The 57671-nt window shown below is 62.7% G+C and carries 51 protein-coding genes and 1 riboswitch (2 of these 52 only partly in view); of the genes, 35 read left to right on the top strand and 16 right to left on the bottom strand.

Annotated elements, in window-relative coordinates:
• From ACTJJN_RS17905 to accC, 6 genes are all read left to right on the top strand, one after another.
• Positions 1-1301 carry the 3' portion of a diguanylate cyclase gene (locus tag ACTJJN_RS17905; protein WP_392490462.1) on the top strand. Its footprint begins 55 nt before the window's first position, so the window shows 1301 of its 1356 coding nt (coding positions 56-1356); the start codon falls outside the window, past its left edge; its stop codon occupies positions 1299-1301.
• Between the two features lie 243 nt (positions 1302-1544).
• Positions 1545-3506: a methyl-accepting chemotaxis protein gene (locus ACTJJN_RS17900; protein ID WP_014755202.1), complete on the top strand. Its 1962-nt coding sequence runs from the start codon at positions 1545-1547 to the stop codon at positions 3504-3506.
• 189 nt (positions 3507-3695) lie between these two features.
• Entirely contained in the window at positions 3696-5468 is a 1773-nt protein-coding gene (locus ACTJJN_RS17895; protein WP_014755201.1) for a protein-disulfide reductase DsbD, read from the top strand.
• 179 nt (positions 5469-5647) lie between these two features.
• A complete protein-coding gene (gene aroQ, locus ACTJJN_RS17890; protein ID WP_003255330.1) occupies positions 5648-6103 on the top strand; it encodes a type II 3-dehydroquinate dehydratase in 456 nt (151 codons plus the stop codon).
• A 100-nt stretch (positions 6104-6203) separates the two neighbouring features.
• Positions 6204-6665, top strand: coding sequence for an acetyl-CoA carboxylase biotin carboxyl carrier protein (gene accB, locus ACTJJN_RS17885; RefSeq protein WP_003255332.1), 462 nt, complete (start codon positions 6204-6206; stop codon positions 6663-6665).
• A gap of 17 nt (positions 6666-6682) precedes the next feature.
• A complete protein-coding gene (accC, locus tag ACTJJN_RS17880; protein WP_003255333.1) occupies positions 6683-8038 on the top strand; it encodes an acetyl-CoA carboxylase biotin carboxylase subunit in 1356 nt (451 codons plus the stop codon).
• Between the two features lie 496 nt (positions 8039-8534).
• Here the strand turns inward: accC and ACTJJN_RS17875 are convergent, their stop codons facing one another.
• Positions 8535-10388 (bottom strand): sigma-54-dependent Fis family transcriptional regulator, encoded by a 1854-nt coding sequence (locus ACTJJN_RS17875; RefSeq protein WP_003255335.1) that lies wholly within the window; start codon positions 10386-10388, stop codon positions 8535-8537.
• Positions 10389-10671: 283 nt separating this feature from the next.
• Between ACTJJN_RS17875 and ACTJJN_RS17870 the strand changes: the two genes are divergently transcribed.
• From ACTJJN_RS17870 to ACTJJN_RS17840, 7 genes are all read left to right on the top strand, one after another.
• Positions 10672-11727: an ATP-NAD kinase family protein gene (locus ACTJJN_RS17870; RefSeq protein ID WP_440781473.1), complete on the top strand. Its 1056-nt coding sequence runs from the start codon at positions 10672-10674 to the stop codon at positions 11725-11727.
• Between the two features lie 22 nt (positions 11728-11749).
• The gene (locus tag ACTJJN_RS17865; protein WP_003255338.1) at positions 11750-12727 is read left to right on the top strand and encodes a thiamine pyrophosphate-dependent dehydrogenase E1 component subunit alpha; all 978 of its coding nucleotides are present in this window, start codon (positions 11750-11752) and stop codon (positions 12725-12727) included.
• Positions 12728-12760: 33 nt separating this feature from the next.
• Positions 12761-13783, top strand: coding sequence for an alpha-ketoacid dehydrogenase subunit beta (locus ACTJJN_RS17860; protein ID WP_010951829.1), 1023 nt, complete (start codon positions 12761-12763; stop codon positions 13781-13783).
• Entirely contained in the window at positions 13780-14886 is a 1107-nt protein-coding gene (locus tag ACTJJN_RS17855) for an acetoin dehydrogenase dihydrolipoyllysine-residue acetyltransferase subunit (protein WP_221100833.1), read from the top strand. Before ACTJJN_RS17860 ends, ACTJJN_RS17855 begins: the two co-directional genes overlap by 4 nt.
• 52 nt (positions 14887-14938) lie before the next feature.
• Positions 14939-16003, top strand: coding sequence for a 2,3-butanediol dehydrogenase (locus ACTJJN_RS17850; protein ID WP_223279163.1), 1065 nt, complete (start codon positions 14939-14941; stop codon positions 16001-16003).
• 212 nt (positions 16004-16215) lie between these two features.
• Positions 16216-17949 (top strand): C13 family peptidase, encoded by a 1734-nt coding sequence (locus ACTJJN_RS17845; protein WP_014755199.1) that lies wholly within the window; start codon positions 16216-16218, stop codon positions 17947-17949.
• A 27-nt stretch (positions 17950-17976) separates the two neighbouring features.
• Complete coding sequence (locus ACTJJN_RS17840) at positions 17977-18621, top strand: oxidoreductase (protein ID WP_014755198.1); 645 nt, start codon at positions 17977-17979, stop codon at positions 18619-18621.
• A 108-nt stretch (positions 18622-18729) separates the two neighbouring features.
• Here the strand turns inward: ACTJJN_RS17840 and ACTJJN_RS17835 are convergent, their stop codons facing one another.
• The 4 genes from ACTJJN_RS17835 to ACTJJN_RS17820 all read right to left on the bottom strand — a co-directional run bounded on the left by ACTJJN_RS17835 (position 18730) and on the right by ACTJJN_RS17820 (position 23047).
• Positions 18730-19017, bottom strand: a complete 288-nt coding sequence (locus tag ACTJJN_RS17835) for a YceK/YidQ family lipoprotein (protein WP_003255347.1) — start codon at positions 19015-19017, stop codon at positions 18730-18732.
• A complete protein-coding gene (gene ubiX / locus ACTJJN_RS17830; RefSeq protein WP_003255348.1) occupies positions 19014-19643 on the bottom strand; it encodes a flavin prenyltransferase UbiX in 630 nt (209 codons plus the stop codon). The genes ACTJJN_RS17835 and ubiX overlap by 4 nt, the downstream gene beginning before the upstream one ends.
• Positions 19640-20989, bottom strand: a complete 1350-nt coding sequence (mpl, locus tag ACTJJN_RS17825) for a UDP-N-acetylmuramate:L-alanyl-gamma-D-glutamyl-meso-diaminopimelate ligase (RefSeq protein ID WP_440781472.1) — start codon at positions 20987-20989, stop codon at positions 19640-19642. The genes ubiX and mpl overlap by 4 nt, the downstream gene beginning before the upstream one ends.
• A gap of 66 nt (positions 20990-21055) precedes the next feature.
• Complete coding sequence (locus ACTJJN_RS17820) at positions 21056-23047, bottom strand: sigma-54-dependent Fis family transcriptional regulator (protein ID WP_440781471.1); 1992 nt, start codon at positions 23045-23047, stop codon at positions 21056-21058.
• A 254-nt stretch (positions 23048-23301) separates the two neighbouring features.
• Here ACTJJN_RS17820 and exaC point away from each other — a divergent pair, with 254 nt between their 5' ends.
• From exaC to ACTJJN_RS17750, 14 genes are all read left to right on the top strand, one after another.
• A complete protein-coding gene (exaC, locus tag ACTJJN_RS17815) occupies positions 23302-24822 on the top strand; it encodes an acetaldehyde dehydrogenase ExaC (protein WP_004577014.1) in 1521 nt (506 codons plus the stop codon).
• A gap of 227 nt (positions 24823-25049) precedes the next feature.
• The gene (gene eat / locus ACTJJN_RS17810; protein WP_003255355.1) at positions 25050-26498 is read left to right on the top strand and encodes an ethanolamine permease; all 1449 of its coding nucleotides are present in this window, start codon (positions 25050-25052) and stop codon (positions 26496-26498) included.
• Between the two features lie 46 nt (positions 26499-26544).
• Positions 26545-27939 carry an ethanolamine ammonia-lyase subunit EutB gene (locus ACTJJN_RS17805; protein WP_021783948.1) on the top strand — a complete coding sequence of 465 codons (1395 nt, stop codon included), beginning with the start codon at positions 26545-26547 and terminating at the stop codon, positions 27937-27939.
• 8 nt (positions 27940-27947) lie between these two features.
• Positions 27948-28766, top strand: coding sequence for an ethanolamine ammonia-lyase subunit EutC (gene eutC / locus ACTJJN_RS17800; RefSeq protein WP_003255358.1), 819 nt, complete (start codon positions 27948-27950; stop codon positions 28764-28766).
• Between the two features lie 107 nt (positions 28767-28873).
• On the top strand, positions 28874-29332 hold the full coding sequence (locus ACTJJN_RS17795; protein ID WP_012051075.1) for a GNAT family N-acetyltransferase: 459 nt from the start codon (positions 28874-28876) through the stop codon (positions 29330-29332).
• Positions 29333-29549: 217 nt separating this feature from the next.
• Entirely contained in the window at positions 29550-30197 is a 648-nt protein-coding gene (locus ACTJJN_RS17790; protein WP_003255361.1) for a DedA family protein, read from the top strand.
• 20 nt (positions 30198-30217) lie between these two features.
• Entirely contained in the window at positions 30218-31033 is an 816-nt protein-coding gene (locus tag ACTJJN_RS17785; RefSeq protein ID WP_060538986.1) for a zinc-dependent peptidase, read from the top strand.
• Between the two features lie 92 nt (positions 31034-31125).
• Positions 31126-31653, top strand: a complete 528-nt coding sequence (gene ppa / locus ACTJJN_RS17780; protein ID WP_003255365.1) for an inorganic diphosphatase — start codon at positions 31126-31128, stop codon at positions 31651-31653.
• 186 nt (positions 31654-31839) lie between these two features.
• Positions 31840-32541 carry a LexA family transcriptional regulator gene (locus ACTJJN_RS17775; RefSeq protein WP_004577015.1) on the top strand — a complete coding sequence of 234 codons (702 nt, stop codon included), beginning with the start codon at positions 31840-31842 and terminating at the stop codon, positions 32539-32541.
• A 957-nt stretch (positions 32542-33498) separates the two neighbouring features.
• A complete protein-coding gene (locus ACTJJN_RS17770; protein WP_440781470.1) occupies positions 33499-35364 on the top strand; it encodes a copper resistance system multicopper oxidase in 1866 nt (621 codons plus the stop codon).
• Positions 35361-35696 (top strand): hypothetical protein, encoded by a 336-nt coding sequence (locus tag ACTJJN_RS17765; protein ID WP_017148071.1) that lies wholly within the window; start codon positions 35361-35363, stop codon positions 35694-35696. The genes ACTJJN_RS17770 and ACTJJN_RS17765 overlap by 4 nt, the downstream gene beginning before the upstream one ends.
• Positions 35686-36621, top strand: coding sequence for a copper resistance protein B (locus ACTJJN_RS17760; protein WP_440781469.1), 936 nt, complete (start codon positions 35686-35688; stop codon positions 36619-36621). The genes ACTJJN_RS17765 and ACTJJN_RS17760 overlap by 11 nt, the downstream gene beginning before the upstream one ends.
• 9 nt (positions 36622-36630) lie before the next feature.
• A complete protein-coding gene (locus ACTJJN_RS17755) occupies positions 36631-37404 on the top strand; it encodes a c-type cytochrome (protein WP_014755188.1) in 774 nt (257 codons plus the stop codon).
• 500 nt (positions 37405-37904) lie between these two features.
• Positions 37905-38369, top strand: a complete 465-nt coding sequence (locus ACTJJN_RS17750; protein WP_440781468.1) for a hemerythrin domain-containing protein — start codon at positions 37905-37907, stop codon at positions 38367-38369.
• Between the two features lie 176 nt (positions 38370-38545).
• Here ACTJJN_RS17750 and ACTJJN_RS17745 read toward each other — a convergent pair whose 3' ends face one another.
• Positions 38546-40720, bottom strand: coding sequence for a TonB-dependent siderophore receptor (locus ACTJJN_RS17745; protein WP_440781467.1), 2175 nt, complete (start codon positions 40718-40720; stop codon positions 38546-38548).
• A gap of 181 nt (positions 40721-40901) precedes the next feature.
• On the opposite strand from ACTJJN_RS17745, the gene ACTJJN_RS17740 reads away from it, so the two are divergent.
• The 3 genes from ACTJJN_RS17740 to ACTJJN_RS17730 all read left to right on the top strand — a co-directional run bounded on the left by ACTJJN_RS17740 (position 40902) and on the right by ACTJJN_RS17730 (position 43916).
• A complete protein-coding gene (locus ACTJJN_RS17740; protein ID WP_440781466.1) occupies positions 40902-41594 on the top strand; it encodes a response regulator transcription factor in 693 nt (230 codons plus the stop codon).
• Positions 41594-42922: a HAMP domain-containing sensor histidine kinase gene (locus ACTJJN_RS17735; protein ID WP_440781465.1), complete on the top strand. Its 1329-nt coding sequence runs from the start codon at positions 41594-41596 to the stop codon at positions 42920-42922. Before ACTJJN_RS17740 ends, ACTJJN_RS17735 begins: the two co-directional genes overlap by 1 nt.
• A gap of 100 nt (positions 42923-43022) precedes the next feature.
• A complete protein-coding gene (locus tag ACTJJN_RS17730; protein ID WP_014755184.1) occupies positions 43023-43916 on the top strand; it encodes an alpha/beta hydrolase in 894 nt (297 codons plus the stop codon).
• Between the two features lie 21 nt (positions 43917-43937).
• Here ACTJJN_RS17730 and ACTJJN_RS17725 read toward each other — a convergent pair whose 3' ends face one another.
• Positions 43938-44918, bottom strand: a complete 981-nt coding sequence (locus ACTJJN_RS17725) for a zeta toxin family protein (protein WP_014755183.1) — start codon at positions 44916-44918, stop codon at positions 43938-43940.
• Between the two features lie 149 nt (positions 44919-45067).
• Positions 45068-45209, top strand: a riboswitch (FMN riboswitch).
• Positions 45210-45289: 80 nt separating this feature from the next.
• Here ACTJJN_RS17725 and ribB point away from each other — a divergent pair.
• The 5 genes from ribB to ACTJJN_RS17700 all read left to right on the top strand — a co-directional run bounded on the left by ribB (position 45290) and on the right by ACTJJN_RS17700 (position 51518).
• Positions 45290-45940, top strand: coding sequence for a 3,4-dihydroxy-2-butanone-4-phosphate synthase (gene ribB / locus ACTJJN_RS17720; protein WP_003255379.1), 651 nt, complete (start codon positions 45290-45292; stop codon positions 45938-45940).
• A gap of 165 nt (positions 45941-46105) precedes the next feature.
• Positions 46106-46348 (top strand): exodeoxyribonuclease VII small subunit, encoded by a 243-nt coding sequence (locus tag ACTJJN_RS17715; RefSeq protein ID WP_003255380.1) that lies wholly within the window; start codon positions 46106-46108, stop codon positions 46346-46348.
• Positions 46345-47232, top strand: a complete 888-nt coding sequence (ispA, locus tag ACTJJN_RS17710; protein WP_004577210.1) for a (2E,6E)-farnesyl diphosphate synthase — start codon at positions 46345-46347, stop codon at positions 47230-47232. The genes ACTJJN_RS17715 and ispA overlap by 4 nt, the downstream gene beginning before the upstream one ends.
• Before the next feature lie 176 nt (positions 47233-47408).
• Complete coding sequence (dxs, locus tag ACTJJN_RS17705; RefSeq protein ID WP_003255384.1) at positions 47409-49304, top strand: 1-deoxy-D-xylulose-5-phosphate synthase; 1896 nt, start codon at positions 47409-47411, stop codon at positions 49302-49304.
• Between the two features lie 342 nt (positions 49305-49646).
• Positions 49647-51518, top strand: coding sequence for a TonB-dependent receptor domain-containing protein (locus ACTJJN_RS17700; RefSeq protein ID WP_017148066.1), 1872 nt, complete (start codon positions 49647-49649; stop codon positions 51516-51518).
• Here the strand turns inward: ACTJJN_RS17700 and ACTJJN_RS17695 are convergent.
• The 9 genes from ACTJJN_RS17695 to ribBA form a co-directional block, all read right to left on the bottom strand.
• Positions 51496-52308, bottom strand: coding sequence for a cobalamin-binding protein (locus ACTJJN_RS17695; protein WP_014755180.1), 813 nt, complete (start codon positions 52306-52308; stop codon positions 51496-51498). The two genes, ACTJJN_RS17700 and ACTJJN_RS17695, sit on opposite strands and share 23 nt — an antisense overlap.
• Complete coding sequence (locus ACTJJN_RS17690) at positions 52308-52727, bottom strand: hypothetical protein (RefSeq protein WP_003255388.1); 420 nt, start codon at positions 52725-52727, stop codon at positions 52308-52310. Before ACTJJN_RS17690 ends, ACTJJN_RS17695 begins: the two co-directional genes overlap by 1 nt.
• Entirely contained in the window at positions 52724-53341 is a 618-nt protein-coding gene (gene ribA / locus ACTJJN_RS17685) for a GTP cyclohydrolase II (protein ID WP_017148065.1), read from the bottom strand. The genes ACTJJN_RS17690 and ribA overlap by 4 nt, the downstream gene beginning before the upstream one ends.
• A gap of 181 nt (positions 53342-53522) precedes the next feature.
• On the bottom strand, positions 53523-54266 hold the full coding sequence (locus ACTJJN_RS17680) for a substrate-binding periplasmic protein (RefSeq protein ID WP_014755178.1): 744 nt from the start codon (positions 54264-54266) through the stop codon (positions 53523-53525).
• A gap of 16 nt (positions 54267-54282) precedes the next feature.
• On the bottom strand, positions 54283-54786 hold the full coding sequence (locus ACTJJN_RS17675) for a phosphatidylglycerophosphatase A family protein (protein WP_003255391.1): 504 nt from the start codon (positions 54784-54786) through the stop codon (positions 54283-54285).
• The gene (thiL, locus tag ACTJJN_RS17670) at positions 54783-55751 is read right to left on the bottom strand and encodes a thiamine-phosphate kinase (RefSeq protein WP_014755177.1); all 969 of its coding nucleotides are present in this window, start codon (positions 55749-55751) and stop codon (positions 54783-54785) included. Before thiL ends, ACTJJN_RS17675 begins: the two co-directional genes overlap by 4 nt.
• An 18-nt stretch (positions 55752-55769) precedes the next feature.
• A complete protein-coding gene (nusB, locus tag ACTJJN_RS17665) occupies positions 55770-56270 on the bottom strand; it encodes a transcription antitermination factor NusB (RefSeq protein WP_003255393.1) in 501 nt (166 codons plus the stop codon).
• Positions 56267-56743 (bottom strand): 6,7-dimethyl-8-ribityllumazine synthase, encoded by a 477-nt coding sequence (gene ribH, locus ACTJJN_RS17660; protein ID WP_003255395.1) that lies wholly within the window; start codon positions 56741-56743, stop codon positions 56267-56269. The genes nusB and ribH overlap by 4 nt, the downstream gene beginning before the upstream one ends.
• 91 nt (positions 56744-56834) lie before the next feature.
• On the bottom strand, positions 56835-57671 hold the 3' portion of the coding sequence (ribBA, locus tag ACTJJN_RS17655) for a bifunctional 3,4-dihydroxy-2-butanone-4-phosphate synthase/GTP cyclohydrolase II (protein ID WP_003255398.1). It continues 255 nt past the right edge of the window; only the last 837 of its 1092 coding nucleotides appear in the window; its start codon lies off the right edge, out of view; the stop codon is at positions 56835-56837.

The following is a 57671-nucleotide window of genomic DNA, read 5'->3' as shown; positions in this document are numbered from 1 at the left end:
ACGGCCTGCGCAAGGACGACCCGCTCGACCCGCTGCTGCTGCCGGTGCGCAAACCGGTGTACATCCTGCTGCAGGACCACGAGCGTGCCCAGCGCCTGGCCCAGCAACTGGAATTCTTTGGTCTGGTGGTGCAGGCGTTGCCCTGCGCTGCGGCGTTTCTCGCCTCGATCAGCGAGTACCCGCCTTCGGCCATCATCATGGATGTCGACTTCACCGGCGCCGGCCTGGGCTTGCTGCTGGCTGCTCGGGTGCAGCAGGGCCTGGCACGCGCCATTCCGTTGCTGTTCTTCAGCCATCACGAAGCCGACACCCCGACCCGTCTGGCTGCGGTACGCGCCGGTGGCCAGGACTTTCTCACCGGCAGCCTGGAAGCTTCCAGCTTGCTGGAAAAGGTCGAACTGCTGACCAACGCCACCCCGCACGACCCGCTGCGCGTGCTGATCATCGACGATTCGCGCACCCAGGCCCTGTACACCGAGCGTGTACTGGCCGGCGCCGGCATGCTCACCCGCAGCCTGACCGACCCGATCCGCACCATGGCCGAGCTTGCCGACTTCCAGCCCGACCTGATCATCCTCGACCTGTACATGCCGGCCTGCACCGGCCCGGAGCTGGCCAAGGTAATCCGCCACAGTGACCGTTATGTGAGCGTGCCGATCATCTACCTGTCTGCCGAGGACGACCTGGACAAGCAACTGGATGCCATGAGCGAAGGCGGTGATGACTTTTTGACCAAGCCGTTTCGCTCACGCCACCTGATCACTACCGTGCGCAACCGCGCCGCCCGCGCCCGCCATTTGAAGGCACGCATGGTCCGCGACAGCCTGACCGGGCTGTACAACCACACCCATATCCTGCAGCTGCTGGAAGACTGCAGCTTCCGCGCCCGCCGTGAGCAGCAGCCGTTGAGCTTTGCCATGCTCGACATCGACCACTTCAAGAAGATCAACGATCGCCACGGCCACCCCATGGGCGACCGCGTGATCAAGAGCCTTGCCCTATTCCTCAAGCAGCGCTTGCGCAAGACCGACTTTATTGGCCGCTACGGTGGCGAAGAGTTTGCCATCGTCATGCCCAATACCGCGCTGGACGCCGCACACAAGGTGCTGGACGAAATTCGCCGGCGCTTTGCCGACATTCTCTACCCGGCGCAGCCGCGGGATTTGCAGTGCACCTTCAGTGCAGGGGTGGTGCAACTGGATGAGGGGCTGGATGCACTGACCATGGCCAGTGCAGCGGACGAGGCGCTGTACCGGGCCAAGCATGCGGGGCGTAATTGCGTCGTTCGTGTAGAGCCCTGAGATTCGCACTCACTGTGCCGGCTTCTTAACAGGCTCGCCCGCTTCCCCAGGCATTTCACATACCTCAAGTCTGGAGGTAAACCTGTGGGAGCGGGCAAGCCCGCGAAGAGGCCAGTGCCAGCCACACCAATAGAGGCACTGTGCCACTTTTTTCTGACACCAAGCCCCTGGCGTCATCACCCCGTCACAAAATCGCAATAACTTCAGGCGCCTACCTCTCACCTGCGCAGGAAATTCGCGGCTATGCGCCTGAAGTGGCTGACCAATTTCAACACCCTATTGCTGGTGACCGTGTGTATCGCCTTGGGCGCCACCCTGTGGTGGTCGCAGCGCGCCCTCGAGCGCCCCTACCAGCTGATGGAGCGCTATCTGGGCCTGTCTCAGCAGTTCCAGAACCAGACGGCGCGCAATATCCAGGCCTACCTGGGCAGCGGCGATGCCCTGCGTCAGGCCGCAGCCATGGAGGCGACCCAGCAGTTGCAGGCCGCACTGACGGATTGGCCCGTAGAGCTGGCCGAGAAGTTGCGCCCCAGCCTGGATAGCCTGCAGGCCTTCACCGCCAACGAACTGCTGGCCGCCGGTAAGCTGGCCGGCGACCCACAAGCCCTGCTGCTGCAAGCCGAGCGGGAGCTGGGGGCGAACTTCGAGCAGATGGCCAGCTATGCCCGCGACAGTGGCAACGCCGAGGCCAATCGCTACTTGCTGCCCTTGCTCGACGCCACCCTGCACCTGGGGCGGCTGTCATTGGCTCGCGACAAGCTGGTCAGCAGCGGCCGCCCGGAGCTGGCCGATGAGGTGGAGCGCGAGCTGCAACTGATCCGCGCCCAGGCCCAAACGGTCGACGGCCTGCCACTGCTCGGCGTAACCCGCACTGCCGAATCCGGTGCCGACGACTTCGCTGCAATGATGGGCCTGGAATCCCGGGCCAGTGCCCAGCAGGAAGACATTGCCGTAGGCCTGAAGCGTGAATTGCAAAGCCTGCTCAACCGCTACCCGGCCGAACTGCAACGCACCCGCGAACAGATCGAGCGCCGCGTCGCGCTGGCCGCCACCACCGGCCAGCGCCTGGAAGCCGTACAACAGGCCATCGCCGCGCTGGAACCCGAAGTGCGCGGCCAGCATGCGAAAATCGCTGCCGAGGTGCGCATCATCCAAGGCCTGATGATCGGCCTGATCCTGCTGATCGCCCTACTGATCGACACGCTGCAACGGCGCCTGGCCCGTACCCTGACCGGACTGGCCCCGGCCCTGTCGTGCTGGGCTGAGGGCGACTTCGCCCAAGCCATCGCCCTGGGCAAGACCAACCGCGAACTGCACGACATCCAGGAGTCGCTCAACCGCCTGCGTCAGTACCTGGTGGAGCTGGTCGGCACCATCCGCCATAACGCCGAGCAGGTGGCCGGCAGCAGCCACGCCCTGGCCGGCATGAGCGCTGCGCTGCACGGCGGCGCCGAGCGCCAGGCCGGCGATACCGGGCAGATCCGCGATGCCTTGGGCGAGCTGGAAGCGACCATTCAACAAGTGGCTGGTGATGCCAGCGCAGCCGCCGAGGCCAGCCGCGATGCCGGGCGTGCGGTGGAACAAGGCCAGGCGGTAATCGGCCAAAGCCTGTCGGGCTTGCGTGAGCTGGTCGATGAAGTGCAAGGCAACGCCCGCATGATCGAACAATTGGCGGAAGAGTCGGCCACCATTGGCGGGGTACTGACGGTGATCCGCGCGATTGCCGAGCAGACCAACCTGCTGGCACTGAATGCCGCGATCGAAGCGGCCCGTGCCGGCGAGATGGGCCGTGGCTTTGCCGTGGTCGCCGATGAGGTGCGCTCACTGGCTCAGCGCACCACGGGGGCTACCGGCGAGATCCAGGCGTTGATCGACCGCCTGCAGCAGGCCGCCAGAAGTTCGGTGGCGGGGATGCGCGCGCAACTGGAACATGCCGAGGCCACGGCCAACCAAGCCCAGGCGGCGGATGGGGCACTGGATGAGATTGTCTGTGCCATTCGCACCATTGCCGATACGGCGGTGCGGATTGCCGATGTCACGGCGCAGCAGAGTGGCGCGGTGAGCGAGATTCGTGACCACAGCGAGCGGATTCACGCGTTGGGTGAAGACAACCTGCAGCGCATTGGCGAGGGGCGTGAACAGGGCGAACAGCTGCTGAGCCTGGGCGGTGAGCTGAACCGGGCCGTGCGAGCATTCAGGGTCTGAGTCAGCGCGGTGGTCGCCAGGACAGGTGTAGCAGTTGGGTGGTGTTTGACGGGACATGTGCTGCGCCTGGGAGATCGAGCGCCGCCCGCGCGGCGCTTCGCGGGTAAACCCGCTCCTGCGTTTGTTTCGGGCCAATTATTCCTGCGCATCCGTTATCATGCCGAGCACGTTCCACCTCGCGAGTCCGCCATGCGTCGCCTGTTTTTCATGCTGTTCCTGCTGCTGGCCAGCCCTGCCTTCGCCGCAGGCCTGCTCGACAACCGCCCAAGCGCCACCCTTGGCGCCGCTTCGCTGGCCAACAACGCCGACTTTCTGCCGGTACACGAGGCCTTCAAGCTCAACCTGGTCCAGGCCGATGCGCAAACCATCAAGCTGCGCTTCGTCGCCACCGATGGCTACTACCTCTACCGCCACCGCTTCCAGTTCCACACAGAACCGGCCGACATCACCCTGGGCACGCCGAACATCCCAAAGGGTGAGGCCAAGCACGATGAATTCTTCGGCGACGTCGAGGTATACCACGGCGTGCTCGATATCGAGTTGTCACGCAAAGACCCACGCGCCTTCACCCTGCTGGTGGGCTACCAGGGTTGCGCCGACAAGGGCTTGTGCTACCCGCCGGAAACCGCACGCCTGAGTATCGATGGCGAGGGCGTTGCAAACACGCCAGCCACCCGCGAACACGGCTGGAACTGGAAGTCGCTGCTGCTGTTCTTCCTCGCTGGGGTCGGCCTGACCTTCACCCCCTGCGTCCTGCCAATGTTACCGATCCTTTCCGGTGTGGTGCTGCGCGGCCAGGTTGGTGGCGTGCGCGGCCTGGCGCTGTCGCTGGCCTACGTGCTGCCAATGGCCGCCAGCTTCGCGGTGCTCGGTGCACTGATGGGCCTGTTCGGCGCAAGCCTGAACCTGCAGGCGCGCCTGCAGTCGGCCTGGGTGCTGGTACCTTTCGCGCTGTTTTTCGTGGTGTTCGCCCTGGCCATGTTCGGGCTCTTCGAACTGAGGCTGCCCCAGGCCCTGAGCAACCGCCTGAACAACGTCGCCAACCACACCCGCGGCGGCTCGCTGCTGGGTGCAGCAGTGCTCGGCGTACTCTCCAGCTTGCTGGTTTCTCCATGTGTATCGGCCCCCCTGGCCGGTGCCTTGCTCTATATCAGCGCCAGCGGCGATGCCCTGGGTGGCGCGCTCAAGCTGTTCACCCTGGGCTTGGGCATGGGTGCGCCACTGCTGCTGGTGGCCACCGGTGGCGCGGCCTGGCTGCCCAAAAGCGGCCCATGGATGAACACGGTGAAAAACGCCATTGGCGTACTGCTGCTGGGGCTGGCCATCGGTTTGCTCAGCCGTGTACTGCCAGGCCCTGTGACCTTGCTGCTGGTCGGTTTCCTCGCCGCGGGTGTGGCACTGTTCCTCGGCGCGCTGGAATTCGTCGTCAAGACGGCGGCCCAGCGCCTGGCGCAACTGCTCGGCCTGGCCTTGCTGGTGTACGCGCTGGCTTGCTGGTACGGCGCACTCACTGGCCAGGGCGACCCACTGCGCCCACTGCCGGGGGCGTCACTGGCCGCCAGCGGCAGCCTCCCGACGGCAAAAGCCGATGCCTGGCAGACCATCACCACACCTGATGCTCTGGACGCAGCCCTGGCGCAAGCCCAGGCCGCCGGCCAGCCAGTGCTGCTGGACTGGTACGCCGACTGGTGCATCAGCTGCAAGGTGATCGAGCATGAGGTGCTCAATGCACCGCAAGTGCAAACACAGCTGGCCGGCTTCAAACTGCTACGTTTCGACATCACCGACAGTAATGCCGAGCAACGCACGCTGCTCGACCGCTACCAGCTGTTCGGCCCCCCCGCCCTGCTGTTTTTTGCTGCGAACGGCGGCGAAATTACCGCTGATCGGGTGATTGGCGAGATAAATGCCGGTGAATTTGCGCAGATTCTGACGCGCGTGCGCGGCAAAGTCGGTCTATAACTTCCCGCGAGCCGGGAAAAATCCTGAAATGAGTGACCGGATTTAATTATTCGGTCACATACTTCGCGCGAACCTCGGACATCGTGCTGGCTATTGCCGGGAACTGGACACTTGCCGTTGCTTTACGGCACACTCGCCGCGCTGTGTCGAATTGCCCTACAAATCCAAGGAATCCGCAGATGGCAACGCTACTGGTGCTCCACGGCCCCAACCTCAACCTGCTCGGTACTCGCGAGCCAGGCCACTACGGCGCCGTGACCCTGGCTCAGATCAACCAGGACCTGGAGCAACGCGCCCGCGCCGCAGGCCACCATCTGCAGTACCTGCAGAGCAATGCCGAATACGAACTGATCGACCGCATTCACGCCGCACGCAACGAGGGTGTGGACTTCATCCTGATCAATCCGGCTGCTTTCACCCACACAAGCGTCGCATTACGTGACGCATTGCTTGCGGTGAGCATCCCATTCATCGAAGTGCACCTGTCCAACGTGCACAAACGCGAACCGTTCCGTCACCACTCCTACTTTTCCGATGTTGCCGTAGGGGTGATCTGCGGTCTGGGCGCCAGCGGTTATCGCCTGGCCCTGGAGTCCGCGCTGGAACAACTGGCTGCCAACGCACAGCCCAAATGATGAAAACCCTGGCCTAAGTGGGCCGGGGTTCGAGAGAAACGTTTCAGATACGTTTTTTTGTATTTCGCCCCCTGACCGAACCTTTGGGAGTTGATGATTAATGGATATCCGTAAAGTCAAGAAACTGATCGAGCTGCTGGAAGAGTCTGGCATCGACGAACTGGAGATCAAGGAAGGCGAAGAGTCGGTCCGTATCAGCCGTCACAGCAAGACCCCAGCTGCCCAGCAGTTCTACGCACCGGCGCCTATGGCCGCCGCCCCTGCCGCTGCGCCGGTTGCCGCTGCTGCGCCAGCCGCCGAAGCCACTGCTGCCGCCCCGGCCCTGAAAGGCACCGTGATCCGTTCGCCAATGGTAGGTACCTTCTACCGCAAGCCTTCGCCGACCTCGCCTAACTTCGCTGAAGTTGGCCAGTCCGTGAAGAAAGGCGACACCCTGTGCATCGTCGAAGCCATGAAGATGATGAACCACATCGAAGCCGATGTTGGCGGTGTCATCGACGCCATCCTGGTAGAAGACGGCCAGCCGGTTGAGTTCGACCAGCCGCTGTTCACCATCGTTTGAATCGCGGAGAGCCAACGATGTCTGGGAAGCTCGAAAAAGTCCTGATCGCCAACCGCGGGGAAATTGCCCTGCGGATCCTGCGTGCCTGCAAAGAGCTGGGTATCAAGACCGTCGCCGTGCACTCCACTGCCGACCGTGAACTGATGCACCTGGGCCTGGCAGACGAGTCGGTCTGCATCGGCCCTGCATCGTCGAAGGATTCCTACCTGCACATCCCGGCGATCATCGCTGCCGCCGAAGTGACTGGCGCCACCGCGATTCACCCGGGTTACGGCTTCTTGGCTGAAAACGCCGATTTCGCCGAGCAGGTGGAAAAATCCGGTTTCGCCTTCATCGGCCCGAAAGCCGACACCATTCGCCTGATGGGCGACAAGGTTTCGGCCAAGGACGCGATGATCAAGTCGGGCGTACCGACCGTACCGGGCTCCGATGGCCCACTGCCGGAAGACGAAGAAGTCGCCCTGGCGATTGCCCGTGACGTCGGCTATCCGGTGATCATCAAGGCCGCCGGTGGCGGTGGTGGTCGCGGCATGCGCGTGGTGCACAAGGAAGAGGACCTGATTTCCTCGGCCAAGCTCACCCGTACCGAAGCCGGTGCTGCCTTCGGCAACCCGATGGTTTACCTGGAGAAGTTCCTGACCAACCCACGTCACGTGGAAGTGCAGGTACTGTCCGACGGCCAGGGCAACGCCATTCACCTGGGCGACCGTGACTGCTCGCTGCAGCGCCGTCACCAGAAGGTCCTGGAAGAAGCACCAGCCCCGGGCATCGATGAGAAAGCCCGCCAGGAAGTGTTCAAACGCTGCGTCGATGCGTGCATCGAGATCGGCTACCGTGGTGCGGGTACTTTCGAGTTCCTGTACGAAAACGGCCGCTTCTACTTCATCGAGATGAACACCCGCGTGCAGGTTGAGCACCCGGTGTCGGAGATGGTCACTGGTATCGACATCGTCAAGGAGATGCTGAGCATCGCCGCTGGCAACAAGCTGTCGTTCCGCCAGGAAGACGTAGTGATCCGCGGCCACTCGCTGGAGTGCCGGATCAACGCCGAAGACCCGAAGAAGTTCATCCCGAGCCCAGGCAAGGTGAAGCACTTCCACGCCCCGGGCGGCAACGGCGTACGCGTCGATTCGCACCTGTACAGCGGTTATTCGGTTCCGCCGAACTACGACTCGCTGATCGGCAAGCTGATCACCTACGGCAAGGACCGCGACGAAGCCATGGCGCGCATGCGCAATGCCCTGGACGAGATCGTCGTCGACGGCATCAAGACCAACATCCCGCTGCACCGCGACCTGGTGCGTGATGAAGGCTTCTGCAAAGGCGGCGTCAACATTCACTACCTCGAGCACAAACTGGCCAACCAGGAGTGATCGTGTAGTGTGATGTACCAGAACCCCGGCCCTGTGCCGGGGTTTTTTATTGCCTGCCTGAAGCTGGGGCCGCGTTGCGGCCCTATCGCGACACAAGGCCGCTCCCACAGGTTGCGCGCGTGCCTCAGGACCGACGCCGTCCTTGTGGGCACCCCGGCTCTGTGCCAGGTTGTTTTATTGCCTGCCTGAAGCTGGGGCCGCGTTGCGGCCCTATCGCGACACAAGGCCGCTCCCACAGGTTGCGCGCATGCCTCAGGACCGACGCCGTCCTTGTGGGCACCCCGGCTCTGTGCCAGGTTGTTTTATTGCCTGCCTGAAGCTGGGGCCGCGTTGCGGCCCTATCGCGACACAAGGCCGCTCCCACAGGGATCGCGCCCGCTTTTAGAAATTGAGCAAGACAGTTGCTCCCACAGGTTGCGCGCATGCCTCAGGACTGACGCCGTCCTTGTGGGAGCGGCCTTGCGTCGCGAAAGGGGCGCAGCGCGCCCCCAGGGCTCTACCCCTTCATCCGCGGCATGTCGATGCGATGCTCATGCACTCGCCGATAAAGCGTCGCCCGCGAAATACCCAAAGCCCGCGCCGCATCAGCCGGCTTCCAGCGATGGCGAATCAGCGCGTCCAGCAACAGCTGCCGTGCCGGGCACGACACCCCGCTTTCAGCCGAGCCAACTGCTTCACCGCGCACCTCCTGCGGCAGATCCTGAAGCCGTACCTGCCCGCCTTCACTCACCGCACAGGCATACCGCAACACCTGCCGCAGTTGGCGCAAATTGCCCGGCCAGCGATAAACCAGCAGCGCCTGCAGCGCGTCATCCGCCAACACCACCTCCACCCCGCAGGCCGCAGCCTCTTCGGCCAGCAACTGGTGAATCAGCCCCAGCCGGTCATCACGCTCACGCAAGGGGGGTAGCTCAAAGCGGGCATTGGCCAGGCGGAAGTACAAGTCTTCACGAAATCGCCCGTCCTCCACCATCGCCGCCAGATCGCGATGGGTCGCACAGATCACCTGAATATCCACCCGCTCCCGCCGCGCCGCCCCCAGCGGCGCCACCTCGCCCTCCGCCAGCACCCGCAGCAGGCGGGTTTGCAGGTTCAGCGGCATGTCCCCGATCTCGTCGAGGAACAGCGTGCCGCCATCGGCCTGCTGCAACAGCCCTTGCATGCCTTTGCTGGAAGCCCCGGTGAAGGCCCCGGCCACATAGCCGAACAACTCGCTCTCGATCAAGGTTTCCGGAATGGCCGCGCAGTTCAGGGTAACGAACGGGCCATCACAGCGCTGGCTTTGCTGGTGCAGCTGGCGGGCGAATACCTCCTTGCCGGCCCCGGTCTCACCCAGTACCAGCACCGCCAGGTTGCAGTCCTTGACCCGCGTGGCCAACCGCAGGTGTTGCTCGATACGGGTGTCCTGGGCCTGGCGCAAAGGCTGCGCACGCTGGCGTTGCTGCGGTGCGCTGACCCGGCCATACAAACCGCCCAGACCAGGCAGGCGCTGGGCGGACGACGCGCTCACCCGGCGCAGTTGGTCGATGTCGAACAGTTCGCCAATATGCTCAGGCAAGCGCCCCAGGCGCTCCACCAGCCGTTGCCGCGCCAGGCTGTTGATTGCCTGCAAACGGCCATCGGCATCCCAGGCCAGCAGGTAATCGGGTTGGCTCTCCACATAGCCCGGCGTGCCATGCGCGCGCATCACCCAGTGGCCCTGGGCGCTGTGCATGAAGAAAGCGTTTTCGATCTCGCGGGCGGTCTGCTCGACCAGTTGGCGGATCAGGTGCTGGCTGCGCCGATCGTCCGGCGACTGCAAGGCCGACACATCGACCACGCCCAGCAGCTCGCCCAATGGGTCGAACACCGGCGCCGCTGTGCAGGTCAGGCCGATGAAGGCGGCGCGAAAGTGATCGCGCTTGTGCACCGTGACCGGGGCCTTGCTGGTCAGCACCGCCGCCACACCGCATGTGCCCTCCTCGCCCTCCGACCAGCAGGTCCCCAGATACAGCCCGGCCTTGCGACAGTCGTTGCGGATGGCCGACTCGACCCGGTAATCGATGGTGCGCCCCTGGGCATCGGTAAGCAGCACGCAGTAGTCAGCGCCGCGCACCCGTTCGTGCAAGCGCGCCACGGCATCGCTGGCGATGCGCAGGAACAGCTCGGCGCGTTCGCGGCATTCGTTGAGCAGGCTTTGGGAAAGGATCCGCGGCCCCTGCTGGGAACCGGGGTCGAGGCGGTACACATCCATGGAGCGGCGCCATGAATCGAGGATCAGCGGTGGTACCGGCGCCTGCGGCAGGCGGTCGGCATTCTTCAACACCCTGCTGACGCAGTCCACATGGGCTCGGGAGTTCGCGGCAAGCATTCAGGCCCTCCGGTTCTCGTTACTGTTTTTATCGTTGTCCGGCCATTAAGCGCCTCTGGGCATGCCCCGACAAGCACTGTGTGATTACCGGCTGGCTTGAGACGCAGCGTCTCAGCGTCTCGGCAACACCGGCCCGGCGCTGGCACCCGGCGTCTCGCCGCCACACCCGTGAAGACCTGCCCGAACACGACCAGAACCCTCTAGCCCGGCCACTTCAGCCATCGCGAAGAAAGCTGGCACCCCGCTTGCTCCTGCCGTTGCAAACAAAAATATGAGGTGCGCCATGCCGCTACCCGCCCCGATTGTCGGGATCATTGCCAACCCTGCCTCTGGCCGCGACCTGCGCCGCCTGACCGCCAATGCCGGGCTCTATTCGAGCACCGACAAGGCCTCGGCTATCCAGCGCCTGCTGGCCGCTTTCGGCGCCACCGGCATTGGCCAGGTGTTGTTGCCCAGCGACATGACCGGCATCGCTGCTGCAGTGCTCAAGGCCAGCCAGGGCCCAGGGGCCCGTGACCAGCACTGGCCGGCCATCGAGATCCTCGACCTGCCACTGAGCCAGACCGTGGCCGATACCCGCCTGGCTACCCGGCGCATGGTCGAGCGCGGCGTGGCGATGATCGCCGTGCTGGGCGGTGATGGCACCCACAAGGCGGTCGCCGCCGAGGCCGGTGACGTGCCGCTGCTGACCCTGTCCACCGGCACCAACAACGCCTTCCCCGAACTTCGTGAAGCCACCAGCGCGGGCCTGGCCGGTGGCCTGCTTGCCAGTGGCCGGGTACCGGCCAGCATCGGCTTGCGCCGCAACAAACGCTTACTGGTGAACGTGCCTGAACAACAGCTGGCCGAATGGGCCTTGGTCGAGGTGGCCGTGTCGCCGCAGCGCTTCATCGGTGCCCGTGCGCTCAGCCGCAGCGAGGACCTCTGCGAAGTCTTCGCCTGCTTCGCCGAACCCCACGCCATCGGCCTGTCGGCCCTGTGCGGTCTGTGGTGCCCGGTGTCACGGCAAGACCCGCACGGCGCCTGGGTACGCCTGGCCCCCGACGCCGAACAGGCGCTGTTGGCGCCGTTGGCGCCCGGCCTGCTGCAAGCCTGCGGCATCACTGCCTGCGGTCAGCTGACGCCCGGCGTCGCCCAGCGCCTGAGCCTCGCCAGCGGCACCCTGGCCCTGGACGGCGAACGCGAAATCGAATTTGCCGAGCATGACACCCCCACCATCACCCTCGACCACCAAGGCCCACTCAGTGTGGATGTCGAGGCCGTGCTGGCGCATGCCGCCCGCCACCACCTGCTGGCCGTCCCGCGCGGCCACCGGCTGCACCCTGCAAACCCGTGTTGAGACAACCCCGGAGAACAACAAGATGTCCAATCAACTCAGTACTGATCAACTGCTGCATGCCTATGAAGTCATGCGGACCATCCGCGCCTTCGAAGAACGCCTGCATGTGGAGTTCGCCACCGGCGAAATTCCCGGCTTCGTCCACCTGTATGCCGGCGAAGAAGCCTCTGCAGCCGGGGTCATGGCCCACCTGCGCGACAGCGACTGCATTGCCTCGACCCACCGCGGCCATGGCCACTGCATCGCCAAAGGCGTGGACGTGTACGGCATGATGGCCGAGATCTACGGCAAGAAAACCGGCGTGTGCGGCGGCAAGGGCGGCTCGATGCACATTGCCGACCTGGAAAAAGGCATGCTCGGTGCCAACGGTATCGTCGGCGCCGGCGCACCACTGGTGGCCGGGGCGGCGCTGGCGGCCAAGCTCAAGGGCCGCGATGACGTGTCGGTAGCCTTCTTCGGCGATGGGGCATCCAACGAGGGCGCCGTGTTCGAGGCCATGAACATGGCGTCGATCATGAACCTGCCCTGCATCTTCGTGGCCGAGAACAACGGCTACGCCGAGGCCACTGCCTCCAACTGGTCCGTAGCCTGCGACCACATTGCCGACCGCGCTGCCGGCTTCGGCATGCCAGGCGTCACCATCGACGGCTTTGACTTCTTTGCCGTCTACGAGGCCGCCGGCGCTGCCATCGAGCGCGCCCGCTCCGGGCAAGGGCCGTCGCTGATCGAGGTCAAGCTCAGCCGTTACTACGGCCATTTCGAAGGCGATGCGCAAACCTACCGCGCCCCTGATGAAGTGAAGAACCTGCGCGAATCCCGCGACTGCCTCATGCAATTTCGCAACAAGACCACCCGCGCCGGCCTGCTCACGGCCGAGCAACTGGACGCCATCGACGCCCGCGTCGAGGACCTGATCGAAGACGCCGTACGCCGCGCCAAATCCGATCCCAAGCCACAGCCCGCCGACCTGCTCACCGACGTCTACGTCGCCTACCCCTGAGCCGCGGATTACAAGAACAACAGGAGAACCACCATGGCAAGAAAGATCAGCTACCAGCAGGCCATCAACGAAGCCCTGGCCCAGGAAATGCGTCGCGACAGCACAGTGTTCATCATTGGCGAAGACGTCGCCGGTGGCGCCGGTGCGCCCGGCGAGGATGACGCCTGGGGTGGCGTGTTGGGCGTGACCAAAGGCCTGTATCACCAATTCCCCGGCCGCGTGCTTGACGCGCCGCTGTCGGAAATCGGCTACGTCGGCGCGGCCGTCGGTGCCGCCACCCAGGGCCTGCGCCCGGTGTGCGAACTGATGTTCGTCGACTTCGCCGGCTGCTGCCTGGACCAGATCCTCAACCAGGCCGCCAAGTTCCGCTACATGTTCGGCGGCAAGGCCGTGACCCCGCTGGTGATGCGCACCATGTATGGCGCCGGCCTGCGTGCGGCAGCCCAGCACTCGCAGATGCTCACTTCGCTATGGACGCACATCCCCGGCCTGAAGGTGGTGTGCCCATCCTCGCCTTACGATGCCAAGGGCCTGTTGATCCAGGCGATCCGCGACAACGACCCGGTGATCTTCTGCGAACACAAACTGCTGTACAGCATGCAGGGCGAGGTGCCGGAAGAGGTGTACACCGTACCGTTCGGCGAAGCCAACTTCTTGCGCGATGGCGACGACGTGACCCTCGTTACCTACGGGCGCATGGTGCATGTGGCGCTGGAGGCCGCCAACAACCTGGCCCGCCAGGGCATCGACTGCGAGGTACTGGACTTGCGCACTACCAGCCCGCTGGACGAGGACAGCATTCTGGAAAGTGTGGAGAAGACCGGCCGCCTGGTGGTGATCGATGAAGCCAACCCGCGCTGCTCGATGGCCACCGACATCAGCGCGCTGGTGGCACAGAAGGCTTTTGGCGCACTCAAGGGTCCGATCGAAATGGTCACCGCGCCGCATACCCCGGTGCCGTTCTCCGACGCCCTGGAAGACCTGTACATCCCTGACGCGGCGAAGATCGAAGCCGCCGTGCGCAAGGTGATCGAAGCCGCAAGGAGTGCCGCATGAGCCAGATCCATACCCTGACCATGCCCAAGTGGGGCCTGTCGATGACCGAGGGCCGGGTGGACACCTGGCTCAAGCAGGAAGGTGACGAAATCAGCAAGGGCGACGAGGTGCTGGACGTCGAGACCGACAAGATCAGCAGCAGCGTCGAAGCGCCGTTCAGCGGCGTGCTGCGCCGCCAGGTGGCCAAGCCGGATGAAACCCTGCCCGTCGGCGCGCTGCTGGCGGTGGTCGTCGAAGGCGAAGCAGAAGAGGCCGAGATCGATGCCGTGGTACAGCGCTTCCAGGCCGAGTTCGTCGCCGAAGGCGGCGCCGACCAGAGCCAGGGGCCGGCCCCTCAGAAGGCGGAAGTAGGCGGGCGCCTGCTGCGCTGGTTCGAGCTGGGTGAAGGCGGCACACCGCTGGTGCTGGTGCACGGGTTTGGCGGTGACCTCAACAACTGGCTGTTCAACCACCCGGCGCTGGCTGCCGAGCGGCGGGTCATCGCCCTCGACCTGCCGGGCCACGGCGAGTCGGCCAAGGCCCTGCAGCGGGGCGACCTGGATGAGTTGAGCGAAACCGTGCTCACCCTGCTCGACCACCTGGACATCGCCAAGGCCCACCTGGCCGGCCATTCCATGGGCGGTGCCGTCAGCCTCAACGTGGCGCGCCTGGCCCCGCAGCGGGTGGCCAGCCTGAGCCTGGTGGCCAGCGCCGGTCTGGGCGAAGCGATCAACGGGCAGTACTTGCAAGGTTTCGTCACCGCGGCCAACCGCAATGCACTCAAACCGCAGATGGTGCAATTGTTTGCCGACCCGGCGCTGGTCACCCGGCAAATGCTGGAGGACATGCTCAAGTTCAAGCGCCTGGAAGGTGTGGACCAGGCCCTGCAGCAGCTGGCAAGGGCGCTCGCCGACGGCGACCGGCAGCGCCACGACTTGCGCGGGGTACTGGGCAATCACCCGGCACTGGTGGTGTGGGGTGGCAAGGATGCGATCATCCCGGCCAGCCATGCCGAGGGCCTGGAGGCCGAAGTACTGGTGCTGCCAGAGGCCGGCCACATGGTGCAGATGGAGGCGGCCGAACAGGTCAACCAGCAACTGCTCGCATTCCTGCGCAAGCACTAAGCCCTTTTCGTGAGCCTGGAGAACAACAATGAATGACCTGAGCCACACCCACATGCGCGCGGCCGTCTGGCATGGCCGCAACGATATTCGTGTCGAACAGGTACCTTTGCCGGCCGACCCAGCGCCGGGCTGGGTGCAGATCAAGGTGGACTGGTGCGGCATCTGCGGCTCCGACCTGCACGAATATGTTGCCGGCCCGGTGTTCATCCCGGTAGAGGCCCCGCACCCGCTGACCGGCATTCAGGGCCAGTGCATCCTCGGCCACGAATTCTGCGGCCACATCGCCAAGCTTGGCGAAGGCGTGGAAGGCTATGCCGTAGGCGACCCGGTGGCGGCAGACGCCTGCCAGCATTGTGGTACCTGCTATTACTGCACCCATGGCCTGTACAACATCTGCGAACGCCTGGCGTTCACCGGCCTGATGAACAACGGTGCCTTCGCCGAGCTGGTCAACGTGCCCGCCAACCTGCTCTACCGGCTGCCGCAGGGCTTCCCTGCCGAAGCCGGGGCACTGATCGAACCGCTGGCGGTGGGTATGCACGCGGTGAAAAAGGCCGGCAGCCTGCTTGGGCAAACCGTTGTAGTAGTGGGGGCCGGCACCATCGGCCTTTGCACCATCATGTGTGCCAAAGCCGCGGGCGCAGCGCAGGTTATCGCCCTGGAAATGTCCTCAGCACGCAAAGCCAAGGCCAAAGAGGTAGGCGCCAACGTGGTGCTGGACCCCAGCCAGTGCGATGCCCTGGCGGAAATCCGCGCACTGACTGCAGGGCTGGGCGCCGATGTGAGCTTTGAGTGCATTGGCAACAAACATACGGCCAAGCTGGCCATCGACACCATCCGCAAGGCGGGCAAATGCGTGCTGGTGGGTATTTTCGAAGAGCCCAGCGAGTTCAACTTCTTCGAACTGGTGTCCACCGAGAAGCAGGTGCTGGGGGCGTTGGCGTACAACGGCGAGTTTGCTGACGTGATTGCCTTCATTGCTGATGGTCGGCTGGATATTCGCCCGCTGGTAACCGGCCGGATCGGATTGGAGCAGATTGTCGAGCTGGGCTTCGAGGAACTGGTGAACAACAAAGAGGAGAACGTGAAGATCATCGTTTCACCAGGTGTGCGCTGATTGCACCTTGAAGGCAACGTGGCACCTGTGGGAGCGGGCGGGCCCGCGAAGAAGCAACACGGTCGAGGGCACCGGCTTCGCCGGTGTTCGCGGCTGAAGCCGCTCCTACAGGGCACGCGCAAGGTTCCAAGGCTGTGCGCCGACACAGGGGCTCGCTGTCTCAGGATCCCATTCTGCGTCATACTCGGCAGACCTATTGCCCGGTCATCGCCATGCGTCCATTGCTCCCCATTACCCTGGTCCTGCTGCTCGCCGCCTGTGGCGATGGCGAATCGCTGCTCCCACCGGACGCACGGCTGCCTGACGGTGGGCGTTACCGGGGGCAGGTGGTCGATGGCCTGCTGCAGGGTGAGGGCCGGATCGACTACCCCAATGGCAGCTGGTACGCCGGCAGCTTCAAGGACGGCCAGTGGCACGGCCAGGGCGAATGGCATGGCCAGAACGGCGAGGTCTACCGCGGCCAGTTCGCCGAGGGGCTGTTTCAGGGCCTGGGCGAGCTGACCACCCCGGGCAGCCACTATAGCGGCACCTTCCGCCACGGCCGCCGCGACGGCGAGGGCACCCTCAAGCAAACCGACCAGACCTACCGCGGCCAGTTCAAGGACGACCTGTACGACGGCGCAGGCCAACTGGAGCTGGCCGACGGCAGTCGCTACCAAGGCCTGTTCGCCAAGGGCAAGCCCAACGGCGCCGGGGTGCGCAGCGATGCCAGCGGCAACCAGTTCAGCGGCCACTTCGTCAACGGCCAGCTACAAGGCGCCGGCACCTACGACAGCGTTGATGGCGAGCAGTACATCGGCGAGTTCAAGGACAACCGCCTGGAGGGCCGAGGCCGCTACGAAAATGCCGATGGCGACGTGTGGATCGGTGAATTCAAGGACGGCTCGCTGATCGGCGAAGGCGAGTTGCTGGGCAGCGATGGCAGCCACTACAAGGGTGAGTTCGCCGACTGGCGTCTGTCGGGCCAGGGCAGCCTGCAACTGGCCGACGGCAGCAAGTACATCGGCGGTTTCCTGAACGATGCCTACCATGGCCATGGGCGGCTGATTCTGCCCACTGGCAAGGTCGAAAGCGGAACATGGGCCAACGGCGTGCGCGTGCGCGACCAGAATGGCAAGCTGCTGCCAGACCCACTGGACCTGGCTTTGCTCAACCAGGGCCGGCTGCTGGACGAGGCGCTGGCGCGGGTTCCTCGCTCTGCGCCACCGATCCAGCTGTATAGCCTGGTCGTGGCCGGCGATGGCCAGCAAAGCGTATTCCTGCGCGAAGCCGACTACGTCAGCAACCTGCTAAAGGTGCGCTTTGGCGCCCGTGGCCAAGTGACCCTGGTCAACCACCGCGACCACATGGCCACACGCCCCATGGCCACCCGCGAAAACCTCTCCCGCGCTGCCGCCACCCTGGCAGAGCGCAGCGGCCCCGAAGACCTGGTGTTCATCTACCTCACCAGCCATGGCAGCCAGGACCACCAGCTGGTGCTCGACCAGCCCCGTCTGCAACTGGCCGACCTGGCCGCTGACGAGCTGGCCACTGCCTTGGCGCCGCTGAAGGATCGCGACAAGGTAATCGTCATCTCCGCCTGCTATTCAGGGGGCTATATCGCTCCGCTCAAAGACGAGCGCACGCTCATCATGACCGCTGCCCGGGCCGACCGCGTCTCCTTCGGTTGCTCGGAGGAAGCCGACTTCACCTACTTTGGCGATGCCCTGTTCGCTGAAGCGCTGAACCAGACCGACGACCTGAAACAGGCGTTTGAACTGGCACGTGCCAGCGTTGCCGAAAGAGAACAAAGGGAAGGCTTCGAGGCCTCCGAGCCGCAGCTGTGGGCACCGCCGGCCGTGCTTGAGCACTGGCATCACCTGCGCCAGCAACAAGCCGAAGAAGCATTGCGTAACGCCACACAGGCCAACGTGAGGGAACAGGCAAAAATGCCCGGCACTCACTAGACTTGTGTGTAACAAGGGAGAGACATCATGTACTTGACGCCTCAGCATGTCCTGCTTGCCGGAGCCACCGGCCTGACCGGTGAACACCTGCTAGACCGCCTGCTCAACGAGCCCACCATCACCCGTGTCCTGGCGCCTACACGTCGGCCATTGGCCGAGCACCCGCACCTGGAAAACCCGGTGGGCGACCCGGCGGTATTCCTTCCGCAACTGGCCGGGCGGGTCGACATCGCGTACTGCTGCCTGGGCACCACGCTGAAGCAGGCGGGTTCCGAATCGGCTTTCCGCGCAGTGGATCTGGACATGGTGGTCGCCTTCAGCAAGCGTGCCCGAGAAATGGGCGCACGGCATCTGCTGGTGGTGAGTGCAGTGGGCGCCGACCCTAAGTCGTCAATTTTCTATAACCGGGTCAAGGGCGAGATGGAAGAAGCGCTCAAGGCTCAGGACTGGCCACAGTTGACCATCGTGCGGCCCTCGTTCCTGCTGGGCGAGCGGCTGGAGCCACGGCTCACTGAACAGCTTGTTGCGCCATTTTCCAGGTTGATCCCGGGGAAGTATCGGGGAATCGGGGCTTGTACCCTGGCGCGAGCACTGTGGCGGCTGGCGCTGGAGGAAGAAGACGGCGTGCGGGTTGTGGAGTCGGATGAGTTGCGCAGGTTGGGCAAGATCTAGGCTTCGCTTGTGCTGGCCTCTTCGCGGGCACGCCCGCTCCCACTGGTGAGTAGTCACCGGAAGATTATGGAGATCCTGTGGGAGAGGGCGTGCGCGCGAGAAGTGCCATCACAGGCCGCCGCTAGCCTGGAAGCCTATGCCGGCCGCTGTCAGCAAAGACAACGGCAGCAGCAGGGTATCGAGCAGCATGCTGCCGGGCAGATCCAGGCGCGGATACGCCGGAGCGTCCGCCCCGTAATGATCCCGCGGGCAACACCCGCCATTGATCACATACAAATCCAGCCGGGTACCGGCATACACCACCGGTGCGCCGGGCTTGTTGGCATCCAGCGTGCGCACCGTGGCGCACCCACCCAGCATCACCAGCGCCAGCAATCCCGCCAGTGCTCGCTTCAATCATCCACCCCGAAGTGGTGCTCGCCCCAACGCGGCAACATATCCTGGGGGATGTTCAGCAGGTTGAGGATACGCGCCACGACAAAGTCGACCAGGTCGTCGATGGTCTGCGGCTGGTGATAGAACCCCGGAGCCGCCGGCAAGATCACCGCGCCCATTTGCGACAGCTTGAGCATGTTTTCCAGGTGGATGGTGGAGAACGGCGCTTCGCGTGGCACCAGGATCAGCTGGCGACGCTCCTTGAGGGTGACGTCGGCAGCCCGCTCGATCAGGTTGTTGCAGGCGCCAGTGGCGATGGCCGACAAAGTGCCAGTGGAACAGGGGACCACGACCATTGCCGCCGGGGCGCCAGAACCCGAGGCTACCGGCGACATCCAGTCTTCCTTGCCATACACACGGATCTGCCCATCGGCCGCGCCGGTGTATTCGGTCAGGAAGGCCTGCATCGCCTGGGGCTTGGCCGGCAACACAACATCCGTCTCGGTGGCCATCACCAACTGTGCGGCCTTGGAGATCAGGAAGTGCACCTCGCGGTCTTCGCGTACCAGGCAATCGAGCAGGCGAAGGCCATACTGGGCACCCGAGGCGCCCGTCATGGCCAGGGTGATGCGTTCCGGCCCGTTCACTTCAGCGCCTCGGCCAGCTTGCCGTGCAGGCCGCCGAAGCCGCCGTTGCTCATGATCACCACATGGGTGCCTGGGCGAGCCTGGCCTTTGATCCGCTCGATGATCGCTTCGAGGCTGTCGGCCACCACGCTGGGTACCTTGCACTGCGCAGCGGTGGCGGCCAGGTCCCAGCCGAGGTTGGCCGGCGCATACCAGATCACCTGGTCGGCGTCGTTGACGCTTTCTGGCAGGCCGTCACGGTGGGCACCGAGTTTCATCGAGTTGGAGCGTGGCTCGATCACCGCGATCACAGGTGCCTCCCCCACCCGCTTGCGCAGGCCGTCGAGCGTGGTGGCAATGGCGGTCGGATGGTGGGCGAAGTCATCGTAGATGGTCACACCTTGTACTTCGGCAACCTTCTCCATGCGCCGCTTGACGCTCTTGAACGCACTCAGGCCGTCGATGCCCATGGCGGGCACCACGCCTACATGACGCGCTGCTGCCAGGGTGGCCAAGGCATTGGCGACGTTGTGCTGGCCGGTCAGCGCCCAGTCCACCACACCCTGCACTTCGCCCTCGAACAGGACTTCAAAGCGCGAGCCATCGGGGCTGAGCAGGCGGGCTTGCCACTGGCCGCCCTCACCGGTGGTTTGCACAGGGGTCCAGCAGCCCATGCCGATCACACGCTCCAGCGCTTGTTCGGTGGTCGGGTGGATGACCAGGCCTTCGCTGGGGATAGTCCGCACCAGGTGGTAGAACTGCCGCTCGATCGAGGCCAGGTCCGGGAAGATGTCCGCGTGATCGAACTCAAGGTTGTTGAGGATCGCGGTACGCGGGTGATAGTGGACGAACTTCGAGCGCTTGTCGAAGAAGGCGCTGTCGTACTCGTCGGCTTCCACCACAAAGAACGGCGTGTCGCCCAAGCGGGCCGACACCGAGAAGTTCTGCGGCACGCCACCAATCAGGAAGCCCGGGCTCATGCCGGCGTGCTCCAGCACCCAGGCCAGCATGCTGCTGGTGGTGGTTTTGCCGTGAGTACCGGCAACGGCCAGCACCCAGCGGCCTTGCAGCACGTGGTCGGCCAGCCACTGCGGGCCGGAGACGTAGGGCAGGCCCTTGTTCAGCACGTATTCAACCGCTGGGTTGCCGCGCGACATGGCGTTGCCGATGACCACCAGGTCTGGCGCCGGATCCAACTGGGCCGGGTCATAGCCTTGGGTCAGTTCGATACCCTGGGCTTCGAGTTGGGTGCTCATCGGGGGATAGACGTTGGCGTCGGAGCCAGTGACGCGGTGGCCAAGTTCCTTGGCCAGCACCGCCAGCGAACCCATGAAAGTGCCGCAAATACCGAGAATGTGAATATGCATGGTCGACCTCGCAAAACATCGAGGCAGGGTAGCCCAGGGCGCGACAAATCGCACCCGCTGTTTCGCTCAGTCGCCCCTGGTAATGCCGTGTTTGCGCAGTTTTCGATACAAGGTATTGCGGCTGATGCCCAAGTGCTCGGCAACGCGGGTGAGATGCCAGTGTTTTGCCTCCAGGACCTCCTTCAGCGCTTGCCGCTCCGCGTCGAGCAGAACCTCGGTCCCTACAGATTCACCCTCGATCTCTGCGGCACCGCCGGACCTGTGGGAGCGGGCTTGCCCGCGAACGAGGGCAACGCCCTCGCCCTCTATTGCCTGGTCGGATATCTTCGCGGGCTCGCCCGCCCCCACGGGAGGTGGGCTGGTGCGGATGACTGCGGGGAGGTCCGTAAAGGTGATGCGGGCATCTTCGCAAAGCGCCACCAGGGTACGCAGCACATTGCGCATCTGCCGCACGTTCCCCGGCCAGTTAAATGCGAGCAGCGCCTGCCGCGCCCTGGGCTCGATGTCTATGCGTTGCCCCTGCGTCTCCTGGCGTAGCAGAAAGTCCAGCAACTGCGCCTTGTCACTGCGTTCGCGCACCGCCGGCAGCGCTACCTCCAGGCCATTGAGGCGGTAATACAGGTCCTCGCGGAAACTGCCCTGTTCAACCCGTTCCAGCAGGTCACGGTGCGTAGCGCTGACGATGCGCACGTCCACCGCCTGTGGCTCTCCCCCGATCGGCACCACCTGGCGCTCCTCCAGTACCCGCAGCAGTCGGGTTTGCAGGGCAAGCGGCATATCGCCGATCTCGTCCAGTAGCAAGGTGCCGCCGTCGGCCTGCAACAGCTTGCCGCGCATGCCCTCCTTGCGCGCGCCGGTAAAACTGCCGCCGCGGTACCCGAACAGCTCACTCTCGATCAGGCTTTCCGGAATAGAAGCGCAGTTGATGGCGACGAACGGCTTGCCGCGCCGCTCACTGGCCTGATGCACAGCCTGGGCGAAGGCCTCCTTGCCACAGCCGGTCTCGCCGCGCAGCAGCAATGGCACATCGCGCTCGAACACCCGCACGCTGCGGCGGAAATCATTTTGCAACGCAGGGTCCAGCAGACAGACCAGCGGCTCCACTTCACCTGCGGGCCGCGGCTGGGCGGCCGGCACCGACCACACCGGCGCCCGGGCCTGCCCCCGCAGGCTGGCGAACACCTGGCGACCGTCCAGGGTGCGCAGCGGCCAGGCAGTACTGCCGCCGGGCGTGGCACGGCTGAACATTTCGTCATGGCTGCACGCGAAAAAGCAAGCCAACGGTTTGCCCAGCACGCCGCCCCGTACCGTGCCCAGCAGGTTCAGTGCGCTTTGGTTGGCAGCGCAAATGCGCCCATCGCCGTCGAACGCCAGCAAGCCTTCGCTGAGGTGAAAACGCAATAACCATTGCTGCTCGAAATGGCGCAGGAAATAGCAGCTTTCGATCATCTTTGCCGACAGGTTGACCAACGCCATGGTGTGGAACTGGCTTTGCCGCGATACGTCGGGGCGCGCAGAGGACACGTCGAGTACCGCCAGCAGGTCGCCATGCGGGTCGAACACCGGGCTGGCCGAGCAGGTCAGCCCGGTGTGACGGCCACGGAAGTGCTCGTTCTGATGGATGGTCAGCGCCTGGCGCTCGACCAGGCAGGTGCCGATGCCATTGGTGCCCTCGCGCGCCTCGCTCCAGTCAGCGCCCAACCACAGCCCGGCACGCTCGAAGCTGCGCCGCTCGGCGGGGGCACTGACGCAATTGAGGATCACCCCGCGGGCGTCGGTCAGCAGCACCGCGTGGCCTGCGCCGGAAAGCTGCTGGTGCAGGCTGTTCATTTCATGGTCGGCAATTTGCAGCACCTGATGCAGGCGCTCGCGGCTTTCCAGCAGGCGCCCATGCTCAAGCACCACCGGCGCTTCGATCACCGCCGGGTCGAGGTGGTAATCCTCCAGGCAGCGCAGCCAGGAGCGGGCGATGGACGGGTCACTGCCGCCCTCCCCGGCCCCACCATGGGCAACGCTATGCACCTGCCGGGCATGGCGCGTGAAGTGATTGCTCTGCATTGTTGTAATTCTCCGCAGATAGAGCGTCAGCCCAGCATCCTCCACCCGGGTAGGCTTTGCAATGCACACGCCTGTGATGTGTCGCAAACGGCACAAAATGTCACCCCAGGCGTACCGGCACCGGTACAGCGGCCCTTGATCAGCCCCGTAAAAATGACTCAAGTCATTGATTTGCCTGGCGTGGCCAACACTGGCCCAACCCTTGCTCTATGCTTTCCAACTCCCTAAAAAGCACAATACCAAGGAGACACACCATGCGTTATGCACATCCCGGTACCGAAGGCGCGAAGGTTTCCTTCAAGAGCCGCTACGGCAACTACATCGGTGGTGAGTTCGTTACTCCGGTAAAGGGGCAGTACTTCGAAAATACCTCCCCGGTGAATGGCAAGCTGATCGCTGAATTCCCCCGCTCTACTGCCGAAGACATCGAGAAGGCCCTGGATGCCGCCCATGCTGCGGCCGACGCCTGGGGCCGCACTTCAGTGCAGGATCGTTCCAACGTGCTGCTGAAGATCGCCGACCGTATCGAGCAGAACCTCGAATTGCTGGCCATCACCGAAACCTGGGACAACGGCAAGCCGATCCGCGAAACCCTCAACGCCGACATTCCGCTGGCGGTCGACCACTTCCGCTATTTCGCTGGCTGCATCCGCGCCCAGGAAGGCGGCGCTGCCGAAATCAATGAAGGCACCGTGGCCTACCACATCCACGAGCCACTGGGCGTGGTCGGGCAGATCATCCCCTGGAACTTCCCGATCCTGATGGCTGCCTGGAAGCTTGCCCCGGCACTGGCCGCTGGTAACTGCGTGGTGCTCAAGCCTGCCGAACAGACGCCGCTGGGCATCACCGTGCTGCTCGAAGTCATTGGCGACCTGCTGCCACCTGGCGTGCTCAACGTCGTGCAAGGCTATGGCCGCGAAGCCGGTGAAGCCCTGGCCACCAGCAAACGCATCGCCAAGATCGCCTTCACCGGCTCTACCCCGGTCGGCTCGCACATCATGAAATGCGCCGCCGAGAACATCATCCCGTCCACCGTCGAACTGGGTGGCAAGTCGCCGAACGTGTACTTCGAAGACATCATGCAGGCCGAGCCAAGCTTCATCGAGAAGGCGGCAGAAGGCATGGTGCTGGCGTTCTTCAACCAGGGCGAAGTGTGCACCTGCCCGTCGCGTGCCCTGGTGCAAGAGTCGATCTATCCGCAGTTCATGGAAGTGGTGATGAAGAAGGTGCTGCAGATCAAGCGCGGCGACCCGCTGGACACCGACACCATGGTCGGCGCCCAGGCCTCGCAGCAGCAGTTCGAAAAGATCCTCTCGTACCTGCAGATCGCCCAGGACGAAGGCGCCGAGTTGCTCACCGGCGGCAAGGTCGAGAAGCTGGAAGGTTCGCTGGCTACCGGTTACTACATCCAGCCGACCCTGCTCAAGGGCAACAACAAGATGCGCGTGTTCCAGGAAGAAATCTTCGGCCCGGTGGTCAGCGTCACCACCTTCAAGGACGAAGCCGAAGCACTGGCGATTGCCAACGACACCGAGTTCGGCCTGGGCGCCGGCGTGTGGACCCGCGACATCAACCGTGCCTACCGCATGGGCCGCGGCATCAAGGCTGGCCGTGTGTGGACCAACTGCTACCACCTGTACCCGGCGCATGCCGCGTTCGGCGGGTACAAGAAGTCGGGGGTTGGGCGTGAGACGCACAAGATGATGCTGGATCACTATCAGCAGACCAAGAACCTGCTGGTGAGCTACGACATCAATCCGTTGGGCTTCTTCTAGACCGCGTCGCCTTCTTCGCGGGTAAACCCGCTCCTACAGGTTCACCGTTGGTTCCAGAACCGGTGCGGTACCTGTGGGAGCGGGCAAGCCCGCGAAGAGGCCGGATCTGCTTTACACAAAACCCAGGGCAGCAACCATGCACCAGCCGCCCTGGCTCGCTTCCTGCAGCACCCATCACCATGGGCCCGGAACCCTTCTGGCCACCAAGAAAAACAACAGGTGAATCTATGCCAAGCGAACATTCCGCCGGATCGCCGGCAGGCTCCTCCGTCGACTTCGAGAAAGTCGGCTCTGACTATTTCCAGCAACGTGAACTGAAAAAAGGCGCCGCCGGCTGGGTACTGCTGGTCGGCCTGGGCGTGGCGTACGTCATTTCCGGCGATTACGCCGGCTGGAACTTCGGCCTGGCGCAGGGCGGCTGGGGCGGCATGTTCCTGGCCACCTTGCTGATGGCAACCATGTACCTGTGCATGTGCTTCTCGCTGGCCGAACTGTCGTCGATGATCCCCACCGCTGGCGGTGGCTATGGCTTTGCCCGCAGTGCCTTCGGCCCGTGGGGCGGCTTTTTGACCGGCACGGCGATCCTGATCGAATACGCCATCGCCCCAGCCGCCATCGCGGTGTTCATCGGCGCCTACTGTCAATCGCTGTTCGGTATCGGCGGCTGGATGATCTACCTGGCGTTCTACATCGTGTTCATCAGCATCCACATTTTCGGCGTGGGTGAGGCACTGAAGCTGATGTTCATCATCACCGCCATCGCCGCCATTGCCCTGGCCGTATTCCTGATAGGCATGGTGCCCCATTTTGATGCAGCCAACCTGTTCGACATCGCCAAAACGGACGCCGTCGGCGCCAGCAGCTTCCTGCCGTTTGGCTATGTCGGCGTGTGGGCAGCCATCCCCTACGCCATCTGGTTCTTCCTTGCCGTCGAAGGCGTGCCGCTGGCCGCAGAAGAAACCAAGAACCCCAAGCGTGACCTGCCACGCGGCCTGATCGGCGCCATGCTGGTACTGCTGGCCTTCGCCTTGCTGATCCTGGTGGTCGGCCCAGGCGGCGCAGGCTCCGAGGCGCTGAAGGCCTCCGGTAACCCGCTGGTCGAAGCCCTGTCGAAGGCCTACGGCGGCTCCACCTGGATGGGCGGCTTCGTCAACCTGGTCGGTCTGGCCGGGCTGATCGCCAGCTTCTTCTCGATCATCTATGCCTATTCCCGGCAGATCTTCGCCCTGTCCCGCGCCGGTTACCTGCCGCGCAAACTGTCGGAAACCAACAAGAGCAAGGCCCCGGTACTGGCCTTGGTCATCCCCGGCATCATCGGTTTTGCCCTGTCGCTGACGGGCCAGGGTGACTTGCTGATCCTGGTGGCAGTGTTTGGCGCTACCCTGTCTTACGTGCTGATGATGGCTGCGCACATCACCCTGCGCATCCGCCGGCCAAAGATGGAGCGCCCCTACCGCACCCCGGGTGGCATCTTCACATCCGGCCTGGCGCTGGTGCTGGCGTGCATCGCCGTGGTCGCCGGATTCCTGGTTGACCCGCGGGTAGTCATTGGCGCTGCAGTGATCTATGCGGTATTAATTGCCTACTTTGCTTTCTACAGCCGCCACCACCTGGTTGCGGGCACACCGGAAGAGGAATTCGCCGCGATCCAGAAGGCCGAAGAGGCCCTGCACTGATCGCCGCCACCCGCCGCGGGGCAACCCGCGGCTCTGGAGATTCTGTATGGCAAGTTTCGTACACACGGTCGGCCACTTGGTCTACCGCTTCGACAGCCTCAAGGACGTGATGGCCAAGGCCAGCCCGGCACGCTCCGGGGACTGCCTGGCAGGTGTCGCGGCCAGCAACGACGGTGAGCGCGTCGCCGCGCAGATGGCGTTGGCCAATATTCCGTTGACGCACTTTCTCAATGAAGCACTGATCCCTTACGAAGCAGATGAAGTGACCCGCCTGATCATCGACACCCACGATGCCCAGGCCTTCGCCCCGGTCAGCCACCTGACCGTGGGTGGCCTGCGCGACTGGCTGCTGAGCGAGGAAGCCAACGAAGACAGCCTGCGCGCCCTGGCGCCCGGGTTGACCCCGGAAATGGCCGCTGCCGTTTCGAAGATCATGCGCGTGCAGGACCTGGTGCTGGTGGCGCAGAAAATCCGCGTGGTCACCCGGTTCCGCGGCACCATGGGCCTGCGCGGGCGCCTGTCGACCCGGCTGCAACCCAACCACCCGACAGACGAGCCGGCCGGTATTGCCGCCAGCATTCTCGACGGCTTGCTGTACGGCAACGGCGACGCCATGATCGGCATCAACCCGGCCACCGACAGCATCGCTTCGATCTGCGCCCTGCTGGAAATGCTCGACGCCATCATCCAGCGCTACGACATCCCCACCCAGTCCTGCGTGCTGACCCACGTCACCACCTCGATCGAAGCGATCAACCGCGGCGTGCCACTGGACCTGGTGTTCCAGTCCATCGCCGGCACAGAGGCGGCCAACGCCAGCTTCGGCATCAACCTGAACGTGTTGCAGGAAGGCTACGAAGCGGGTCTGTCGCTGAAACGCGGCACCCTCGGGCAGAACCTGATGTATTTCGAAACCGGCCAGGGCAGCGCGCTCTCGGCCAACGCCCACCACGGCGTCGACCAGCAGACCTGCGAAACCCGCGCCTATGCCGTGGCCCGTCACTTCAAGCCGTTCCTGGTCAACACCGTGGTCGGTTTCATTGGCCCGGAATACCTCTACAACGGCAAGCAGATCATCCGCGCCGGCCTCGAAGACCATTTCTGCGGCAAGCTGCTGGGCGTGCCGATGGGTTGCGATATCTGCTACACCAACCACGCCGAAGCCGATCAGGACGACATGGACACCTTGCTGACGCTGCTGGGTGTGGCCGGCATCAACTTCATCATGGGCATCCCCGGCTCCGACGACATCATGCTCAACTACCAGACCACCTCGTTCCACGACGCGTTGTACGCGCGCCAGACCCTGGGCCTGAAGCCCGGGCCGGAATTCGAGGCATGGCTGGCCCGCACCGGCATCTTCACTCAGGCCGATGGCCGGGTGCGCTTCGGTGACAACCTGCCGCCGGCTTTCCGCCAGGCCTTGGCACAGCTTGCATAGGGACGACCATGGACCATCGCACGCCTACCCCCGACAACCCTTGGCTGGCCCTGCGCAACCTGACCCCGGCGCGCATTGCCCTGGGCCGCACCGGCACCAGCCTGCCGACCGGGGCGCAGCTGGACTTCCAGTTCGCCCATGCCCAGGCACGAGATGCCGTGCACCTGGCTTTCGACCACGCCGGCCTGGCCAGCCAGCTGAGTGACCGCGGGCGCGAAAGCCTGGTGTTGCACAGCGCTGCCAGCGACCGCCACCAGTACCTGCAGCGCCCGGACCTTGGACGGCGGCTGAACGAAGACTCGATTACGACGCTTCGCCAGCACGCCCAGGCCAACCCCGGCGGCGTCGATCTGGCCATCGTGGTGGCTGACGGCCTCTCGGCACTGGCCGTGCATCGCCACACGCTACCGTTCCTGACCCGCTTCGACGAACAGGCTGCCGCCGACGGCTGGACCAGCGCCCCGGTGGTACTGGTGCAGCAGGGCCGCGTGGCAGTGGCCGACGAGGTCGGCGAGCTGCTGGGCGCCCGGATGACGGTGATGCTGATCGGCGAGCGCCCGGGGCTGAGCTCGCCCGACAGCCTTGGCCTGTATTTCACTTACGCACCCAAGGTCGGCCTGACCGATGCCTACCGCAACTGCATTTCCAATATCCGCCTGGAGGGGCTGAGCTATGGCATGGCGGCGCACCGCCTGTTGTACCTGATGCGCGAAGCCTGCCGGCGACAGCTTTCCGGGGTGAATCTGAAGGACGAAGCCGAGGTCCATAGCCTGGAGAATGAAGACAGCGCCAGCCAGAAAGGTAACTTCCTGCTCGGCAAAGAGTAAAAAACCTGTCACGGAAGGCGGATTGCACTTGTGCCGTGCATTGGGCAGCATGCCCTTGAACGCTGCTGGCATTCCGCTGTTTCCCAAATGGACTCTGAGGGCCGCACATGCGCATCATCAAAGCAACCCTGGAACACCTCGACCTGCTCACCCCGTTGTTCGTCAAATACCGTGAGTTCTACGGGCAACTGCCCTACCCCGACAGCTCGCGCAGCTTTTTGGAAAAGCGCCTGAAGCGGGACGAATCGGTGATTTACCTGGCACTTCCGGATGATGACGACAGCAAACTGCTGGGCTTTTGCCAGCTGTACCCGAGCTACTCGTCGCTGTCGTTGAAGCGGGTATGGATTCTCAACGATATCTATGTAGCCGAGGACTCCCGGCGCATGCTGGTCGCCGACCACCTGATTCGCGAAGCGAAGAAAATGGCCAAAGAGACCAATGCCGTGCGCATGCGCGTGTCAACCAGCGCGAACAATGAAGTGGCGCACAAGACTTACGAATCCATCGGGTTTCGTGAGGATACCGAGTTCAAGAGCTACATCCTGCCAATCAGCCAGGATTGACCGGCACCGCCCGCTTCCACGAGCAAAGTAGTGATCCTTGTGGGAACGGGCGTGCCCGCGAAGCAGTTGGCAAAGGAATACCCCTCTACCGTAACCCCCCGCTACAAACTCTCCGGGCATGTTCCTGACTTAGCCGTATAATGGCTCACCTGTCATGTGTGAAAATTTACCCTCCCCCCGGTAACCAAGCCTACGCCCAAGAACACAGGTGCTGTACATGGATTTCAACCCGCTGGACCTTATCCTGCATCTCGATGCCTACCTCGATCTGCTGGTCACCAATTACGGTCCCTGGATCTACGCCATCCTGTTCACCGTGATCTTCTGCGAAACCGGCCTGGTAGTGATGCCATTCCTGCCAGGCGACTCGCTGCTGTTCATCGCCGGCGCCGTGGCGGCGGGTGGCGGCATGGACCCGGTGCTGCTGGCCGGCCTGCTGATGGCCGCTGCAATCCTGGGCGACAGCACCAATTACGTGATCGGCCGAACAGCCGGCGAGCGTTTGTTCAACAACCCCAACTCCAAGATCTTCCGCCGCGACTACCTGCAGCGTACCCACGATTTCTATGAACGCCATGGCGGCAAGACCGTGACCATGGCGCGCTTCCTGCCCATCTTGCGCACCTTCGCACCGTTCGTCGCGGGCATCGCTCACATGCACTATCCACGCTTCCTCGGTTTCAGCGTTGCCGGTTCGCTGCTTTGGGTCGGCGGCCTGGTCACCTTGGGCTACTTCTTCGGCAACGTGCCGTTCATCAAGCAGCACCTGTCGCTGATGGTGGTGGGCATCATCATCCTGTCGCTGGTGCCGATGATTCTCGGCTTGCTGCGTGGGCGCCTGGGCCGTACGGCCAAGGCTCACTGAACAGGTAAAGAACAAACGGCATGTGGTCATTCAGCGCCTGGCGGCGCAAGCGTACTCTGGCGCGTTACCCGATCACGCCACAGCAATGGCAGGCCGTACGCGAGCGGCTGCCGATGCTGGACGGCATCAGCGACGCTGAAGACCGCTGGCTGCGCGAAGCCTGCATCCTGTTCCTGCTCGACAAGCACCTCACCTGCCTGCCCGGTGTCGAGCTGGACGACGAGCAGCGCCTGATGCTGGCCGCCCAGGCACAGTTACCGCTGCTTCACCTGGGTGAGCTGAACTGGTACCAGGGCTTCCACGAAATCATCCTGTACCCCGACGACTTCAAGAGCCCCCAGCGCCACCGCGATGCCAGCGGCGTGGAGCATGTGTGGGACGGCGAACACAGCGGCGAGGCGTGGCAGCAGGGGCCGATCATCCTGGCCTGGAACGGCGTGCAGGCCAGTGGTGGCTGGGAGGCTTACAACCTGGTCATCCATGAGCTGGCGCACAAGCTCGACATGCTCAATGGCGATGCCAACGGCCTGCCACCGCTGCACAGCAGCATGCCCGTTGATGAGTGGGCAACAGCCATGCAGCAGGCCTACGACGACCTCAACCAGCAACTGGACGCCAACCCCGACGCCGAAACCGCCATCGACCCCTACGCTGCGGAAAACCCGGCAGAGTTCTTTGCCGTTACCAGCGAGTACTTCTTTAGTGCCCCCGACCTGCTTCATCAGGCTTATCCACAGGTCTACCGCCAGTTGTCGCTGTTCTACCGGCAAGACCCGCTGGCGCGCCTGTGCCAGCTGCAGGCGGAACACCCCGAGTACCGCGAAAGCCACGCCTGACGGGCCCGCACATCAGGCCAAGCGTGGCATGCCCCGGCAGAATGTGCCTATAATCGCCGCCACTTTTTGGTCAAACACGGGGGCACTGCCCAATGAGCTACAGCAAGATTCCGGCGGGCAAAGACCTGCCGAACGACATCTACGTCGCCATCGAGATCCCGGCCAACCACGCGCCGATCAAATACGAAATCGACAAGGACAGCGACACGCTGTTCGTCGACCGTTTCATGGCTACCCCAATGTTCTACCCAGCCAACTATGGCTTCATCCCGAACACCCTGGCTGACGACGGTGACCCGCTGGACGTGCTGGTGGTTACCCCTTACCCAGTGGCCCCAGGCTCGGTTATCCGCGCCCGTCCGGTTGGCGTGCTGAACATGACCGACGACGGTGGCGGCGACGCCAAGGTCATCGCTGTTCCTCACGACAAGCTGTCGCAGCTGTACGTTGACGTCAAGGAATACACCGACCTGCCAGCCCTGCTGATCCAGCAGATCGAGCACTTCTTTGCCAACTACAAAGATCTCGAGAAGGGCAAGTGGGTCAAGATCGAAGGCTGGGAAGGCGCCGACGCCGCCCGTGCCGCGATCACCAAATCGGTCGCTGCCTACAAAGGCTAATTCCGATTGCAGGAGAAACCCCGCTTAGGCGGGGTTTTTTTATGCAGGAATGGGCAATACGCACATTACCGGTAATAAATCCTACGCCGTCCTACACCAGAGCCTTACAAACAACCACTTTTCATACAAACCCCGTCAACATCCGGTTCATATCCTGTCTGGCAATTCGCCGCTACACTCGCCGCCATGAACACTTCCGGCGACCGCCTCAGGGCCCTGCTCCAAGAATGTGGCCTAACCCCTTCCGATTTCGCCGCCCAGCGCAGCGTCACAGCACAGCACGTCAACAACTGGTTCAAACGCGGTGTACCTTTGGCCCGGCTGGACGAACTGGCCGATCTGTTCTGTGTGCACCGACGTTGGCTGCGCACCGGTGAAGGCCCCAAACACCCCAATCCACTCCTGCGCAACGGCCTTCCACGGCCAGTGCCCGCCAACCCGCTTACCCCGCTGTCGGGCCATCGTGGCCGGTTATTGAAGGTGCCCTACTACGAAGTGAGCAACGGCTTGCTGTCGCCAGTGAGCAGCAAGCACTTGCGCTTGCCGGCAAAAGCCCTGAAGGGTTTGGGTGTGCAAGCCGGCAACGCAATCTGCCTGGCAATGCCGGCCAGCAACATGCTCCCGCTGATTCCCCTGGAAGCTACCCTGGCCATTGATCTGGGCATGACCCAGGTGGTCGAGGGCGAAACCTATGCCCTGCTGCAAAACGGCATGCTCAGGGTAAACAACCTCAGTCTTGGCCCGCACGACACCCTGTACCTGCACAGCCATGACCGGCGCAACTACACGGTCGAACGCTACACCGCTGCCCAGCGTCAGGCGCAGGGCCTGGAAATTCTTGGCTGGGTGTTCCACTGGTCACATTTCCGCCAGCAGCGGCCCAGTTGAAGCGCCCTGGGCAATTTTTTGCTGGGCATCCGCCGCCCGCCCTTGTATGCTACGCCGCACATTAAGCCCCGACCGGCGCGAGCCGCGTTCCAGAGGGCTCGGCGATATCCCACACGGGCATCTGCCATCTCTTTCAGGCCCTTGATGGCCACACAGTTAAGGCGATTGCGGCTTACCATAAATTAGTCGGAAGCGTCCCCGAGAAGCCGGCCACAAGCCGGCTTTTTAATTCCTAACCCTCTGAAGTAAAAGAGAATTTGTGCTAGGCCAAGGTCAGCCCATGCTCTGTCAAAGCACATCCCCCGCATCTATCTGTGCCAAGTCGGCATGAGAGTGAAGGCAAGCTATTTCTCACTTGGCCTGAAAATCTCGGGATAGCATCGTCGAAGCCATTGACGGCTCAATAGCTTGATCATCTCAGAACTGTCGAGCAGCGTGATACACGACGGAATCGCGTCAGCATTTCATCGTAGTTTGTGAGTGATTGCGTATTGAGTCGCAAGCGAAGTGCTGTTCCTTGGTACGAGGTTACCCGGTCTTCTTCACCCGTTGCGCCAAGGAGAAGCCCTGCCCATTACTCGCAATGAAGAAATTGCCCCCTGCTCTTGGCCCTTTCAGTTTGCAGCAAGTAACGCAACCAATGTGAAGCTGACAGAAAAGTAATGTCGGGCTCAGTTATCTGACAGCATCAGGTAGCTAGATTGTCCTTGAGCATAGCGCCATCAGGCCTGTCCGCTTGATTAGGAAGGCAAGCAAACCGGCACACGAGTTGCTGAGACGCGCTTCCAAAAATGTAATTACCCCAGCATCAAAACGATGGCAGCGTCGAGCTTCTTTCCCCCGTAAAGCTTGTGCTCTTTTGAACGTCGTCGAGGCTGATGGGAGCGCTATTGAAACCGTAGGTTGCTACATCCAGCAGCCTGGACACCAGCAATCCATATGAGTGGGCGCAACGGCATGCAAAGCAAAACCACCAGACGCTCCTTCGTCAAAGGCCTGGCTGCTACCGGAATACTCGGCGGGTTGGGCATGTGGCGCATGCCAGTGTGGGCGTTGACCAGTCCTGGCCAGCCGAATGTGCTGACGGGCACCGACTTTGATCTCTACATCGGTGAACTGCCGGTGAATATCACGGGTGCAAAACGGACAGCCATGGCAATCAATGGTTCTGTACCTGGCCCAACGCTTCGGTGGCGTGAAGGCGATATCGTTACGCTTCGTGTGCGCAACCGCTTGAAACAGGACACCTCGATCCACTGGCACGGCATCATCCTGCCGGCGAACATGGACGGTGTCCCAGGCCTGAGCTTCCATGGCATCGCACCAGATGGCATGTATGAGTACAAGTTCAAACTCCATCAAAACGGCACCTACTGGTACCACAGCCACTCTGGCTTCCAGGAGCAAGTCGGGGTGTATGGCGCACTGGTCATCGACGCGAAAGAACCCGAGCCTTTCGCCTATGACCGGGATTACGTGGTTATGCTCAGCGACTGGACGGATGAGGACCCTGCCCACGTTCTATCCAAGCTTAAGAAGCAGTCTGACTACTACAACTTCCACAAGCGGACCGTGGGTGACTTCGTCAACGACGTAAGCGAAATGGGCTGGTCTGCTGCGATGGCCGATCGCAAGATGTGGGCCGAGATGAAGATGAGCCCCACTGATCTCGCGGATGTGAGCGGGTATACCTACACCTACCTCATGAACGGCCAGGCTCCGGATGGAAATTGGACGGGTGTTTTCAAGCCTGGCGAGAAAATCCGGCTTCGGTTCATCAACGGCTCCGCCATGACGTATTTCGATGTACGCATTCCTGGCCTGAAAATGACAGTGGTTGCAGCGGATGGGCAGTATGTCCATCCGGTCTCGGTCGACGAGTTCCGTATCGCAGTAGCCGAAACCTACGATGTCATTGTTGAGCCAGAAGACGAACAGGCATACACCATCTTCGCTCAATCCATGGACCGTACGGGCTTTTCCAGGGGCACCTTGGCCATCCGTGAAGGCTTGCAAGCTGCTGTTCCAACCGTTGACCCACGCCCCCTCATTTCCATGAATGATATGGGCATGGACCACAGCAGCATGGCCGGCATGGATCACAGCAAAATGGCTGGCACGGACCACGGCAGCATGGCCGGCATGGATCACAGCAAAATGGCTGGCACGGACCACGGCAGCATGGCCGGCATGGATCACAGCAAGATGGCTGGCATGGACCACGGCAGCATGGCCGGCATGGATCACAGCAAGATGGCTGGCATGGACCACGGCAGCATGGCCGGCATGAGTAAGGAAATGCAGAGTCATCCAGACTCAGAGCTCAACAACCCATTGGTCGACATGCAGACGATGACCCCGACGGCAAAATTGGATGACCCGGGCATCGGGCTACGTAACAACGGTCGCCGCGTCCTGACCTATGCAGACCTGCGGAGCACCTTCATCGACCCAGATGGACGAGAGCCTAGCCGGAATGTCGAGCTGCACCTGACGGGTCACATGGAGAAATTCGCCTGGTCCTTCGACGGCATCAAGTTTTCCGATGCCGCCCCCCTGCGCCTCAAGTACGGAGAGCGCCTTCGTATCACCTTGATTAACGACACCATGATGACTCACCCCATCCACCTTCATGGCATGTGGAGCGACCTGGAGGATGAGAACGGCAACTTCATGGTTCGAAAACACACCATCGACATGCCACCAGGCTCAAAACGAAGCTATCGCGTAACTGCGGATGCTTTGGGGCGTTGGGCCTATCACTGTCACCTCATGTTCCATATGGAAACGGGCATGTTCCGAGAAGTCCGTGTGGACGAATGAACGGGAGATCCGAGATGAGCAAACCAATGAAACGAAGCACGTTTTTCCTCTCCGCTGCGATGGCTGGCCTGTTTGCTATTTATGCCCCGTTGTCGTGGTCCAGCGATGACCATGAGCAGCACGCCCAGAAAACTGCCGATACTGCGAAAGGCAAAGGTTCCCAGGGCATGGATCATGGATCCATGATGGGTATGGATCATGACTCGATGAAGGGCATGGATCATGAATCCATGATGGGTATGGACCATGACTCGATGAAGGGCATGGACCACAAAAAAATGATGGAATCACATGGCAGCGACAAAGCTAAGGCAGGGAAAGATGGCCAATAGCTTGGCGCGACCATCGCTGCTGGCCTTGACCCTTTCAGCCGGCATGCTAGGCGCTGTGCCCAGCTTTGCCGCTGACGAAATGGACCATTCGGCAATGGGGCACGGGTCCATGAAAATGAGCAGGGCCCCGTCGCATGACTCGATGGCAGGCATGGACCATGGGGCGATGGATCACTCTACGATGAACCATGGCTCTGGCGAGCCTGCGACCAGCAGCCGTACCCCGATTCCCGAACTAACGGACGCGGACCGCCAAGCGGCCTTCCCCCCACTGGGCGGGCATCAGATGCACGACAGCGCGATCAACAGCTTCTTCTTGCTGGATCAACTGGAGTATCAGGACGCAGACGACGGTAGTGCGCTGTCGTGGGACGCTTCTGGCTGGATAGGCGGCGATATCAACCGGCTCTGGCTCCGCTCCGAAGGTGAACGCACTAACGGCGTCACTGAAGATGCCGAGTTGCAAGTCCTCTATGGCCGTTCTATAAGCCCCTGGTGGGATGTGGTTGCCGGGGTGCGCCAGGACTTCGAACCCGAATCCCCCCAGACCTGGGCGGCGTTCGGTATTCAGGGTATGGCACTTTACGACTTCGAAGCCGAAGCCACTGCATTCATCGGTGAAAACGGTCAGACCGCCGCTCGCCTGGAAGGCGACTACGACATTCTCCTGACTAATCGCCTCGTCCTGCAGCCAACAGTTGAAGCCAATTTCTATGGCAAGAACGATCCCGCGCGCGACGTAGGTTCCGGCCTCGCGAATACCGAAGTCGGACTGCGGCTACGGTATGAAATCGTCCGTCAGTTCGCACCCTACATAGGCGTCACCTGGAGCCGCTCCTACGGCAAGACCGCAGACTTCATCCGCGATGAGGGTGGGGATGTGGATGAAGCGCGTTTCGTTGCCGGTATCCGCATGTGGTTTTGAGACCCTTACATGAAAAGAACAATTACAACGCTCGTAGTAGCGGGTGCCGCGGCCAGTGCAGGGGTATTGGGTGCAGCTTACCTTGGCCTGGTCAACGTCGGCGCTGACGATCCGCATTTCCCTGCAGTGCATGCATTTCTGGTCATGGCTCGGGATCGCTCCATTGAGGTACGCGCAAGAAACATCGAGGTACCGAACCTCAAGGATGAAAACCTGATTCGTGTCGGCGCCGGCAACTACAACGCCATGTGCATCGGTTGCCATCTTGCCCCTGGCGTCGAGAAAACAGAGCTCAGCCAGGCGCTTTATCCGTCTCCTCCCAACCTTGGCAAGCTTGGGGTCGGTGGTAAACCCGCCGTAGCATTCTGGACCATCAAGCACGGCATCAAAGCCTCTGGCATGCCTGCCTGGGGCAAGAGCATGGGCGATGAGTACATCTGGGGACTCGTTGCATTTCTGGATCAACTACCCCAGATGAACGCCCAACAGTACAACGCGATGGTAGCGATCAGTGGCGGTCACCAGCATGGTGGAGGTGAAAGTGAAATGCACAGCCATGAAGGCCAACACGGCGACAACGTGCCCAATCACCCTGCAGAGGCAGTCTCGGGGAGAGATCATCATGACAGGGGACATGCACAGGCACACCATCCCAAATCACCATCACCAGAGCCCGCACCTGAACACCACGGCCATGACGAAACTGGCAGTGATCACCACTCAAAGCCGGCTCAGAAGAAGCATATTCACCGTGATGGTGCGGAACATACCCATGAAGGCTAATTACGATCCGCCCATGAGTCAGCCGTCATAAGTCGCGGAAAAAGCCGGTCAAAAACGACCCAAAAGTGGCGGATCTCAACGCTTTAAAAAGGTTAAAACCAATACTAATCATATGGATAGTCTTTAAAAACCAACCATAAGCCGGCTTTTTAATTTAACAAGCCTTTAAAAACAGCAGTCACAATCCGCGGGTATCCAACCCCGACCTACGTGCACAGCACGCAGCCCCTTGCACCTCCTGCTGTGCTCAGCCCCCCCCCCCCGCTGTTCAAGGACAGCACGCTAGCGATCCTGGTGTGTCTGCGTCTTCTTGCAATGCATATAGACATCAAATTGATATTTCGAAATCTTCCAAGGGGGCGGTTTTTTTGAAGGTGAGCGTTTCGCACTAGACTATAATTAAAGGATTAGATGTAGGCCGACACGTGCAGCTGTCCTTGGAGATTGCTTAATAATAATATTTAATCTGTAACGGCTTGGTGTAGTGATGAGGACTTAGCATGAACGCCTTGTTGAAAGAGCTGCACGCCTATCATCATGAGGTGGCTAGCAAAATTACTCAGATCAAAGAATTACTGGAGAGGATAAGGCACGGATCCGCGGGTGCCGATGACTGCAAGCTGTTGTTTAAGCAGCTGGAAGCCTTGCATGGTGATGCAGAGCGACACCACCATGAAAATGAAGAGCTTATTCGGCTGGCCTTGCTGGCAACCGACGCACCGATTCACCAACGGGTCATGGCTATCGAGCAAGATCATAAAGCCTTCAAGCGAATTGCCGGACAGCTCAAGATGTTGGAGCAGTCAACGCAAGAGGCGAGAGTAATCGCCGACACGATCGAAGACTTCATCAAGAAATATTATGACCATATGGATGCCGAGGAGAATATTTTCTTTCCGGTGGCAGACAAGTGGTTGTCAGACACCCAATGGCAGGAAATAAAGCATCAATGGCACCCCTCGTAGATTTAATTTTCTTGAATTAAAAGCACGCTACTTATTAACACGCGGCCTCACAACTTAATGGCCCTGATACCCGAGGGTGCAGATACGCTCCCACGTTTCTCATCATTCAGCCTCAAGGCCGCGCCCTTTGCAGGCGCGGCCTTGTTTTACGGCGCACCTAGCAGCCACAGACTTCGTCAGAAGTCATACCGCGCCCCAACCATCATGCTGCGCGACGGCCCGTAGAAGTTGAACGTCGAGGTAGACCCCACCCGCGACAGGTAGTCCCGGTCGAACAGGTTGTTGACGTTGAGGGTGGCCGTCAGCTTCGAAGTCACCGGGTAAGACAGCATCGCATCCACCGTGGCATAGCCCGGTGCATCGATACGCACGCCGCCACTCTCGGAGTGGAAGTTGCTCATCGCCGATATACCGCCACCCAAGGCCAAGCCGGTCAGCGGCCCTTGGCTGATGGTGTACTTGCTCCAAAGCGAAGCCTGGTTGCGCGGCATGATGAAGAACGTGGTTTCGGCGTCCCCCTTGACGGTTTCGGTCTCCATCCACGTGTAGCCAGCCAGCAGTTCCCAGTTTGGCGTCAGCTTGCCGCTCACTTCCACTTCCGCGCCCTTCACGCGGGTCTTGCCGGATGCAACGGAGTCGGTGGTGGCCACACCATCAGCATCGTACACGGTGGTAGCGCGGTTCTTGTCGGTCAGGCGGAATACCGAGAAGCGCGTATTCAAGTCGCCGCCAAAGTAGCTGCTCTTAAGGCCGAACTCGTACTGCTCGCCTTCACGCGGTTTCAGCACCCGACCATTGCTGTCGGTGTCGGACTGCGGCTTGAACACCTGCGAATAGCTGGCGTACAGCGCGTGGTTGTCGGTCAGGTCATAGACCAGGCCACCATAAGGGGTGAAGTGGCCGTCGACGCGTTTGCTGTCATTGGTGGTGGCGCCGCTGCTAAGGGTGGTGGTGTAGAAGTCACCGCGATACCAGCTGAAGCGGCCACCGGCAATCAGCGCCAGGCGTTCCACCGGGCGGAAGGTCACTTTGGAGTACAGGCCGTACTCCTCTTCCTGCATGCCGGTCTCGGTGCTGTAGTTGGGCGACGGCTTGGCGAACTGCTTCGGCGAGTAAGTATTCACGTTGATCGCGCCGAGATTGGTGGTGCCGTTGAGGTACTCGGTGTCGTAGTTCTTGTAGTCACTCCCGACCACAAACTCGCTTACCTGCCCGAAGGTCTCGAACGGCTGGCTGTAGCTGGCGTCCAGCGAATAAGTGTCTTGCGTGAAATCACGGGCGCTGGCGCGCTCGGAGTTGGCGCCTGTGGTGGCATTGGTTGCAGTGAAGGCGTACAGATAGTTAGTGTCGCGGTGCGAGCCACGGGCCGCGACACGGCCGTAACCGCCATTGTCGAAGCGGTGGGTCAGCTCGGCGACCAAGTCGGTGGTCTTGCCGTCGAAGTAGTTCCAGTCGGCCCCCAGGAAACGCGAATGGCTGAAGTCGGGCACCTCGCCGGACAACGTGGCCGGGTAGCCGTTGTGCGGGGTGATGTTCTTCACTTCATGCATCAGGCCGAACGACAGGGTGGTGGCGTCGTCCAGGTCGATGTCCAGCGCACCGTAGTAGGTGTTGCTGGTGTTGGCGTTGTAGTCCACTTCACCATTGGTGTCGTCACGGGATGCGATGAAGCGCCCGCGCACGCGACCGGCCTCGTCCAGCGGCCCGCTCAGGTCGATTTCCTCATGATTGGTGTCCCAGGTGCCGTAGCTGCCTTCGATATGCCCCTGAAACTCGGCGGTCGGGCGCTTGCGCACCATGTTGACGATGCCACCCAGCTCGCTGGTACTGCTAAACAGCCCGGCCGGCCCGCGCATGATTTCGACGCGGTCGAACGCCGCCAACGACGGGACAGTACCGAAGATGCTGGCCATGGGCGCCGGCAGGCCGTCGATATTGAACTCGCTGTACTCGTAGCCACGGGCGTAGATCGACGAGCGGCCGCTGTCATTGGTCAGGGTGCGCAGGCCAGCGGTGTACTTGGCCAGGTCATCCAGGTGCACGAACTGGCGATCCTTGACGTAGTCCTGGGTGTAGACGGTGATCGACTGCGGGATGTCCTTGAGCGCTGCCGGCGTCTTGGTGCCCACGGTAGCGGCATCGACGCTGTAACCGCCGGTTTCTTCCGAAGGCAGCATGTCGTACAGGCGGTTGCCTTCGATGGTCAATGCAGGCAGATCAAGCGAGTTGTCTTCGGCCGCCTGGGCCGCTACCGTTTCGGCCACTGCCGATAAAGAAAACGGCGCCAGCAACCCCAGCGCCAGCCATCCCCGAACCCGCTGTAAGCTGCCCACACTTTTGAAACCGGTCATGACACACCCTTCGCCCAAATGATATTGAATCGCAAACGAAACAAGTTGCTTTTTGCGAACGATACCGGAGCGAAAACCAGGGTGCAGCAGGATTAACCTTCTTAACACATCAAGGCGTTGCCCTTTCCCTGCAGCCAGTGGGATGATTCGCAACTGATAAAAGTTCTCATCAAGGCTCGCCGTGCCCACCTCACTTCTCCTTGCCGAAGACGACCCACGCCTGCTTCAGGACCTGGACCGTCATTTCCGCACCCGCGGTTTCCAGGTGCACGCCTGCGCCAGCGGCACCCAGGCCCTGAATGCCATACAGCAATCGCAGTTCGAACTGGTGCTGCTGGACATCATGCTGCCAGGCATCGACGGCCTCAGCCTGCTCGACGCCCTGCGCCGCCAGCAGGCCGTGCCGGTCATGCTGATGTCGGCACTAGGGGCCGAGCAGGATCGCATCAGCGGCTTCACCCGTGGTGCAGACGACTACCTGCCCAAGCCCTTCAGCCTGGCAGAGCTGGACGCACGGGTAGATGCCTTGCTGCGTCGCGTGGCATTCGATCGTGGTACGGCGCTGCGTGCCGACGTGGGGGAGGTGATGCTGGACCACGACCGCCAGGACGTTATCCACAACGGCAACGCCGCTGGCCTTACCGCTTCCGAATTCCGTTTGCTGGTCACGCTGCTGGCACACTCCGACGAAGCGTTGAGCAAGCCCTTCCTGTACCAGACCGTGCTGCACAGGGCCTATACCCGACTGGACCGAGGCCTGGATGTGCATGTGTGCAACCTTCGCCGCAAACTGGCCGACATCAACGCCCAGCACCTGCAGATCCAGGCCGTGCGTGGCCAAGGGTACATCCTGGTCGACACGGAGCAGGCCTGATGCGTCGCCACCCGTTGCTGTGGAAACTGGCCTTGCTGCAAGTCAGCTTCTGCCTGTTGCTGATCTGGCTCATCTGGACCTGGGGCCTTTCGGTGGAACGCAGTACCTATTTTCTGTCCCAGGCCGACCAGGACTACCTGGCGCGTTATGCTCAAGAGGCCGAACAGGCGTGGGAGCAGGACGGCGCAGCCGGCACCGAAGCCTGGCGCAAGCAGGTGGCACTGGCCGAGGACACCTGGGTGGCCGTGATAGGCCCACACCTTCAGAGCCTTGGCACCACCCCGCTGAGCGCCGAGGAAGCCAGCCACCTGACATTCATGCGCAAGCTCGACTGGCCGATGAGCCGGCGCCTGCAGGATGAATTGCCATACGTCAGCATCGAATTTCCGCAACACCCCGAGCATGGCCGCCTGGTGCTGCAACTGCCCGAACGGCTGCTACCCACAGGCCTGACACCCTGGACCCATGTGGTGACTCATGGCGTTGCCCCCGCGCTGCTGGCCCTGCTGCTGGGCCTTGCGCTATACCGGCACCTTGTCGTGCCGCTGAACCGCCTGCGCGACCGCGCCGACGCCCTGCGGGCCGATGACCTGGACAGCCCCGCCCTGCCCCTGCAGCAACGCCGCGATGAGCTGGGTGAGCTGGCTCAGGCCTTCGAGCACATGGCCGGGCGCCTGCGCCAGAGCCTTGAGCAACAGCGCCTGCTGTTGCGCACGCTGTCTCACGAACTGCGCACGCCGCTGGCGCGGCTGCGCATCGCCCATGACAGCGACTTGCCACCGCCGCAGCTGCGCGAGCGCCTGGACCGTGAGGTGGCCGACATGCAGAAGCTGCTGGAAAACACCCTCGACCTGGCGTGGTTGGACACCGAACAACCCAGCCTGTCGACCGAGCCGGTATTGGTGCTTTCCGTGTGGGAAGCCTTGTGCGAGGACGTCTGTTTCGAAAGCGGCTGGGACCGTACGCGCCTGCCGTGCTCACTTGGCACCGACTGCCTGGTGCAGGCCCATCTGGACAGTCTTGCCCAGGCCCTGGAAAACCTGTTGCGCAATGCCATTCGCCACTCGCCGACCGAAGGCCGGGTCAGCCTTGATGGCTGGCGCGAGGGCGCATGCTGGCACCTGCGCCTGAGCGACCAAGGGCCAGGCGTACCGGATACCGACCTTGAGCGCATTTTCAAGCCCTACCAGCGCCTGGCCGACAGTGGCGCAGGTTTCGGCCTGGGCCTGGCTATCGCCCGCCGCGCCATCGAACTGCAAGGCGGGCGGTTGTGGGCCAGCAATGGGCACCCGGGCCTGTGCCTGCACATGACCTTGCCTGCGGCCTGAGACTGTTTAGAAAGTTAATGCGCTTTACGCTCGATCGGGACTGGTTATCATCTGGGCGCTCAAGCCTTGCGCTCCTTGCAAAGCCCTGACGAGACGCCCGATGAGCAAGAAGACCCTGATGCTGGCCTTGGCACTTGCCCTGGCGGCCCCTCTTGTCCTGGCCCAGCCCGAGCATGACCAGAAGATGGACACGTCGGTGTTACAGCGCCAGGACCTGGCCTATCACTTCAGCCAGCTTGATCTGGACTCGGCCGATGGCCTGCGTCACTACCGCCTGTGGGTTGGCAAGCCGAATCGTCCAGCGCCAGCATCGGGGTACCCGGTGCTGTGGATGCTCGATGGGAATGCTGCGCTGGGGACGCTGGATCAGCAGCAACTGGACAGGCTCGCCGCGGGCCAGGCGCCCCTGCTGGTGGCGGTGGGTTACCGGACCGAACTGCGCATCGACAGGGCCGGCCGCACGCTGGATTACACCCCGGCGCTGCCGGAGCAGGTGCAGCAGCGTGATCCGCTGACCGGCCAGCCCAGCGGCGGGGTCGATGCGTTCCTGAAGCTTCTGACCGGGCGCATGCGCACGATGGTGTCGGCTGTGGCGCCGATCGACCCGCAACGACAGACGCTGTGGGGGCACTCCTATGGTGGCCTGGCCGTGCTTCACGCACTGTTTACCCGCCCCGGCGCATTCAGCCTTTACGCTGCTGCCAGCCCGTCACTGTGGTGGCGCGATGGTGTGATTGTCCGGGAGGCGCAAGGGCTTCCCTCACGCCTTGGCGAGGCGCGCCCGCACCTGTTGCTGATGCGCGGCGGGCAGGAGCCCGCCAGCCCGCATGGTTCGCCGCACGAGAACGACGAGTTGCCTGCGCGCCAACTGGCGGCAGATCTGGCCGCGATCAAAGGCCTTGACGTGCGCTATGAGCGCTTCGAGGGTCTGGGGCATGGGCCCATGCTGGCCGCCTCCCTGCGCAGGGTGATCGAAGGCATGTCTGGCCAGTGACCAGCCCTGCGCCTGTCCGACTCAAGGTTGCGCGTACTTGAGCACGTACAGGCACAGCTCGCGGTAGACATCCACAGGCAGCTGCGACATCAGCTTCTGAGCCTGGCCGAGGGTTTTGCAATTGAGTTCGGCCATCGTCCGACGGTGTTTCGAACCCAGCAGGCCGGCATGCACCACCTGCGCATACTGAATATAGGAACAGGGGAAATCGGCCTGGGGACTGCGCTGGACCTTGAAGTCGATCTTCAGGTCTGCCCCGCGGAAGAATTCCCTGCCCTGGTAGGTCTGCTGGGGCACGAGGAGCCCTTTTTCAGGACAGGTGCTGTGACAGACCGGCAGGCTATTCCTGTCCGTCTCCAGGCCACGTCGATAGATCACGATTTCGGAACCCGGTACCTCGATACAGGCGTTTTCGAAAGCATCGATGATGGACCTGCCATTGATTTGCGCCTCTTCGATCTGCGTCAGGCTGACCACACGCTCGAGCTCATGATTGCCAACACTGTTGACCACACGGTCCAGGGTCGACCAGTGGCTGAATTCTTTCTGACACGCAATCAGATGGACCTCGCTCTGATAGCCCTTCTGGGCGGCATTAAGTGGAAAATCAGCGAAATGAGGGCTGTCTAGCGCGGTCTCCATGATGATGTTGTATTTGTTTTCCATCGCATACGAGCAAATCATTGCCCCCAGGCGCCAGATGAACGGCTCGGTATGCTCGTAGACATGCAGCACGCCTTTGTCTTCCATCGCCCGATAATGAGGGTGCAGTTCTCGAAAATGGGTTTCGTAAAGGCGCACATAATTGTCGTAGCGCCCGCTCTTCAACAGCGTTTTTTCCAACAGGTACGTCTTACCCGAGCCCTGTGCACCGGCAATGATGAGCATTTTGGGCTTGAGCACGCCGTCGACGTAGTCGCGTTTCTTGTCGAACAATGTGTCGACGACCTTTCTGAATGCGAGATGGAGATCGGTATCGGTAAAAGGATAGAGAGAGGACATGACGGTTCGTTTCCTAGGTTTGCCAATGTGACCATCACGAAGGTAAGCGCTGCGGCAAGTGCAAAGGGGTAGATGGTTACTGCTGCAAGTCTCGTCGAAGGTAGTAGAACCGCGGGTTGCCACTGGGGTGGCCCTGTGCTGTATGCTGGGTCGGTCTTCAGGGCGGGGTGTAAGTCCCCACCGGCGGTAAATCGAAAGATGAGCCCGCGAGCGCCCCGACCATGTCGGGGGTCAGCAGATCTGGTGCAACTCCAGAGCCGACGGTCATAGTCCGGATGAAAGAAGGCGTCATGCAGGGGCCATCCGGGCGCCCTTGCGCGCGCATTTTGTTCGCCCCGAGACGTTCATCGATCATTCACGAGGAGCGTTTCATGTTCACCCAGCACCACACGCAATTTCCCACTGTTTCCGCCGCCATCGCCGCCTTCCAGGCCGGGCGCCCTGTACTGTTGCTCGACGATGACGACCGCGAGGACGAAGCGGACATCATTGCCGCCGCCGAGAACATTACGCTGCAAACCATGGCCATGATGATTCGCGATTGCAGCGGCATCGTCTGCCTGTGCCTGGACGAAGCCACCGTCGACGAACTGCAACTGGCACCCATGGTGCAGAACAACCAGGCCCGCCACGGCACCGGTTTCACCGTCACCATCGAGGCGGCCGAAGGTATCACCACCGGGGTTAGCGCCCAGGACCGCATCACCACCATTGACGCAGCACTGCGTTCCAGCGCCGAACAGCGCCATATCGTCAGCCCGGGGCATGTTTTTCCGCTGCGCGCCCGCAATGGCGGTGTGCTGACCCGCCGTGGGCACACCGAAGGTTCGGTAGACCTGGCGCGCCTGGCCGGCCTGCGCCCGGCAGCGGTCTTGTGCGAGCTGATGAACCCCGATGGCAGCATGGCCCGTGGCGAGCAGGTGGCGGTATATGCACGGCAGTACAATTTGCCGGTGCTGACCATCGAGGAGCTGGCGCGGTACCGTGAGGCGATGCTGGAACGGGAAGCAGAGCCGGCCTGATCCACCGAACCGGGACGCTTTGCGGTCCTTGTGAGAGCGGCCCTTTCGCGACACAGGGCCGCTCCTCCATCGGTCTGTATCAGCCGATGCAGTTGCCGGAAGTTTGCTCCCCCCGCCCCGCTCTGCTAGTGTCGCGCCGTTCTGAATGCCACCGAGACAGTCGCCATGGCCCGCAAAAAAGCCTCCCTCGATTTCGAGCAATCCCTCGCAGACCTGCAAGCACTGGTCGAGCGCCTGGAGAACGGCGAGTTGTCGCTGGAAGAGTCGCTGGCCGCCTTTGAACAAGGCATCGCCCTGACCCGTGACTGCCAGGGCGCCCTGGCCCAGGCCGAACAGAAGGTGCAAATTCTGCTGGAGCGCGACGGTGAACTGGCTGCCCAGCCCTTCGACGCGGAGCCGGAAGCATGATTGGCACCTACCAGGCCAGTTGCCAGGCCCGAGTCGACGCAGCCCTCGAACCGCTGTTCATCGCCCCGAGCAAAGAGCTGGAACGCCTCTACGCCGCCATGCGCTACAGCGTGATGAACGGCGGCAAACGCGTGCGCCCGCTGTTGGCCTATGCGGCCTGCGAAGCCTTGGGCGCCCCGGCCGAACAAGCCAACGGCGCAGCCTGCGCGGTAGAGCTGATCCATGCTTACTCGCTGGTGCATGACGACCTCCCGGCCATGGACGACGACGACCTGCGTCGCGGCCAGCCGACCACCCACAAGGCGTTTGACGAAGCGTGCGCAATCCTCGCGGGCGACGGTTTGCAGAGCCTGGCTTTCAGTGCCCTGCTCGACCCATGCCTGAGCCCTCAGATCGACAGCATTCGCCTGGCCATGGTTCAGGTACTGGCCAAAGCTGCCGGCCCGGCCGGCATGGTTGGCGGCCAGGCGATCGATCTCGGTTCGGTGGGCCAGAAGCTGGACCAGCAGGCGCTGGAGTTCATGCACCGGCACAAGACCGGCGCGCTGATCGAAGCCAGCGTACGCCTCGGCGCCCTGGCCAGTGCCCGTGCCGAACCGGCGCAGCTGGATGCCCTGCAGACTTATGCACAGGCCATTGGCCTTGCATTCCAGGTGCAGGACGACATCCTCGACGTGGAAAGCGACACTGCTACCTTGGGCAAACGCCAAGGTGCAGACATAGCGCGTGACAAACCGACCTACCCGGCCCTGCTGGGCCTGGAAGCCGCCAAAGCCTATGCAATCGAACTGCGCGACCAGGCGCTGGCTGCACTGCAAGGGTTCGGCGAAACGGCCGAACCGCTGCGGGCCTTGGCGCGTTACATCGTCGAACGCCGTAACTAAACAGCTTCACCGATCCCTGTAGGAGCGGGTTACCCGCGAATGCGATCTTGAATTTGCCGACGCATTCGCGGGTAAACCCGCCCCCACAGGGGACCGCGTAACCTGTGGTCGAATGGGCACTTTTCCCACAATGGGGTAAACTGCCGCGTCTTCACACACCTATAACGACTCGCCTGATGCCCACGACGTTTCAAGAGATCCCCCGCGAACGCCCGGTCACGCCGTTGCTCGACCGCGCTGACACGCCTGCCGGCCTGCGCCGGTTGGCCGAAGCCGACCTGGAGACGCTGGCCGACGAACTGCGCCAGGAACTGCTCTACACCGTCGGGCAGACCGGTGGGCACTTTGGTGCCGGTCTGGGCGTGATCGAGCTGACCATCGCCCTGCACTACGTGTTCGACACCCCGGACGACCGGCTGGTGTGGGACGTAGGGCACCAGGCCTACCCGCACAAGATCCTCACCGGGCGTCGTAACCGCATGCTCAGCCTGCGCCAGAAGGACGGCATCGCGGCCTTCCCGCGCCGCAGCGAAAGCGAGTACGACACCTTTGGCGTTGGCCACTCCAGCACCTCGATCAGCGCCGCGCTGGGCATGGCCATTGCTGCCCGTCTGCAGAACAGCGCACGCAAGTCGATCGCGGTGATCGGTGATGGCGCGCTGACCGCCGGCATGGCGTTCGAGGCGTTGAACCACGCCCAGGAAGTCAATGCCGACATGCTGGTGATCCTCAACGACAACGACATGTCGATTTCGCGCAACGTCGGCGGCCTGTCCAACTACCTGGCCAAGATCCTCTCCAGCCGCACCTACGCGAGCATGCGCGAAGGCAGCAAGAAAGTGCTGTCGCGACTGCCAGGCGCCTGGGAAATTGCCCGTCGCACCGAGGAATACGCCAAGGGCATGCTGGTGCCAGGCACGCTGTTCGAAGAACTGGGCTGGAACTATATCGGCCCGATCGACGGCCACGACCTGCCCACCATGATCGCCACCCTGCGCAACATGCGTGACCTGAAAGGTCCGCAGTTCCTGCATGTGGTGACCAAGAAGGGCAAAGGCTTCGCCCCTGCCGAGATTGACCCGATCGGCTACCACGCCATCACCAAGCTGGAGCCGGCCGACAAGCCAGCTGCGCCGAAGAAAGCCAGCGGTCCGAAATACTCCGCAGTGTTCGGCCAGTGGCTGTGCGACATGGCCGCCGCCGACAACCGCCTGGTGGGCATTACCCCGGCAATGAAGGAAGGCTCGGACCTGGTCGACTTCAGCGAGCGCTACCCTGAGCGCTACTTCGACGTTGCGATCGCAGAGCAGCATGCCGTGACCCTGGCGGCCGGCATGGCCTGCGAGGGCAGCAAGCCGGTGGTGGCGATCTACTCCACCTTCCTGCAGCGCGCCTACGACCAGCTGATCCACGACGTGGCGGTGCAGAACCTCGACGTGCTGTTCGCCATCGACCGCGCCGGCCTGGTCGGCGAGGACGGCCCGACCCACGCCGGCAGCTACGACCTGTCGTACCTGCGCTGCATCCCGGGCATGCTGGTGATGACCCCTAGCGACGAGAACGAACTGCGCAAGATGCTCAGCACCGGCCACCTGTACAACGGTCCGGCCGCTGTACGGTACCCGCGTGGTACCGGCCCGAATGCGCCGATCAGCGGTGACCTGCAACCACTGGAGATCGGCAAGGGTGTGGTCCGCCGCCAAGGCGAGAAAGTGGCCTTGCTGGTGTTCGGCGTACAACTGGCCGAGGCCATGCAAGTGGCCGAACAGATCAACGCCACGGTGGTCGACATGCGCTTCGTCAAGCCGCTGGACGAGGCGCTGGTGCTGGAGCTGGCAGGCAGCCATGAACTGCTGGTAACCATTGAAGAAAACGCCATCATGGGTGGCGCGGGCGCTGCGGTGGGTGAGTTCCTTGCCAGCCAGGCAGTGCTCAAGCCGCTTCTGCACCTGGGGCTGCCGGATATCTATGTCGAGCATGCCAAGCCTGCGCAAATGCTGGCTGAGTGTGGGCTGGATGCGGCCGGCATCGAGGCTTCGGTGAAGGCCCGCATGGTCAAGCTCGGGCTCTAGGGCGCTTTCGCGGGTGAACCCGCTCCTACGACGGCCTGCGCCGAATCACCGGTGCGTTTTCCACCACCGTGGTAGGAGCGGGTTTACCCGCGAATACGGTAGCGGCGGCAACGCTGAACGGCGGTGGAAATTGGCCAGCAGGCCCGGCCCTTTCGCGGGTGAACCCGCTCCTACCTGCGCCCGATCACCGATGTGTGCTCACTGTAGGAGCGGGTTTACCCGCGAATACGGTAGCGCCGGCAACGGTGAACGGCGGGTGGAGATTGGCCAGCAGGCCCTTTCGCGGGTAAACCCGCTCCTACGGGGACAGCACAGTGCTGTGGAAACCCTTTGGAACTGCCCATGAAAAAGTTTGCCTGTGCCACGATTCTCTGTACCCCTACATTCCTTCTGGCCGCTGAGCGCGACGACGCCCTCAAACTCCCCGACGTGCTGATCAGCGCCAGCCGCCAGGTCGAATCGCGTACCGCCACCAGCGCTGCCAACACGGTCTTCACCCGCACCGACATCGACCGCCTGCAACCCACCAGCGTTACCGACCTGCTCTCCCGCGTGCCGGGCGTGCAAGTGGCACCTACCGGTGGCCGTGGCAGCCTGCCGGGCATCTTTATCCGTGGCACCAAGGCCGCGCAAAGCCTGGTGCTGGTCGATGGCGTGCGCATCGCCAATGCCACCTCGGGCGACAGCGGCCTGCAGTTTCTGGACATCGACCAGATCGAGCGCATCGAAGTACTGCGCGGCTCGCGCTCAGCGGTGTACGGCAGCGATGCCATTGGCGGGGTGATCCAGATCTTCACCCGACGCAGCAGTGGCCCCGGTCTGCAGCCACGCCTGCGCATGGCCGCCGGCAGCAACCAGACATTCCAACGCAGCCTGGGGCTTTCTGGCGGCAACGACACGACCCGCTTCAACCTTGGCGCCAGCCTGGACGAAACTGCCGGCATCGACTCGACCGGGCCATCCTTCGCCAGCGATGGTGACCACGACGCCTACCGCAACAAGGCCCTGAACCTGAGCCTGAGCCACACCTTCGGTGAGCGCTTCGAGGCCGGCCTGAACGTGCTCGACAGCCGTGGGCGCAGCGAGTACGACAACCCGTTCGGCGGCTTCGACCCCGTTACCTTCGAGAGCTTCGGTCAACAACCCTACACCGACTTCAGCGTCAGCAGCCTGGGCAGTTACGTTGACGTTCAGGTCACCGAAACCTGGCATTCACGCCTTGAACTGGCCCATGGCGAGAACCGAGACGACAAACGCGACAAGCTCAGCGCTGAGCGCTTCGTTTTCAACACCTACCGCGATCAGGCTACCTGGCAGAACGACCTGGCCCTCGGCGAACAGAACACCATACTGATCGGTGGCGACTGGTACGAAGACCGCGTACACGGCAGTACCGACTTCACTGAGGACAGCCGCTGGAACCGTGCCGTGTTCGCCCAGCACCGCTACCAGGGCGAGCAGATTTCCACTGAGCTGGGGGTGCGCCATGACCGCAACCAACAGTTTGGTGGCCAGACCACCTGGAGCGGCAGCCTGACCGTACCGCTGAACGCGCACAACGATGTGCTGCTGTCCTACAGCGAAGGCTTCCGCGCGCCAACATTCAACGACCTGTATTACCCACAGTTCAGCAACCCGAACCTGGACCCAGAGCACTCCAGAAGCTACGAGCTGCAATGGCGCAGCCAGCTGACTGCAGAGAGCCGGCTGGAGGCTTCGCTGTACCGCACCGACCTGCGCGACGCGATCATCTTTGGCCAGGACTCGATACCCCGCAACGTCGCCTCGGCACGAATCAATGGCGTGGAAATGGCGCTGGCGCAGCAATGGGGCGCCTGGCACAGCCAGCTTGGCCTGGCGCTGATCGACCCACGCGACCGCGACACTGGCCACACCCTCGCCCGCCGCGCCCGCCGCACCTTGAGCCTGGATCTGGACCGTGAGTTCGGGCGTTTCAGCGTGGGTGCCAGCTGGCAGGCGGTCAGCAGCAGTTATGACGATGAGGCCAACCGTAACCGCATCGGTGGCTATGGCCTGCTAGGTTTGCGCGGCAGTTGGGCGGCTAGCGACGAACTGAAACTCGAAGCCAAGCTGGATAACCTGCTGGACCGCAGCTACAGCCGCGCCCTTTACAGCTACGAGGGTGCGTATCACCGTTACCGCGAAGAGGGCCGCACTGTGCTCTTCAGCGTTACCTGGACACCGGCGCTTTAGCGTCCAGCAACGCACACAAGCGAGCGGTGGCTTCGATCATCTGTCCGCTGGGGCGCTCCAGCCCTTTGTCCGGCACCACCAGCAGGCGCCCATCAGCCACCGCTCGAATTTGCGGCCAGGCCTTCCAGCTGGCCAGTTGCGCCTCATCAGTTGCCAGGATGACCTGCGGATTACGCAGCAGCACGGACTCCACATTCACCTGTGGCGCCGGCTGGCCAAGGTCGGCGAACACATTGCGCGCCCCGCACACGGCCAGGGCGTCGGTCACGACCTGCCGGCCACCGAGCGTGTACAACGGCCGATCCCAGACTTGATAAAACACCTGCAAGGGTTCGTCACGCCGATACTGCTGGCGCAGCTGCTGCAGCCGCTCACGCAGGGCTCGCGCGTATGAATGGCCTTGCTCGGCACGCCCGATACGCCCGGCAATGGCCTCTATCTGCTCGATCAGCTGGCTGATGTCGTGGGGTTCGGCGCTGAAGGTGGCGATACCCAGGCGCTTGAGTTGGTCGCGCTGGGCCGGTGGCACACTGCCTGGCCACAGCAGCAACAGGTCGGGGCGCAGGCTGAGCAGGCGCTCCATGTCCAGTTGCCCTTGGCGCCCGACCGAAGGCAAGTGGCGCAGCGCAGCCGGCCTTTCGCCACCGTCGAGCACGCCCACCAGCAGGTCGTCTGCCTGCAGCTCAAGCATGATCTCGCTCATCGAGGGGGCCAGACTGACGACACGCAGCGGTTCTGCAGCCAGTACAGTGCAGGCGAACAACGCCAGCAGGCCAGGTAGCAGTCGCATCAGCCCAGCTGGCGCGGTATGCGATAGAGGTACAGCACTACAACGGTAGACAATGCGAGGAGGATCTGCGGCACTGCCTCCAGACCGACCAGCACCGACAGTGCGGCGACCCAAGCCGGGAAGCAGGCATACAGCATGGCCATGCGCCGCACCCGCGCCAGTTCGATCCAGGCAGCGGCTTCTTCGCCCGTGCCGAGCACCTTTGAGGTGGCAATAAGTGCGCGCTTGTAGGCACCGAAGCGCGGCAGGCTGAGGAACATGGTGGCCGCACCGGCGATGAACAGTGGCATGGCCAACACCGGGATCAGTGCATCACCGCCCCCAAAGGCCCAAGCCATGACTGGCAGCGGCACCAGGCCCACCGCCAGGTACTGCCACCAGGCCAGCGCCAGGCGCCGCTTGACCTCGGCGCGAGTCACGCCTGGGGCACCTCGCCCTGGTGTTCGTTGCCCAGCATGTGGCCCAACTTGCCGGCCTTCGTCGCCAGGTAGTAGCGGTTGTGCGGGTTATGCCCGGTGTGCAGCGGCACACGCTCGGCAACCACGATGTTCATGTCGGTCAGGGCTTTGACCTTGCGCGGATTGTTGGTCATCAGACGCAGCGACTTCACGCCCAGGTGCTCGAGCATCGGCAGGCATATGGCGTAGTCACGCTGGTCGGCAGCGAAGCCCAGGCGTTCGTTGGCTTCGACGGTGTCGGCGCCACCATCCTGCAGCTCGTAGGCGCGGATCTTGTTCAGCAGGCCGATGCCACGGCCTTCCTGACGCAGGTACAACAGCACCCCACGGCCTTCGCGGGCGATGGCCTGCAGCGCGGCTTCCAGCTGCGAGCCGCAGTCGCAGCGCTGGCTGAACAGTGCATCGCCGGTCAGACACTCGGAATGCAGGCGCCCCAGTACCGGCTCGCCGTCCGCGATATCACCCAGGCTGAGCACCACATGCTCACGGCCTGTGGCTTCGTCGAGAAAGCCATGCATGGTGAAGGTCGCGAAGGGCGTCGGGAGTTTAGAGGCGGCAACAAAGACGACGGGCACGTTGTGCTCCTGGAATAAGTAGGAAATTTCTCGTGGGCCGATTGTATCAGCAGGTTGGGGGATGTGGGCTGGCTGTATACGGTGGCTTAAGATCGAAAAGTTCGATACTTATTAAAAAGCCATCGCTCAATCACAAGCCCGCTGCCACAGGGGGCCGCGATGTACCTTGGTGTATTCAGTCTCAGTGCGGGTGACTACCCGCGTTGAACGGATAGGGCTGTTTCCAGTGCTCGAAAATCGGTTTCAGTTCGCCGCTACGCACCAGCTCCTTCATGCGCTTGTCGAACAGGTCGCACAGGGCCTTGGCCTGGTCGTTACGGGCAAAAGCCAGGTACAACGGCAACTCGGCCACGTGGGTACGGCGGAAGCGCTCAGGCTGGGAGGCTTGCCCTAGCACGTAGTCGACCTCGGTCAGTGCGTCGATGTAGTAGTCCACCCGGTCATGCTCGAGCATCGGCAAAATGCCCTCGCGACGCTGGATTTCGCGGAATTCACGCACATTGGGCAAGTAGCTGCCGTAATCATAACCACGCACCCAAGCCAACCGGTACTTGCCGATGGTATCCAGGGTAGGCGCAGGTTTGCTGGCCAGCCCCAGGGCATAGATGTGGTCCATGTCGAAGTGCCAGCGCGGGTACAGGTTGTCGTCGTTCTCTTCCTTGTACGAGCCAACCCAGGCATCAGCCTCGCCGCGCTTGACCAGGCCAACCGCCCGGCTGTAGGGCGCGCTCTGGGTAACCACCTCGACGCCGGCCGGCTCGAACACTTTGCGCAGCACATCCCAGGCCACCCCGGTACCGTCGGCATTGGTGTAGTCGAGCCACTCCTCGCTAACCAGATGGATCTGTTTCGGGATACCCTCGGCAGCCGTTACCCACGGGGCAATACTCAGCAGTATTGCCAGCAGTACAGTCCTTACGGCCATTCACGCACTCCCTGTTTCAGGCAACCGCCCACACCAGAACCTGCATGCCCAACCAGGCAAACACCCCGGCCAGGATATCGTCGAGCATGATGCCGACGCCCCCGTGCACATGGCGATCGATCCAGCGGATCGGCCACGGCTTGAGGATGTCGAAGAAGCGGAACATCAGGAACCCTGCCAACAGCCACTGCCAGCCCTCCGGCACCAGCCAGAGGGTGATCCACATGCCGACAATCTCGTCCCAGACAATGCCTTCATGGTCGTGTACACGCAAGTCATTGGCAACTTTGCCGCACAACCAGAAGCCAAACAGCATGCTCACGCCGAGCAACAGCCAGTATCCCCAGTCGGGCAACATCTGCCAAAGCGGGATAAACGGTATGGCCACCAGCGAGCCCCAGGTACCTGGCGCCTTGGGCAAGGTGCCAGAACCGAAGCCAAAAGCGATGAAGTGCCACGGGTTGCGCCAGACCGAAGGCGGAACGAACTCCGCAGGCACCTGGTTGGGGTGATCGGTCACGGTCTCTCCCTAAAGTGTTGATAGCCCCGCTGGACGGGGGTTATGTCCTGGCCCTGTGCGTCGCGCAAGGTAACGCCTTGCCCTTCGAGCACACGACCGACGGTATGCACTTCGATAAAATCGAAGGCTGCCAAGGGCGCCAGCGCCTCGGATGGCAAGGTGAAGGCCAGTACGTAATCGTCGCCACCGGTAAGCGCCGCCTGCACGGCTGCTTCACGGCCGAGGAAGGCCTCCAGAGCAGGAGACACTGGCACTTGCGCCAGGTTCACCTCCAACGCGACACCGGATGCCTTGGCAATATGCCCACAGTCGGCGAGCAGCCCGTCGGAGATGTCCAGCGCCGCCGTGGCCCGGCCACGCAGCAGGGCACCGAGGGTGAGCTGCGGCATCGGTGACCAGTAATGGGCCAGCAGCGGCTCGGCCTGCGCGGCAGGCGCCTCGCGCTCGCCCAGCACCAAGGGCAAGGCACCGGCGGCCTTGCCCAGCGAACCGCCGACACACAACAGGTCACCCGGCCTTGCACCGCTGCGGCGCAAGGCCTGGCCAGCCGGCACGCGGCCGAACACGGTGACGGTGATACTCAAGGGGCCGCGCGTCGTGTCACCACCGATCAGGCTCATGCGGCAACGGTGGGCCATGCGACCAAGGCCGTCGGCATAGGCCGCCAGCCAGTCCGGGCCAACGTCAGGGAGGGTCAGTGCGAGGGTAAAGCCGATTGCGGTCGCGCCCATGGCTGCCAAGTCACTGGCCGCCACAGCCAACGATCGCTGGCCAAGCAGCAACGGATCGCAAACAGCAGGAAAGTGCACCCCGGCGACCAGGGTGTCGGTCGACACCGCCAGTTGCTCACCGGGGGGAAGGTCCAGCAGGGCACAGTCGTCGCCGATACCCAGCGCCACGCCCTCGCCACCCTGCGCACAGGGCGCAGCGGCGAAGTAATGGTTGATCAGCTCGAACTCACCCATGACCAGGCAGCGCCAGGATCAGCGCTTGTTCGCCTTGACTTCTGCTTCACGCAGCGCCGGGGCTAGCTTGTCGAGCACGCCGTTGACGAACTTGTGGCCGTCAGTGGCACCGAAGACCTTGGCCAGCTCCACGCCTTCGTTGATCACGACGCGGTACGGCACGTCGACGCGTTTGATCAGCTCCCAGGTGGACAGGCGCAGCACGGCCAGCTCGACCGGGTCGAGCTCTTCCAGTGCGATGGTCATGCAAGGCACCAGCGCTTTGTCGATTTCGCCCTTGATTGCCGGGACCCCATGCAGGATCTCGCGGAAATAGGCACCGTCGACATCGGTGAAATCGTTATCCACCCGGAACTGCGCTTCGATCTCGTTCAGCGAATGCTGGGCCATGTGCCACTGGTAGAGGGCCTGGGTCGCGAGCTTGCGGGCTTCGCGGCGCTTGGCGCTCTTCGAGGGCTTGCCGGCATCCGCAGGTTTTGGATCGCGCGGGTTGAAACGATCGCTTTCGTCGCTAATCACTTGGCCTCCAACTGCGCCAGCAGGCTGACCATTTCCAGTGCGGACAGGGCAGCTTCAGCACCTTTGTTGCCGGCTTTGGTGCCAGAACGCTCGATGGCTTGCTCGATGGAGTCGACGGTCAGTACGCCGAAGGCCACCGGAACACCGAACTCCATGGACACCTGGGCCAGGCCCTTGGTGCACTCGCCCGCCACGTATTCGAAGTGCGGGGTACCGCCACGGATCACGGCGCCCAGGGCGATGATCGCGTCGTAGGCGCCTTGCTGGGCGACCTTCTGTGCCACCAGCGGGATCTCGAATGCACCCGGGGCACGGATGATGGTGATGTCGCTTTCGCTGACACCGTGGCGTACCAGGGCATCAACGGCACCGCTTACCAGGCTTTCGACAACGAAGCTGTTGAAGCGGCCAACCACCAAAGCATAGCGACCTTTGGGGGCGATGAAGGTACCTTCGATGGTCTTCAGGGTCATTCCGATATTCTCATCTTCAAGAGCGAGGCCGCATACAAGCGGCCTCGACAGGGGTCTGGACTCGAGCAGAGGGCGTCAATGCCGCCTCAAGTCACTCGGAGGGCACGTATTCTACAACTTCCAGATCGAATCCGGATATCGCGTTGAACTTCATCGGCGAACTCATCAGGCGCATCTTGCGCACACCGAGGTCGCGCAGGATCTGCGAACCGGCCCCCACAGTGCTGTAGGTAGTCGGTGCCTTGGCCGGTGCATCGCCCGCGCTTTCGCGGATGTGCGCCAGCAGCACGTCGCCGTCCAGCGGGTGCCCCAGCAGCAGCACCACGCCACTGCCGGCTTCGGCCACTGCGGCCATGGCCGCGCGCAGGCTCCAGCGGCCTGGCTGCTTGACCAGCAGCAGGTCACGCAGTGGGTCCATATTGTGTACCCGTACCAAGGTCGGCTCTTCGGCGCAGATCTTGCCCAGGGTCAAGGCCATGTGCACGTCGCCTTCGACCGCGTCACGGTAGGTGACCAGGTTGAACTCACCCAGCTCGCTCTCCACCGATTGCTCGGAAACACGCTGCACGGTGCGCTCGTGGATCATGCGGTAGTGGATCAGGTCGGCAATGGTGCCGATCTTCAGGCCGTGCTCGGCGGCGAACACTTCCAGTTCGGCGCGGCGCGACATGGTGCCGTCGTCGTTCATCACTTCGCAGATCACGCCGCTTGGCTCGAAACCGGCCATGCGCGCCAGGTCACAGGCGGCTTCGGTGTGGCCGGCACGCGCCAGCGTACCGCCTGGCTGGGCCATCAGCGGGAAGATGTGGCCAGGGCTGACAATGTCTTCGGCCTTGGCGTCCTTCGCAGCAGCAGCCTGCACAGTGCGTGCGCGGTCGGCGGCGGAAATACCGGTAGTGACACCCTCGGCGGCCTCGATCGACACGGT

The sequence above is a fragment of the Pseudomonas sp. 22515 genome, assembly GCF_052044625.1.
Taxonomy (GTDB): Bacteria; Pseudomonadota; Gammaproteobacteria; order Pseudomonadales; family Pseudomonadaceae; genus Aquipseudomonas; species Aquipseudomonas alloputida.
Note: the sequence above shows the minus strand (reverse complement) of the source record. Positions and strands in the feature narration are given on the sequence as shown.

Bases quoted from the DNA above. Each gene is read 5' to 3' on its own strand.
- ACTJJN_RS17900 (WP_014755202.1), top strand. From the start codon at position 1,545: ATGCGCCTGAAGTGGCTGACCAATTTCAACACCCTATTGCTGGTGACC.
- ACTJJN_RS17895 (WP_014755201.1), top strand. From the start codon at position 3,696: ATGCGTCGCCTGTTTTTCATGCTGTTCCTGCTGCTGGCCAGCCCTGCC.
- aroQ (WP_003255330.1), top strand. From the start codon at position 5,648: ATGGCAACGCTACTGGTGCTCCACGGCCCCAACCTCAACCTGCTCGGT.
- accB (WP_003255332.1), top strand. From the start codon at position 6,204: ATGGATATCCGTAAAGTCAAGAAACTGATCGAGCTGCTGGAAGAGTCT.
- accC (WP_003255333.1), top strand. From the start codon at position 6,683: ATGTCTGGGAAGCTCGAAAAAGTCCTGATCGCCAACCGCGGGGAAATT.
- ACTJJN_RS17875 (WP_003255335.1), bottom strand. From the start codon at position 10,388: ATGCTTGCCGCGAACTCCCGAGCCCATGTGGACTGCGTCAGCAGGGTG.
- ACTJJN_RS17870 (WP_440781473.1), top strand. From the start codon at position 10,672: ATGCCGCTACCCGCCCCGATTGTCGGGATCATTGCCAACCCTGCCTCT.
- ACTJJN_RS17865 (WP_003255338.1), top strand. From the start codon at position 11,750: ATGTCCAATCAACTCAGTACTGATCAACTGCTGCATGCCTATGAAGTC.
- ACTJJN_RS17860 (WP_010951829.1), top strand. From the start codon at position 12,761: ATGGCAAGAAAGATCAGCTACCAGCAGGCCATCAACGAAGCCCTGGCC.
- ACTJJN_RS17855 (WP_221100833.1), top strand. From the start codon at position 13,780: ATGAGCCAGATCCATACCCTGACCATGCCCAAGTGGGGCCTGTCGATG.
- ACTJJN_RS17850 (WP_223279163.1), top strand. From the start codon at position 14,939: ATGCGCGCGGCCGTCTGGCATGGCCGCAACGATATTCGTGTCGAACAG.
- ACTJJN_RS17845 (WP_014755199.1), top strand. From the start codon at position 16,216: ATGCGTCCATTGCTCCCCATTACCCTGGTCCTGCTGCTCGCCGCCTGT.
- ACTJJN_RS17840 (WP_014755198.1), top strand. From the start codon at position 17,977: ATGTACTTGACGCCTCAGCATGTCCTGCTTGCCGGAGCCACCGGCCTG.
- mpl (WP_440781472.1), bottom strand. From the start codon at position 20,989: ATGCATATTCACATTCTCGGTATTTGCGGCACTTTCATGGGTTCGCTG.
- ACTJJN_RS17820 (WP_440781471.1), bottom strand. From the start codon at position 23,047: ATGCAGAGCAATCACTTCACGCGCCATGCCCGGCAGGTGCATAGCGTT.
- exaC (WP_004577014.1), top strand. From the start codon at position 23,302: ATGCGTTATGCACATCCCGGTACCGAAGGCGCGAAGGTTTCCTTCAAG.
- eat (WP_003255355.1), top strand. From the start codon at position 25,050: ATGCCAAGCGAACATTCCGCCGGATCGCCGGCAGGCTCCTCCGTCGAC.
- ACTJJN_RS17805 (WP_021783948.1), top strand. From the start codon at position 26,545: ATGGCAAGTTTCGTACACACGGTCGGCCACTTGGTCTACCGCTTCGAC.
- eutC (WP_003255358.1), top strand. From the start codon at position 27,948: ATGGACCATCGCACGCCTACCCCCGACAACCCTTGGCTGGCCCTGCGC.
- ACTJJN_RS17795 (WP_012051075.1), top strand. From the start codon at position 28,874: ATGCGCATCATCAAAGCAACCCTGGAACACCTCGACCTGCTCACCCCG.
- ACTJJN_RS17790 (WP_003255361.1), top strand. From the start codon at position 29,550: ATGGATTTCAACCCGCTGGACCTTATCCTGCATCTCGATGCCTACCTC.
- ACTJJN_RS17785 (WP_060538986.1), top strand. From the start codon at position 30,218: ATGTGGTCATTCAGCGCCTGGCGGCGCAAGCGTACTCTGGCGCGTTAC.
- ppa (WP_003255365.1), top strand. From the start codon at position 31,126: ATGAGCTACAGCAAGATTCCGGCGGGCAAAGACCTGCCGAACGACATC.
- ACTJJN_RS17775 (WP_004577015.1), top strand. From the start codon at position 31,840: ATGAACACTTCCGGCGACCGCCTCAGGGCCCTGCTCCAAGAATGTGGC.
- ACTJJN_RS17770 (WP_440781470.1), top strand. From the start codon at position 33,499: ATGCAAAGCAAAACCACCAGACGCTCCTTCGTCAAAGGCCTGGCTGCT.
- ACTJJN_RS17765 (WP_017148071.1), top strand. From the start codon at position 35,361: ATGAACGGGAGATCCGAGATGAGCAAACCAATGAAACGAAGCACGTTT.
- ACTJJN_RS17760 (WP_440781469.1), top strand. From the start codon at position 35,686: ATGGCCAATAGCTTGGCGCGACCATCGCTGCTGGCCTTGACCCTTTCA.
- ACTJJN_RS17755 (WP_014755188.1), top strand. From the start codon at position 36,631: ATGAAAAGAACAATTACAACGCTCGTAGTAGCGGGTGCCGCGGCCAGT.
- ACTJJN_RS17750 (WP_440781468.1), top strand. From the start codon at position 37,905: ATGAACGCCTTGTTGAAAGAGCTGCACGCCTATCATCATGAGGTGGCT.
- ACTJJN_RS17745 (WP_440781467.1), bottom strand. From the start codon at position 40,720: ATGACCGGTTTCAAAAGTGTGGGCAGCTTACAGCGGGTTCGGGGATGG.
- ACTJJN_RS17735 (WP_440781465.1), top strand. From the start codon at position 41,594: ATGCGTCGCCACCCGTTGCTGTGGAAACTGGCCTTGCTGCAAGTCAGC.
- ACTJJN_RS17730 (WP_014755184.1), top strand. From the start codon at position 43,023: ATGAGCAAGAAGACCCTGATGCTGGCCTTGGCACTTGCCCTGGCGGCC.
- ACTJJN_RS17725 (WP_014755183.1), bottom strand. From the start codon at position 44,918: ATGTCCTCTCTCTATCCTTTTACCGATACCGATCTCCATCTCGCATTC.
- ribB (WP_003255379.1), top strand. From the start codon at position 45,290: ATGTTCACCCAGCACCACACGCAATTTCCCACTGTTTCCGCCGCCATC.
- ACTJJN_RS17715 (WP_003255380.1), top strand. From the start codon at position 46,106: ATGGCCCGCAAAAAAGCCTCCCTCGATTTCGAGCAATCCCTCGCAGAC.
- ispA (WP_004577210.1), top strand. From the start codon at position 46,345: ATGATTGGCACCTACCAGGCCAGTTGCCAGGCCCGAGTCGACGCAGCC.
- dxs (WP_003255384.1), top strand. From the start codon at position 47,409: ATGCCCACGACGTTTCAAGAGATCCCCCGCGAACGCCCGGTCACGCCG.
- ACTJJN_RS17700 (WP_017148066.1), top strand. From the start codon at position 49,647: ATGAAAAAGTTTGCCTGTGCCACGATTCTCTGTACCCCTACATTCCTT.
- ACTJJN_RS17695 (WP_014755180.1), bottom strand. From the start codon at position 52,308: ATGCGACTGCTACCTGGCCTGCTGGCGTTGTTCGCCTGCACTGTACTG.
- ACTJJN_RS17680 (WP_014755178.1), bottom strand. From the start codon at position 54,266: ATGGCCGTAAGGACTGTACTGCTGGCAATACTGCTGAGTATTGCCCCG.
- thiL (WP_014755177.1), bottom strand. From the start codon at position 55,751: ATGGGTGAGTTCGAGCTGATCAACCATTACTTCGCCGCTGCGCCCTGT.
- ribH (WP_003255395.1), bottom strand. From the start codon at position 56,743: ATGACCCTGAAGACCATCGAAGGTACCTTCATCGCCCCCAAAGGTCGC.